We start from the raw sequence: 54,663 nt of genomic DNA, 5'->3' as shown, positions 1-54,663 counted from the left end.
GGCCAGCCCCAGGCCGAGCCGGTCGATCAGGGTCTCGGCGGCGGCGCGTACGGCGGGCTCGGCGTACCGGGTGCGCAGCAGGGCGTCGGCCTGGTCGAGGAGGGAGACCTCGGGGCCGGGTTCGAGACCGGCCTCCATGAGGAGGGCCAGCGGGTCGGCCTCGACGTCGAGACAGCCCCGGCTGCCGCAGTGGCAGACGCGGCCCTCGGGGTTGACGGTGAGGTGGCCGACCTCCAGGGCGAGGCCCGAACTGCCGGTGTGCAGGCGGCCGTCGAGGACGAGGGCGCCGCCGACGCCCCGGTGGCCGGTGGCCACGCACAGCAGGTGCCGGGCGCCCCGGCCGGCGCCGTGCCGGTGTTCGGCGAGGGCGGCGAGGTTGACGTCGTTGCCCGCGAAGGCGGGGCCGGTGATGCCTGCGGCGCGCACGAGGTCGGCGAAGATGCGGCGGACCGGTTCCCCGGCGGGCCAGGCCAGGTGGAGGGGGTTGAGGGCGAGCCCCTCGGGTTCGGCGACGGCGGACGGGACGGCGAGTCCGGCGCCCACGCAGCGGCGGCCCGTGGTGCGCAGCAGTTCGGCGCCCGCCTCGATCACCGCGCCGAGCACCTTGGCCGGGTCGGCGTCGACGGTCTCGCAGCCGGGCGCGGTCGCCACGATCCGTCCGCCGAGACCGACCAGGGCGGCCCGGAAGCCGTCGGTGTGGATCTGCGCGGCGAGCGCGACGGGGCCGTCCTCGGCGACCTCCAGGCGGTGCGAGGGGCGGCCCTGGGAACCGGCGGGGGCGCTGGGGCGGGCGTCGACCCGGATCAGGCCGAGCGCCTCCAGTTCGGCGGCGACGGCACCGGCGGTGGCGCGGGTGACGCCGAGTTCGGCGGTGAGTACGGCGCGGGTGGGGGCGCGCCCGGTGTGCACCAGCTCCAGCGCGGGGCCGAGGGCGCCGCGCCCCCGGTCCAGCCGCGCCCGTGAGATGGGTCCTGCCCCCGCCTTCCGGGGGTCCGCCGTGCCGCTCATGGGGGCGAGTCTCGCATGATCCGCCCCGGTCGTGGCCCGCCTCGTGACCGATTTGACATGCTCAGGGGGCGGGGGTCGTCAGGCCGCTCACGCGCAGGGTGATGTTGAGCCGTCCGGTCAGACCCAGTTCGGGCGGCGCGGTGCCGGGCAGCACGCGGGGGACGCCGTGGAAGGCGAGGCGGGAGGGGCCGCCGAAGACGAAGAGGTCGCCGCTGCGCAGGTCGACGTCCGTGTAGGGGCGGGTGCGTGTCTCGGGGTTGCCGAACCGGAAGACGCAGCTGTCGCCCAGGCTGAGGGAGACCACCGGGGCGTCGGAGCGTTCGTCGCCGTCGCGGTGCATGCCCATGCGGGCGTCGCCGTCGTAGAAGTTGATCAGGGCGATGTCGTAGGGGTCCTCGGGCACCGCCTCCGGGCCCAGGGCGTCCGCGACGGCGCTCCGGGCCAGCTCGTCCAGCCAGGCGGGGAAGGGTTTCACGGGCGCGTGGTCGCCGTCGACGACGGTGCGGGCGTAGGCGTACGGGTACCAGTGCCAGCCGAGGCAGACCTGCCGGGCGGTCATGGTGCCGCCGCCGGGGGTGCGGACGGTGCGCAGTCCGGCCGGGGGCCGGGCCCACTCGCGGCACGCGGTGAGCAGCGCGCGCTGCCGTTCGGCGTCGAGCCAGTGCGGGACGTGCACGGCGCCCGGAGCGGCTTCGGCCCGCTCCCGCGGGAAGAGTTCCACGTCCATGCGCCCCATCCTCCCCCAGAAGCGGGCGACCGGTCCTGAGCTGGGGCTCGGCTAGCCTGGGGGGCGATGAACGACCGCATGACGACTCCGTGGGGCGAGACCGAGCTGTCCCGCTTCCCCGACGATCCCCGCGACCGGCTGCGTGCCTGGGACGCCTCCGACGCGTATCTGCTGCGGCATCTGGCCGAGGAAGGGGTGGACCTGTCGGGCGAGGTCGTGGTGCTCGGCGACCGCTGGGGCGCGCTGGCGACGGCACTGGCCACGCACCGGCCGACGCAGATCACCGATTCCTTCCTGAGCCAGGAGGCCACGCGGGCCAACCTGGCGCGGGCCGGGGTCGGGCCCGGCACGGTGCGGCTGCTGACCACGCAGGACCCGGTGCCCGAGCGGGTGGACGTGCTGCTGGTGCGCGTGCCCAAGAGCCTGGCGCTGCTGGAGGACCAGCTACTGCGGCTGGCGCCCGCCGTGCACGCGGGGACGGTGGTGATCGGCACCGGCATGGTGAAGGAGATCCACACCTCCACGCTGAAGCTGTTCGAGCGGATTCTCGGGCCGACCCGCACCTCGCTGGCCCAGCAGAAGGCCCGGCTGATCTTCTGCACCCCGGACTCCTCGCTCGTCCGGCCGGACAATCCCTGGCCGTACGGGTACGCCCTGCCGGACGGGCTCGGGGTGGCGTCGGGGCGGCCGGTGGTCAACCACGCGGGCGTGTTCTGCGCGGACCGGCTGGACATCGGCACCCGGTTCTTCCTGGGGCACCTGCCGGAGACGCGAGGGCGCCGGGTGGTGGACCTCGGCTGCGGCAACGGTGTGGTGGGTACGGCGGTGGCGCTGGCCGATCCGGAGGCCGAGGTGCTGTTCGTGGACGAGTCGTTCCAGGCCGTCGCCTCGGCGGAGGCCACGTACAAGGCGAACGGGGTGCCGGGGCACGCGGAGTTCCGGGTCGGGGACGGGCTGGCCGGGGTGGCGTCCGGCAGTGTGGACCTGGTGCTGAACAACCCGCCGTTCCACTCGCACCAGGCCACCAGTGACGCCGTGTCCTGGCGGATGTTCACCGGTGCCGAGCGGGCGTTGCGGCCGGGCGGCGAGCTGTGGGTGATCGGCAACCGGCATCTGGGCTACCACGTGAAGCTGAAGCGGCTGTTCGGCAACTGTGAACTGGTGGCGAGCGACCCGAAGTTCGTGGTGCTGAAGGCGGTCAAGAAGGGCGAGCGCCCAGCAGGCGGATGATCCGGGCCACCTCCTCCGCCATGGCCGTGCGGCCGTCGGCGAGGTAGGTGCGGGGGTCGACGGTCTCGGGGTGCCGCCCGAGGTGGTCGCGGACGGCTCGGGTGAGGGCCGTGTTCAGGGCGGTGCCCACGTTGACCTTGCCGATGCCGCCCTCGACCGCCTTCACCAGCTCGCCGTCCGGGACGCCCGAGGAGCCGTGCAGGACCAGGGGTACGGCCAGTTCGGCCGACAGCTGCTCAAGCAGGGCGTGGTCCAGGGCCGCGGTACGGGTGGTCATGGCGTGGGTGCTGCCGATGGCCACGGCGAGGGCGTCGACGCCGGTCCGCGCGACGAAGTCCCGTGCCTCGGCGGGGTCGGTACGGGCGCCGGGGGCGTGGGCGTCCAGCGGGGGCCTGCCGTCCTTGCCGCCTATCTGGCCCAACTCGGCCTCGATCCAGAGCCCTTGGGAATGCGCCCAGTCGGCGGCCGCCTGGGTGGCGGTGAGGTTCTCGGCGTAGGGCAGGCGGGCGGCGTCGTACATCACGGAGCTGAATCCGGCGTCGCGGGCCTGGCGGAGGAGTTCGTCGCTCTGGACGTGGTCGAGGTGCAACGCCACGGGAACGACTGCCTGTTCGGCGGCGGAGACGGCCGCGCGGGCGAGGGGACGGAGGTGGCCGCGTCTGAACTTGACCGCGTTCTGGCTCACTTGGAGCACGACGGGCGCTCCGGCCGCCTCGGCTCCCGCCACGACGGCCTCGACGTGTTCGAGGGTGATGATGTTGAACGCGGTCACGGCGGTGCGGAGTCGGGCTGCTCGGGTGATCAGGTCACCGGTGGTGGCGAGGGGCACGGCGGCTGGTCCCTTCCGCGGTCATGGGGCGAGGATCACCGAGCGGGTGAGGTGGCGTGGCCGGTCGGGGTCGAGTCCCCGGGCGGTGGCCACGGCGACGGCGAGGCGCTGGACGCGGATCAGTTCGGCGAGCGGGTCGAGTCCGCCCTCGATCCACAAGGCGCCGGTGTCACGCACCTGTTCGGCGAGCCCTGCGGGGGCCGGGCCGAGCATCCAGGTCGCGGTGTCCTCGGTGCTGATGCTGATCGGGCCGTGCCGGTACTCCATCGCCGGGTACGCCTCGGTCCAGGACAGCGACGCCTCCCGCATCTTCAGTGCCGCCTCGTTCGCCAGTCCTACCGTCCAGCCCCGGCCGAGGAAGGTGAACTCGCGCCGCTGGACGAGGCTTTCGGGCAGTGCGTCGGTGAGGGCCGCGCGGGCGTCGGTGACGGCGGCCGTGGTGTGCAGTCCGAGGTGGGCGCGGAGCAGGGTGAAGGCGGTGGTGGCGAACCGGGTCTGGACGACGGAGCGTTCGTCGGCGTGGTCGAGGACCACCAGATCGTCGGCGGCCTGCCGAATGGGCGTCTCGGGGTCGGCGGTGATCGCGGTGGTCCGGGTCGAACCCCTCAACTCGGCCAGCAGATACAGCACTTCGGTGGTGGTACCGGAGCGGGTGAGGGCGATGACCCGGTCGTAGGCGCGGCCGCGCGGGAACTCCGAGGCGGCGAAGGCGTCCGTCTCGCCCTGTCCCGCGTGCTCGCGGAGCGCGGCCGCGGCCTGGGCCATGAAGTACGAGGTCCCGCAGCCGACGATCGCGACCCGCTCCCCCGGCACCGGCAGGGCCGCGCGGTGAGCGCCCGCCTCCTTCGCCGCCCGCTCCCAGCACTCGGGCTGGCTCCTCAGCTCGTCCTCGACATGGCTCATGCCACACCCTCCCCAGGCTGATCGTTCATGCAAGATACCGCCGCCTTTCGAGCACTATCAAGCATCGGGACGGGAATCGTCGGTGCGTTAGGGTCGCCGGGAGAGCACAGGGACGGAGATCCGATGGCGCGGGACACCCGCTGGCAGGCACTGCTCGAACTCCTGGCGGCGCGGCGCCGGTTGGAGGTCGAGGAGGCGGCGGCCGAGCTGGCGGTGTCGGCGGCGACCATCCGCCGCGACCTCGACGGGCTCGCCGAGCAGCGGATGCTGGTGCGCACGCGGGGCGGGGCGGTCGCGCACGGGGTGTCGTACGAGCTGCCGCTCCGCTACAAGACGGCCCGGCACGCCTCCGAGAAGCAGCGGATCGCGGCGGCGGTGGCGGATCTGGTGGCGCCGGGTGAGGCGGTGGGGCTGACCGGTGGCACGACGACCACGGAGGTGGCCCGCGCGCTGGCCGTCCGCGCCGACCTGGCCACCGGCTCGCCCGCGCTGACCGTGGTCACCAACGCGCTCAACATCGCGGGGGAACTCGTCGTACGGCCGCAGTTCAAGATCGTGGTGACCGGCGGGGTCGCCCGCCCGCAGTCGTTCGAGCTGGTCGGACCGCTCACGGACGGGGTGCTCGGCGCGGTCACGCTGGACGTGGCGGTGCTCGGGGTGGGCGCCTTCGACCCGGTGCACGGCGCGGCGGCGCACGACGAGTCGGAGGCGGCGGTCAACCGGCTGCTCTGCGAGCGGGCGGAGCGCGTGGTGGTCGCGGCCGATTCCAGCAAGCTGGAACAGCGGGCGTTCGCCCGGATCTGCGGCCCGGAGCCGGTGGACACGCTGGTGACGGACACCGCGGTGACCCCGGAGACGGTGCGCCGCTTCGAGGAGGCGGGCGTCCGGGTGCTCACCGTCTGAGCCCGCCCCCGATCATGCTCACTGCCTGAGCCCGCCCGGTCAGGCGGCGGACAGGCCCACGCTCTCGCCGAGCCGGACGGCGGCGTGCCGGAAGAAGCGTTCGCGGTCCTCCACGACCCGGGTGAACTGCCCGAACACCTCGAAGCCGACCAGCCCGAACAACTCCGCCCAGACGGCGACCATCGCGGGCGCGGCCTCCACCGGCAGGTCGGGGGCGATGTCGGCCGCCATGCGCTCGGCCTCGGGGCGCAGCTCGGCAGGGAGCGACAGCCCGGTGAGGCCGGGCCCCCGGCCGGCGTCGCGGACGACACCGATCAGCACCATGGCCACCCGCCCGGCGGACGGGATGGTGGTGGCGGGGGCGGCGTATCCGGGTACCGGCGAGCCGTAGATCAGGGCGTACTCGTGCGGGTGAGCCAGCGCCCATACGCGTACCGCCTCGCACGCGGCCGTCCAGCGGCGCATGAACTCCCCCTCGGGGACGCCCGCGTGGGCGGTCTCGGCCGCTTCGCCGAGGGAGTCGTAGGCGTCGATGATGAGCGCGGTCAGCAGGTCGTCGCGGCTCGGGAAGTACCGGTAGAGCGCCGAGGACACCATGCCCAGCTCGCGGGCCACGGCGCGCAGCGAGAGCTTCGCCGCGCCCTCGGCGGCGAGCTGTCTGCGGGCCTCGTCCTTGATGGCCGCGGTGACCTCGGTCCTGGCCCGTGCGCGGGCGCCCTCTGTGGTGCTCATGCGGGCCAGTCTGCCATGCGTCGGAGCAGTGCACACGAAATAGAGCACTGCTCTTGCGTGAGAGCAGTGCTCTCGGCACACTGGAGACCGAAGCGAGAGCACCGCTCTCCCGAACCCCTGGGGGTTGTCATGTCGTCCGCGCCGTACTACCTGAAGGCAAGCCCGCTCGGCACCTGGTTCAACGGGCTCGTCGGCAAGCTCACCCGCCTCGGTGTCAGCCTCGCGGGCAGCGCGGAGCTGTCGGTGCGCGGCCGCAAGAGCGGCGAGATGCAGCGCATCCCGGTCAACCCGCACACCTACGAGGGCGAGCGGTACCTGGTCTCGGCGCGCGGCCACTCCCAGTGGGTGCGCAACATGCGCGCGGCGCACGGCGGCGAACTGCGGGTCGGCCGGAAGGTGCGGCCGTTCAGCGCGGTGGAGCTGCCCGACGCGGAGAAGCTCCCCATCCTGCGGACCTACCTGGAGCGCTGGGGCTGGCAGGTCGACAAGTTCTTCGCCGGGGTGACCGCGAGCAGCTCCGACGCGGAGATCCTCGCGGCCGCCTCCGACCACCCGGTGTTCCGGATCACCGTCAGGGACTGACGGCGCGCACCGTCACGGACTGACGGTGTCCCCCTGCTCCGGCTGCTCCCCCTACTGCTCCGGCTGGATCTCCGGCGCGGTCCGCCCCCGGTCCAACGCGGCCAGCGCACGCTGGGCCAGCGGCCGGGACCTGACCATCTCTCCCAGTGTCGTGGCGCCGGTGGTGATGTCCCGGAACGCCTTCCACGCGGGCCGGAACCCGGTGATCCCGGCGTGGAAGACACCGGGGCGGCGCTCGAAGGCGGCCAGCAGCCGCTTGCCGACGCTCATCTCCACGCCGAGCCCCGCCTTGATGGCGAAGGCGTAGTTCAGGGCCTGGCGACGAGTGTCGACGGCGTCGTGGGCCTCGGCGATCCGTACCGCCCACTCCCCCGCGAGGCGCCCGGAGCGCAGCGCGAAGGAGATGCCCTCTCGGGTCCACGGCTCCAGCAGCCCGGCCGCGTCGCCACAGACCAGCACCCGGCCACGGGAGAGCGGGGAGTCGTCGGCCCGGCAGCGGGTCAAGTGCCCGGAGGAGATGCTCGGTTCGAACCCGGCGAGGCCGAGGCGGGCGACGAAGTCCTCCAGGTAGCGCTTGGTGGCCGCTCCTTCGCCGCGCGCGGAGATCACGCCGACGGTGAGCGTGTCGCCCTTGGGGAAGACCCAGCCGTAACTGCCGGGCAGCGGGCCCCAGTCGATGAGAACGCGGCCCTTCCAGTCCTCGGCGACGGTGTCCGGGACCGGGATCTCGGCCTCCAGACCGAGGTCGACCTGGTCCAGCTTGACCCCGACATGCGCTCCTATCCGGCTGGCGCTGCCGTCCGCGCCGACGACCGCGTGGGCCAGTACCGTCTCGCCGCCCTGGAGGACCACGGCGACGGTGCGCCGGTCGGGGACGGCCGAGCCGTGCTGCTCCACGCGCTGCACGGTCACGCCGGTGCGCAGCTCGGCGCCCGCCTTCTGCGCGTGCTCCACCAGCCGCTGGTCGAACTCGGGCCGGTTGATCAGCCCGAACAGGGTCTGCCGGGAGCGGCGGGTCCGGGTGAAGCGGCCGTTGTGGGAGAAGGTGACCGCGTGCACCCGGTCCCGGAAGGGGAGTTCGAAGCCGGGCGGGAGCGCGTCGCGGGAGGGGCCGATGATGCCGCCGCCGCACGTCTTGTAGCGGGGCAGTTCCGCCTTCTCCAGCATCAGCACGCGGCGGCCCGCGACGGCCGCCGCGTAGGCCGCCGAGGCGCCCGCGGGTCCCGCGCCGACCACGACGACGTCCCAGACCCGCCGCTCATCCTCCGCCGAAGTGTTCTCGCCGCTCACGATGGTCCATCGCTCCGATCAAGCCGCTGCCGCTCCCCCGGTGCACCGGTGACGTGGGGCGGGGGACCCCCATGTCACACGCATCCTACGGCCGGTCCCCGGCTCGGGCCGCTGTGGGAGGATCGGTGCATTCCAGCAGTTCAACGTCGTACCCCCACGAGGAGCCGTACCCATGTCGTCGAATCCGGTCGCCGAGACCGTCGCCTCGCTGATGCCCCGCGCCAAGGCGGAGCTGACCGAGCTGGTCGCCTTCAAGTCGGTGGCGGACTTCGGGCAGTTCCCGAGGAGCGAGAGCGAGGGCGCCGCGAACTGGATCGTGGACGCGCTCACCACCGAGGGCTTCACCGACGTGGCGCTCCTGGACACCCCGGACGGCACCCAGTCGGTGTACGGCTACCTGCCCGGCCCCGAGGGCGCGAAGACCGTCCTGCTCTACGCGCACTACGACGTGCAGCCGCCCCTGGACGAGGCCGCCTGGGCGACACCGCCGTTCGAGCTGACCGAGCGGGACGGCCGCTGGTACGGGCGTGGCGCGGCCGACTGCAAGGGCGGCCTGATCATGCACCTGCTGGCGCTGCGCGCGCTGAAGGCGAACGGCGGGGTGCCGGTCAACGTCAAGGTGATCGCGGAGGGCTCCGAGGAGCAGGGCACGGGCGGTCTGGAGCGGTACGTGGAAGCGCACCCGGAGCTGCTGACGGCGGACACCGTCGTGATCGGCGACACGGGCAACTTCCGCGTGGGGCTGCCCACGGCGACCACCACCCTGCGCGGCATGACCATGCTCCGGGTCCAGGTCGACACCCTGGCCGGGAACCTGCACTCGGGCCAGTTCGGCGGTGCCGCCCCGGACGCGCTCGCCGCGCTGATCCGGGTCCTGGACTCGCTGCGCGCCGAGGACGGTTCGACCACGGTGGACGGCCTGACGGCCGACGCCCGCTGGGAGGGTCTGGAGTACGACGAGGAGCAGTTCCGTGCCGACGCCAAGGTGCTGGACGGCGTGGAGCTGATCGGTGACGGCTCGGTGGCCGACCGGCTGTGGGCGCGTCCCGCGGTGACGGTCATCGGCATCGACTGCCCGCCGGTCGTCGGCGCCACCCCGTCCGTGCAGGCGAGCGCCCGCGCGCAGATCAGCCTGCGGGTGCCGCCGGGCGTGGACGCCGCCGAGGCGACCAAGCTGCTCACCACCCACCTGGAGGCCCACACGCCGTGGGGCGCCCGGGTGAGCGTCGAGCAGATCGGCCAGGGCCAGCCGTTCCGCGCCGACACCACGAGCCCCGCCTACCAGGCGATGGCCGAGGCGATGGCGGTGGCGTACCCCGGCGAGACCATGCAGTTCGCGGGTGAGGGCGGCTCGATCCCGCTCTGCAACACCCTCGCGGGCCTCTACCCGGAGGCCGAGATCATCCTCATCGGCCTGAGCGAGCCGGAGGCCCAGATCCACGCGGTCGACGAGAGCGTCTCCCCCGAGGAACTGGAGCGCCTCTCGGTCGCGGAGGCCCTGTTCCTGAACAACTACGCGGCGAACTGAGCCGGTCGCCCCGCACACGGCGCGTCCACGGGCTATGCCTCGTGGACGCGCCGTAGCAGTTCCATGAGCCGACGCCCCTCCTCCGCACTGAGCGGTGCGAGGAGTTCGGCGTTGGCCCGTTCGGCCAGTGCGGCGCAGCGTCGCAGCGTCTCCCGGCCCGCCGGGGTGACCGTGACGGCGTTCTTGCGGCGGTCGTCCGGGTCGGGGGCGCGGACCGCGAGTCCGGCCGCTTCGAGGTGGTTGACGAGCAGGACGACGTCCTTGGGGTCGAAGCCGAGGCGGCGCACCAGGTCCGCCTGGGCGACCGGCCCGTGTTCGGCGACCGCCGCGAGCACCGCGTACTGCGGCAGCTTCAGCCCCTCGGTCGCGATGGCCCCGGTGACCAGGTCCCGGCCGCGCGCGGCCACCCGTCCGGCCAGCCAGCTCGGCAGGGACTCGATGTGCGCGAGGGCGCGGAGGCGTTCGGTGCGCGGCATACCGAGCAGCCTACCGGCCAAATCATTGGACTTCCCAACGGAATTGCCCCTACGGTTCCTACCGTTGGCTTTCCCAATGATTCTCGGAGGTGTGCCCGTGCGTCGTGTCCGGTACGACAGGGACGGCAAGCTGTTCACCGAGGACGTGACCGCCCCCGAACCCGCGCCGGGCGAACTCCTCGTACGCGCCGAGGCGATCGGGGTGACCCTGCCGACGGTCCGCAAGGTGCGCGAGGCGGCGGAGCCGGGACCGCTGGGCGGTGAGGTGGCGGGCCGCGTGGTGGCCGTCGGCGAGGGGGTGACCGGGTTCTCGCCGGGCGACCGGGTCACCGGCCTCTGCTTCTCGCACGCGTACGCCGAACTCGCCGTGCTCCAGCAGACGATGACCTCGCGCGTCCCGGACCGGGCGAGCGCCGTCGAGGCCGTCGCGCTGGTGCGCAGCGGGCTGGTGGCGCGCGGCGCGTACGAGGCGGGGCACCCCGTACCCGGCGACGCCGTGCTGGTGACGGCGGCGGCGAGCGCGGTGGGCTGCCTCGCGCTGCAGTACGCGCGGGCGGGCGGCGCCTCCCGCGTGGTCGCGGCCGTGAGCGCCCCGGAGAAGGCGGATCTCGTCCGCTCCCTCGGCGCCGACGAGGTCGTGCTGTACGCGGACGCCTCCTGGGGCGAACCGGTCGACGTGATCCTGGACGGGGTCGGCGGCGACCTGCTCGGCCCGGCGGTGCGCGCCCTCGCCCCCGGCGGCCGGTTGGTCGCCTTCAGCTCGGGCGGCGGCACCGTCGACGCCTACGAACTCCTCGTCCGCAGCGCCTCGGTGACCGGTTTCCAGATGGCGCGGATCGCCCGCGAGCAGCCCGCGCGGTACGCGTCCTGGCCGGCCGACCTGTGGCGCCGCCACGCGGACGGCGCCCTGCGCGCCCCCGTGCACGCGGAGTTCCCCCTCGCCGAGGCGGCGCGGGCCCACCGGGCCATCGAGGAGCGCCGCAATCTCGGCAAGGTGGTCCTGGTCCCGTGAGCGCCGCTCAGCCGACCGGGACGCCCGCCTCCAGGTACAGGGCGGCGCCGCGTTCGCGGGCTCTGAGGGCCCAGCGGAGGCGTTCGTAGCGGACCGGGGGGAGCATGGTGGCGGCCTCGGGTTCGGTGGCGAAGCGCCAGGCGCGCAGTTCGGGGCCGGGCAGCAGCACCTGGGCGGCCTCGTCGGGGGTCAGGCGGCCGCCGTCGAAGAGGAGGCGCAGTCCGCCGTGGCCGGGCGGGGCGGGCCGCTCCCAGTCGACCACCAGCAGGCGGGGCACCTCCCGCAGCCGGATGCCGACCTCCTCGGCGACCTCCCGCATCCCGGCGCGGGCCGGGGCCTCGCCCCGCTCGACCACGCCGCCGGGGAACTCCCAGCCCGGCTTGTAGGTGGGGTCGACCAGCAGCACCCGGTCCTCCGCGTCGAAGAGCAGCACCCCGGCGGCCAGGGTCTCCCCGGCCGGCTCCGGGGTCTGCACGATCTCGCACGGCCGGGCCGCGCCGCTCCCCACGGCCTCGGTGATCCGGACCGCGCTCTGGTACGGGGTGAGCCCGCTGGTGTCGATGGGGTGGGCGTCGGCGGTGAGCCAGGAGGCGAGGGCGGCCCGGTAGGGCTCGATGTGGTCGTACGCCCACTGCCGCTCGCGCATCTCGGCGTCGGGGAGGTCCGGCGGTGGCTCCCTCTCGGCGATGCGCCGGCGCAAAATCGTTTCGGCCGGGGCGAGCAGCAGATGGCGGACGGAGATCCGGCGGGCGGCGAGGCCACCGAAGATCTCGTCGCGGTACTCCTGACGCAGCAGGGTCATGGGGACCACCAGGGTCCCGCCCAGCTCGGCGAGGAGCGCGGCGGCGGTGTCGATCACCAGGCGGCGCCAGATCGGCAGGTCCTGGATGTCGTCGACCTCGGCGAGCAGCTTGGCCGGAAGCAGACGCGAGAGCGTCGCGCCGATCAGCTCGGGGTCGAGGAGCGTGCTGTTCGGGATCAGTTCGATCAGTTCCCGTGCGGTGGTGGTCTTGCCCGCACCGAACGCGCCGTTGATCCAGACGACGGTCACGGTTCCCCCTCTTCTGTTGGCCCCCTGGGGCTTGCCCGTTCCACCCTGTCACGGAAACCACGCGCAGTTGAGGGCGCACAGCACGGTGCCGGGGCCCCTGGGGCAAGGGTCCCGGCACTATGTTCGCGGTCTATTCCGGCGCTTCTACTGGCCGAGCGCGCCCTCGTCCACGTCGAAGCTGTCCTGGCTCACGATGTGGTCGACGGTGCTCAGGGTGTCATCCACCTTGAGGTCGCTCAGGCCGGTGTTCTCCGCGGCGTGGGACGGGGTGAGGGCGGCCACCACGAAACCGGTGGCGAGGCTGGCGATGGCGAGCATGCTGCGCTTCTTCATGCCGTGATCAACTGCCGGACGGCCCGGAGGGTCACGCTGTACGGGTTTCGGCCAGCCGAACCAACAGGTCCGAACGTGTCCGGCACACCCCTTCCGACAGACTCGGACACGTCCTACCGTGATCGCCGCACCGGTGCCCGTCCCTGTCCGCCGCGAGCCGGAGGAACGTCGACGATGCGTCACCCACGTCCCCGCACGCACCGCATCCGAGCAGCCGCAGTACTCCTGACGGCGCTGCTGAGCACGGGCGGTCTCGCCGCCCCGGCCACCGCCGCACCACCGCCCACAGCCCCCGCCGAGGGGCTGGCGCCCACTCCGCCCATGGGCTTCAACAACTGGAACTCCACCCACTGCCGGGCCGAGTTCGACGAGGACATGGTCAAGGGCATCGCCGACCTCTTCGTGACCGAGGGCCTCAAGGACGCCGGGTACCAGTACGTCAACCTCGACGACTGCTGGGCGCTCCCCCAGCGGGACGCCGACGGCAAGCTGGTGCCGGACCCGGCCCGGTTCCCGCACGGCATCTCGGCGGTCGCCGACTACGTCCACGCCAAGGGGCTCAAGCTCGGCATCTACACCAGCGCGGGCACCAAGACCTGCGACAACACGGGCTTCCCCGGCGCGCTCGGCCACGAGGAGAGCGACGCTGGGCAGTTCGCCGAGTGGGGCGTGGACTACCTGAAGTACGACAACTGCAACAACCAGGGCGTGGACGCCCGGCAGCGCTACCGCACCATGCGCGACGCCCTGAAGGCCACCGGACGCCCCATCGTCTACAGCATCTGCGAGTGGGGCGAGAACAAGCCCTGGGAGTGGGCCTCCGACGTGGGCCAGCTCTGGCGCACCACCGGGGACATCAGCGACAACTGGGGCTCGATGCTCTCCATCCTCAAGCAGAACCTGCCGCTGGCCCCGTACGCCGGTCCCGGTCACTGGAACGACCCCGACATGCTGGAGGTCGGCAACGGCGGCATGACGGACACCGAGTACCGCTCCCACTTCTCGCTCTGGTCGGTCATGGCCGCCCCGCTGCTCATCGGCACCGACCTGCGCACCGCCTCCCCCGCCACCCTGGACATCCTCGGCAACAAGGAGGTCATCGCGGTCGACCAGGACCCGCTGGGCAGGCAGGGCACGGTGGTGTCGAGCGAGGGCAGCCGCTGGGTGGTCGCCAAGGAGATGGCGGACGGCAGCCGCGCGGTCGCCCTGTTCAACGAGTCCGGGACCGCACAGCGCGTCGCCACCAGCGCCGCCGCCGTGGGCCTGCCCCGCGCCCCCGGCTACACCCTGCGCGACCTGTGGCGGCACCGGGACACCAACACGGCGGGCACGATCGCGGCCACCGTCCCGGCCCATGGCACGGTCCTGCTCCGCGTCTCGGCCGACGGCCGCTGGGCGGAGCACCCGCCCGCCGTCGAACTCGGCCTGGAAGAAGCCCCGTTCATCGAGCGGGACACTCCGGCCACGCTCACCACGACCGTCACCGGCCTGGGCCGTACGCCCGCCCGCCAGGTCTCGGCCGCGCTGACCGGCCCGGACGGCTGGACCGTACGCGCCCTCTCCCCGGCCACAGCGACCACACTGCCCAACGGCGCGTCCCTGCGGACCCGTTGGCGGGTGACGGCACCGCCGGGGACGCCCCTCGGGTCGTACGGCCTCGGCCTGCGGGTCCGGTACCGCTCGCCCGCCGGGGAGCGCGTCACGGACGAACTGCCGGTGAGTGCCTCCGTGGTGGCGCCGCCACCGGCCGGGGCCTCGTACCTGAGCGATCTGCCCTGGCTGTCGGCGGTCAGCGGCTGGGGGCCGGTGGAGCGTGACACCAGCAACGGGGAGCAGGCGGCGGGCGACGGCTCCCCGCTCACCATCGGCGCCACGGTGTACGCCAAGGGGCTCGGGGTGCATGCCGCCAGCGAGGTCGCGTACTACGCCGGGCGGCGCTGCGAGCAGGTCACCGCCGAGGTGGGCGTCGACGACGAGAAGGGCACGAAGGGCAGTGTGGCCTTCGAGATCTGGGCGGACGGCGTGCGGGCCGCGTCGTCGGGCGTGCTGACCAACGCGCGGGCCGCGCAGCCGCTGACCGCCGATGTCACCGGCGCGCGGGTGGTCCGGCTGGTCGTCACCGACGGGGGCGACGGCAGCGACTCCGACCACGCGGACTGGGCGGACGCCAGGCTGAGCTGCTGAACCCGGCCGTGGCCACGGGGGCGTCCCCGTGGCCACCCGGTGCTCAGACCCCGGCGGCGGTCGGGTCCGGCCGGAGGGCCAGCGCGGCGGCCGCGGCGCCGACCAGGCCGGCGTCGGTGCCCATCTGCGCGGGCACGACGGTGAGCCGCTGGACGAAGGAGAGGGTGGCGTAGTCGGTGAGGGCCTTGCGCAGCGGGGCGAAGAGCACGTCGCCCGCCTTGCCGACGCCGCCGCCGATCACCGCGATGTCGATCTCGACCAGGGTCGCGGTCGCCGCGATCCCGGCCGCGAGGGCCTGCGCGGCCCGCTCGAAGGAGGCCACCGCGACCGGGTCGCCCCGGCGGGCCGCGTCCGCCACGGCGGCGGCGGAGGTGTCGCCGTCAGGGCCGGGCCGCCAGCCGTCCGCCAGGGCGCGGCGGGCGATGTTGGGGCCGCTGGCCAGGCCCTCCACACAGCCGCGCGCGCCGCACGGGCAGGGTTCGCCGTCCAGGTCGACGCTGATGTGGCCGATGTGACCGGCGTTGCCGGTGGGGCCGGGGTGCAGTCGGCCGCCGAGGACCAGTCCGCCGCCGACACCGGTGGAGACCACCATGCACAGCGCGTTGTCGTGGCCGCGCGCGGCGCCCTGCCAGTGCTCGGCGGCGGTGATGGCCACTCCGTCGCCGATCAGCTCGACCGGGAGTCCGCCGGTCGCCGCGCGCACCCGCTCGACGAGCGGGAAGCCGCGCCAGCCCGGCACGTTGACCGGGCTCACGGTGCCCGCCGAGGCGTCCACCGGACCGGCGCTGCCGATGCCGAGCACGGAGGCGCGTCCCCACAGCGGCGAGGCGGCGAGGTCGCCGAGCACCTGCTCGACGGCCCGCATGACCGTTTCGCCATCCTGTCGCGCGGGCGTCGCGCGCTGGGTGCGCGCCTGGATCCGGCCATGACCGTCCACCAGCGCACCGGCGATCTTTGTGCCGCCGATGTCCAGGGCCGCCACGAGGTCGGTGTGCATCAAGATCTGGTCTCCCCGTCGAGCCGTAGGTGGCGATGTGGTGGTGAGCGTCCCGGGCCGGTCGCGGTGGGGGCGCGGGCCGGGACGGCGGTGGACAGTCTCTCTCGCACCTGACAACGTTGTCCAGGCTCTATGCTCGACGCCACATGCTGGTACCGGCCCCCGATTCCCCGCACCGCCCCGCGACACCCCCGGACAACAGGACAGGACACCGCACCGTGCCCGAGACCACCCGCCGAGCCGAGAGCGCCAACGGGAGCCGCTACGGCAACCGGCCCACCATGAAGGACGTGGCCGCGCGGGCCGGGGTCGGCCTGAAGACGGTGTCCCGCGTGGTGAACGGCGAGCCCGGTGTCACCCCCGACACCGAGCGGCGGGTGCGGGAGGCGATCGAGGCGCTGGGCTTCCGGCGCAACGACAGCGCGCGGGTGCTGCGCAAGGGCCGTACCGCGAGCATCGGTCTGGTGCTGGAGGATCTGGCGGACCCGTTCTACGGGCCGCTGAGCCGCGCCGTGGAGGAGGTGGCGCGCTCGCACGGCGCGCTGCTGATCAACGGCTCCAGCGCCGAGGACCCGGACCGGGAGCAGGAGTTGGCGCTGGCGCTGTGCGCACGGCGGGTGGACGGGCTGCTGGTGATCCCGGCCGGCGACGACCACCGTTATCTGGAGCCGGAGATCCGGGCGGGCGTGGCGACGGTGTTCGTGGACCGTCCGGCCGGGCGGATCGACGCGGACGTGGTCCTGTCGGACAACTTCGGGGGCGCCCGTGACGGCGTGGCCCATCTGATCGCCCACGGGCACCGCCGGATCGGCTTCATCGGTGACATGCCCCGCATCCACACGGCCGCCGAGCGGCTGCGCGGCTACCGGGCGGCGATGGAGGACGCGGGGATACCGGTCGCGGAGGAGTGGATCTCCCTGGGGGCGACCGATCCCGAGCGGGTGCGGCGGGCCATGGAGGAGATGCTCGGCGGGCCCGACCCGGTCACCGCCGTCTTCACGGGCAACAACCGGGTGACGGTCACGGTGATCCGGGTGCTGGCCGAGCAGGCCCGGCCGGTCGCCCTGGTCGGGTTCGACGACTTCGAGCTGGCCGATCTGCTCCAGCCGGGCGTGACGGTGGTCGCGCAGGACGCGGCGGCCCTCGGCCGTACCGCCGCCGACCGGCTCTTCCAGCGTCTCGACGGCGCCCCCGGCACCCCGGAGCGCCTGGAGATCCCGACCCGCCTGATCACCCGCGGCTCGGGGGAGCTGCCCCCGGCGGACTGAGGCCGCTACCGGGGCCGGACGGCCGCGAGGTCCTCCAGCTCGGCCCGGCCGAGCCCGCTCGCCGCCGTCACCTCCGCGCCGTCGAGGGCGCCGCAGTGCAGGCCCCGGAGCAGATAGCCGCTCAGCGCCCGTGCGGTGGCGGGTTCGTCCAGTACGTCGCCCTGGGTGCGGGCGGTGTAGGCCGCGAGCCGGGCCGCGGCACGCGCGTAGCCCTCGCGGTAGAAGGCGAAGACGGCCGCGTACCGGGTCGGGAGATGACCGGGGTGCATGTCCCAGCCCTGGTGGTAGGCGCGGGCCAGGGCGCGGCGGGTGAGCCGGTGGTGCAGCCGCCACGCGTCGTGGACCTGTGCGGTGGGCCCGACCGGCAGCACGTTGGTGGAGCCGTCCGAGACGCGTACGCCGGTCCCGGCGGCCGCCACCTGCATCACCGCCTTGGCGTGGTCGGCGGCGGGGTGGTCGGGGGCCTGGTGGGCGGCGGAGACACCGAGGGCGGCGCTGTAGTCGAAGGTGCCGTAGTGCAGCCCGGTGGCCCGGCCCCCGGCGGCCTGGATCATCCGGGCGACGGTGGCGGTGCCGTCGGCGGCGAGGATCGCCTGGCTGGTCTCGATCTGGATCTCGAAGCCGAGCCGCCCGGACTCCAGCCCGTGCGCCCGCTCGAAGGCGTCCAGCACCCGGGCGAAGGCCGCGACCTGCTCGGCGTACGTCACCTTGGGCAGCGTGAGGTTCAGTCCCTCGGGCAGCCCGCCGGAGGCCATCAGTCCGGTGAGGAAGACGTCGAGGGTGCGGATGCCGCGCTCGCGCACCCCCGCCTCCATGCACTTCACCCGGACACCCAGGTACGGGGGCGCGTCCTCCGCGAGCAGCCGGGCGGCGCGGGCGGCGTCCGCGTCCTCCTCGGCGTCGGGCCGGTGGCCGTAGCCGTCCTCGAAGTCGACGCGCAGGTCTTCCACGGGTTCGCGCTCCAGCTTGGCGCGGACGCGGGCGTACACCGGTTCGGCGAGCTCTTCGGACAGCCCGAGGACGGCGGCGAACGAGGCCGCGTCGGGGGCGTGTTCGTCGAGCGCGGCGAGCGCCCGGTCGCCCCAGTCGCGTACGGTGCCCGCGCCGAACACGTCGCCGGGGACGTACACGGTGTGGACGGGCTGCCGGGTGCCGGGGTCGCCGGGATAACGGAGCGTCAGCTCCGCGTCGACCGGTGCGAGCAGCCCGTCGACCTCCTTGCCGACCTCGCCGCCGAGGCTCGTCCTCACATGCTCCTGCCGACTCATCCCACACCCTCCGGCGTCCGCGGTACGGCCTCGACGAGCCGTCGGGGGACGGTATCCACGGCGATTCCGGCGGGTCAACAGCACTCCGGGACGCCCCTAGGGGGCACGCGGTCGCCGCTCCTGCGCCGGGACGACGCCGGGGTCCGGCGACCCGGCCTACCGTCTGGGCATGATCCCCATCAAACCGGTCGCCTCTGACGTCCTCCGTGGCGCGTTACTCCTCCCCACCAGTGTCTTCCGCTCCGGCGCGGCGCTGGCCGGCCGTCGGCCGGGACGCGCCCGCGCGCTGCTGCACTCCGTGCTGGGCATCCCGCTCGGCGTGCTCGCCCTGGTGCCGGTCGGCCTGGAAGTGCTGTTCATCGCCCGTGGCGTGCTGTACGGGCTGGTGGACCACGGGCCCTACGACCATTCCTGGGGCGGGCCGACGCTGGCCGGGGCGTGGCTGGTGCACTTCCTGGTGGCGCTGCCCGTCGCGGTCGCCGCCCTCGGGCTGCTGTGGTGCATCACCTTTCTGCACGACCGGCTCGGGGCGCGGTTCGTGCGGGGCGAGCGGATCGGCGCCTGGGTGCTCCCCGTCGCCGTGCTCGCCTGCCTCGCCGGGGCGGAGTTCGTGGTGCTGTGGGTCCATCAGCTCTGACCCCGGACGTGGCGAGGCCCCCGGAACCAACGCGGTTCCGGGGGCCTCGTCCAGCGTGGCGGGATCAGCCCTTGCGGGTCTTGATCTCGTCGGTGAGCTGGGGGACGACCTCGAAGAGGTCACCGACGACGCCGTAGTCGACCAGGTCGAAGATCGGGGCCTCGGGGTCCTTGTTGACCGCGACGATCGTCTTCGACGTCTGCATACCGGCGCGGTGCTGGATGGCGCCGGAGATGCCGTTGGCGATGTACAGCTGCGGCGAGACCGACTTGCCGGTCTGGCCGACCTGGTTGGTGTGCGGGTACCAGCCCGCGTCCACCGCGGCACGCGAGGCGCCGACGGCGGCACCGAGCGAGTCGGCGAGGGCCTCGATCAGCGCGAAGTTCTCCGAGCCGTTCACACCACGGCCGCCGGAGACCACGATCGCGGCCTCGGTCAGCTCCGGGCGGCCGGTCGACTCGCGCGGGGTGCGGCTGGTGACCTTGGTGCCGGTCGCCTGGTCGGAGAAGGTCACCGACAGGGCTTCGGCAGCGCCCGCGGCCGGGGCGGCCTCCACGGCGGCCGAGTTCGGCTTGACCGTGATGACCGGGGTGCCCTTGGTGACCTGGGACTTGGTGGTGTAGGACGCGGCGAACACCGACTGGGTGGCGACGGGACCCTCGGCCCCGGCCTCCAGGTCGATGGCGTCGGTGATCAGACCGGAGCCGATGCGCAGCGCCAGACGGGCGGCGATCTCCTTGCCCTCGGCGGAGGACGGGACCAGCACGGCGGCCGGGGAGACGGCCTCGACGGCGGCCTGGAGGGCGTCGACCTTGGGTACGACCAGGTAGTCGGCGTACTCGGACGCGTCATCGGTGAGGACCTTCACCGCGCCGTGCTCGGCGAGGGCGGCGACGGTGTCGGCGGCGCCGTTGCCCAGGGCGACGGCGACGGGCTCGCCGATGCGGCGGGCCAGCGTCAGCAGCTCCAGGGTGGGCTTGCGGACGGCACCGTCCACGTGGTCGACGTAGACGAGGACTTCAGCCATGGGATTGCTCTCCTGCGTAACGAAGTTGAGGGGCGGTCGGCGGGGTGCGGTGCCTTAGATGAACTTCTGGCCCGCGAGGTACTCGGCGAGCTGCTTGCCGCCCTCGCCCTCGTCCTTGACGATCGTGCCCGCGGTGCGCGCCGGACGCTCGTTCGCGGCGTCGACCTTGGTCCACGCGCCCTCGAGACCGACCTCCTCCGCCTCGATGTCGAGGTCGGACAGGTCCCAGGACTCCACCGGCTTCTTCTTGGCCGCCATGATGCCCTTGAACGACGGGTAACGCGCCTCGCCGGACTGGTCCGTCACGGAGACCACGGCCGGCAGGGAAGCCTCGAGCTGCTCGGAGGCGGCGTCGCCGTCACGGCGGCCCTTGACGGTGCCGTCCTCGACCGAGACCTCGGCGAGCAGCGTCACCTGCGGCACGCCGAGACGCTCGGCGACCAGCGCCGGAACGACACCCATGGTGCCGTCGGTGGAGGCCATGCCGGAGATGACCAGGTCGTAACCGGCCTTCTCGATCGCCTTGGCCAGCACCAGCGAGGTACCGAGGGCGTCGGTGCCGTGCAGGTCGTCGTCCTCCACGTGGATCGCCTTGTCGGCGCCCATCGAGAGGGCCTTGCGCAGCGCGTCCTTGGCGTCCTCGGGACCGACGGTCAGCACGGTGACCTCGGCGTCGTCCGCCTCGTCCGCGATCTGCAGCGCCTGCTCCACCGCGTACTCGTCCAGCTCGGAGAGCAGACCGTCCACGTCGTCGCGGTCGACGGTCAGGTCATCGGCGAAGTGCCGGTCGCCAGTGGCGTCGGGCACGTACTTCACAGTGACAACGATCCTCAAGCTCACGCCGGCTCTCCTACTGCATCGTCTTTTCCGGGCTGCCTCTTGAAGTGCAGCATAGGCGCCTCAAGCGGCTGATCCCGCTCGGGGCGTCGGTGCGCTCCGACCGAAATATTACTCACCAGTACATCCAGTTCATGCCCGCTAAGCAAGCGCTTTGAACTGTGACCTTCGCAACGCAGCGTAACCGGAACTCGACATCCCCAGGGACCCGGGGCCCAACCCGCTCAGTCCCGCAGCGCGTTGAAGCGTCCCTGGTGATAGAGCAGCGGACGGCCGTCGCCGGAAGGGTCGCCGAGCAGCACCTCGGCGAGCACGATCCGGTGGTCCCCGGCTGGTACCCGGCCCACGATCCGGCACACCAGCCAGGCGAGCACGTCGTCCAGCACGGGCACGCCCTCGGGCCCCTCGCGCCAGCCGGTGGACGCCCCGAAGCGGTCGGCGCCGCTGCGCGCGAAGGTGGCGGCGAGGTCGCTCTGGTGCTCGCCGAGCACATGGACGCCGACGTGGTCGGTCCGCGCGATCGCGGGCCAGCTGGAGCCGCCGGTGCCGATGCCGAAGGAGATCATCGGGGGTTCCGCGGAGACGGAGCTGAGCGAGGTGGCGGTGAAGCCGACCGGGCCGTGCTCCCCGCGCGCGGTGATCACCGCGACACCGGCCGCGTGCCGACGGAAGACGGAGCGCAGCAGGTCCGGCGAGGCGGGGTGGCGGGAGCCGAGGCCGGGAGTGGCCGTCATGGGGTCGTCCTTCTGCCGACGGGGGCGGGCTGATCCGGTCCGGGGCTGTTCAGCGGCCGGGACAGCGGGCACGCCCGACGCGGGCCGGGTCACTGGGGACCGGTCCGGTGAGCAGGTGTTCGATCAGCACCGGGCCAGGCTGACGACCGACGGCGGGTGCCGTCAAGTCGCCGCCGGAGCGCCCTCCGGCGTTCAGTCATCGCGGCCCCCGCCCACGGCCTCGCCCAGCGCGGCGATGACATCGACTCTGCGCGGCTGCCCCTGGGCGCGCCGCACGACCTCGCCGTCCGGGCCGAGGACCAGCACGGTGGGCGTCTTCAGGACGTCCAGTTCGCGGACGAGGCCGAGGCGGTCCTCCGCGTCGATCTCGACGTGGGCGACCCCGGGAACCATCCGGGCGACCTCGGCGAGGGTGCGGCGGGTGGCCCGGCAGGGCGCGCAGAAGGCGCTGGAGAACTGCACGAGGGTGGCCCGCTCCCCCAGTTCGCCGCCGAGGTCGGCCGCCGTCAGCCGCCGTACGTCGTCCCGCCCGTGCACCCGTGTTCCTCCGCTCCGCCGCTCGCGCGGCGCCGGCCGTCCGATCCGTCCTCAACACCAGCACATCGAGGGCCGAATGGATTCCCGGCCTCCGAAAGAGGGGGGTACGGGCGGACGTGACGAGGATCTCGCCGCCACGGGGCACCAAGACTGGTCACCCGCCCGTTCTTGGGGCACGATCTGCGAGAGCCGTAAACCTACGGCTCCGTAACTTACCGCCGGGAGCCCCCTTTCCCGAGCAGAGCAGAAAGGGACCACCCCGCTTATGGCAGAGCTGGTCTATCGTCCCGTCGTCGGTCTCGCCAGGACGATGTTCAAGGTCTGGGACCTCAAGATCGACTGCCAGGGGTCGGAGAACATCCCGCGCTCCGGCGGCGCCGTGCTGGTGAGCAATCACATCAGCTACCTGGACTTCATCTTCAACGGCCTGGCCGCGCTGCCGCAGAAGCGCCTGGTGCGCTTCATGGCCAAGGAGTCCGTCTTCCGGCACAAGGTGTCGGGCCCGCTGATGCGCGGCATGAAGCACATCCCGGTCGACCGCGCCCAGGGTGAGACGGCGTACGCGCACGCGCTGGCGTCGCTGCGTGCCGGGGAGATCATCGGGGTGTTCCCGGAGGCGACCATCTCGGAGTCGTTCACCCTGAAGAGCTTCAAGTCCGGTGCCGCGCGCCTGGCCCAGGAGGCGGGCGTCCCGCTGGTCCCGATGGCGCTGTGGGGCACCCAGCGGCTGTGGACCAAGGGCCAGCCGCGCAACTTCAAGCGCAGCCACACCCCGATCACCATCCGCGTCGGCGAGGCGCTGGAGGCGTCGCGCGAGCAGTACGCGGGCGCGATCACCCGTCGGCTGCGCGAGCGCGTCCAGGAGATGCTGGACGCCGCCCAGCGCGCCTACCCGGCCCGCCCCAAGGGCGCCGAGGACTCCTGGTGGCTCCCCGCCCACCTGGGCGGTTCCGCGCCGACGAACGAGCAGCTGCGGGCGGCCGAGGCCCACTGAGACGACGACGGCCCGGCCGGACGATTCCCCGTCCGGCCGGGCCGTTCTTGTGTCTGGGGGGGGAAGCCCTCAGCGGGCCATCTCCTCCTTGAGCGCCGCCACGAAGGTGTCGACGTCCTCCTCCGTGGTGTCGAAGGCGCACATCCAGCGGACGTCACCGGCCGCCTCGTCCCAGAAGTAGAAGCGGAACCGCTGCTGCAGCCGGACGCTCACGTCGTGCGGGAGCCGGGCGAAGACGCCGTTGGCCTGCACCGGGTGCAGGATCTCCACGCCGTGCACCGCGCGGACGCCCTCGGCGAGCCGCTGGGCCATCTCGTTGGCGTGGCGGGCGTTGCGCAGCCAGAGGTCCTTGGCGAACAGGGCCTCCAACTGCACCGAGACGAAGCGCATCTTGGACGCGAGCTGCATGGACAGCTTGCGCAGGTGCTTCATGTGCGAGACGGCGTCCTGGTTGATGACGACGACCGCCTCGCCGAACAGGGCGCCGTTCTTCGTCCCGCCCAGCGAGAGGATGTCGACGCCGACCGCGTTGGTGAACGCCCGCATGGGGACGTTCAGGGAGGCGGCGGCGTTGGATATCCGGGAGCCGTCCAGGTGCACCTTCATGCCGTGCGCGTGGGCGTGCTCGCAGATCGCGCGGATCTCGTCGGGCGTGTAGAGCGTGCCCAGCTCGGTGGACTGGGTGATCGAGACGACCTGCGGCATCGCGCGGTGCTCGTCGTCCCAGCCGAACGCCTGCCGGTCGATCAGCTCGGGGGTGAGCTTGCCGTCCGGGGTGGGCACGGTGAGCAGCTTCAGGCCGCCCATCCGCTCGGGCGCCCCGCCCTCGTCGACGTTGATGTGCGCGCTCTCGGCGCAGATCACCGCGCCCCAGCGGTCGGTGACCGCCTGGAGCGCGACGACGTTGGCCCCGGTGCCGTTGAACACCGGGAACGCCTCGGCGGTGGCGCCGAAGTGGCTGCGGATGATCCGCTGGAGGTTCTCGGTGTACTCGTCCTCGCCGTACGCGACCTGGTGGCCGCCGTTGGCCAGGGCCACGGCGGCGAGCACCTCGGGGTGCGCCCCGGCGTAGTTGTCGCTGGCGAAACCGCGGACCTGCGGGTCGTGGTGGCGACGGGCATCGGTCCTGGGAGGGTTCACGGCTTCTCGGTCAGCCACAGACGGTTTCCGTTCACTTCGGCGGCGGGCCTGCCCCAGACGCCCTCGATGGCCTCGGCCAGCTCCTTGACGTCCGTGAAGCCCGCGAACTTCGCGCTCGGGCGCTCCGCGCGCATCGCGTCGTGCACCAGCGCCTTCACCACCAGGATGGCAGCAGCGGCCGCCGGGCCGTCCTCGCCCCCCGCCTTGCGGAAGCCGTCGGCCATGGCCAGGGTCCACGCCTCGGCGGCCGCCTTGGCGGCGGAGTACGCGGCGTTGCCCGCGGTGGGCTTGGACGCGCCCGCGGCGCTGATCAGCAGATAGCGGCCGTCACCGGCGCGCTGGAGGGCGTCGTAGAAGGCCAGCGAGGTGTGCTGGACGGTGCGGACGAGCAGCTTCTCCAGCAGGTCCCAGTCGGCGAGGTCGGTGTCGTCGAACTTGGCGCCGCCGCGCCAGCCGCCGACCAGGTGGACCAGGCCGTCCACGCGGCCGAACTCCTTCTCGATGCCCGAGGCCCAGGCGCGGGTGGAGTCGAGGTCGAGCAGGTCGACGGTCTCACCGGTGACGGTGGCGCCGCCGTTGGCGTAGCGGGCCGCGTCCACGGCCTCCGCCAGGCGGGCCGGGTCGTTGTCCGCGCCGACCACGGTCGCGCCCGCCTCGGCGAGCCTGATCAGGGCGGCCCGTCCCGCCGGTCCGCCCGCTCCGGCGACCGCGATCACCGCGCCCCGAAGAGCCCCGTTCTGCATCGTCTTCCCTTCTCCTGCTGCCGTGTCGTCCCGGCGGTCGCTCACGCGGCGATCCGCTCGGCGCCATCCGCGGTGATGCCCTTGGTCTCGGCGATCACATTCTTCAGCTTCTTGGCGAGTGCCTCGTAGAACATGCTCAGCGGAAACTCGTCCGGGAGCACGTCGTCCACCAGCTTGCGCGGCGGCAGGCCGAGGTCGAGGGCGTCGGGACCCTTGGCCCACTTGGAGCCGGGGTGCGGGGAGAGGTAGGAGGCGACCAGCTCGTACCCGGCGAACCAGTGGACCAACTTGGGGCGGTCGATGCCGTCGCGGTAGAGCTGCTCGATGTCGGCGCAGAGCTGGTTGGTGACCTGCGGGGCGCGCTCCCAGTCGATGGCGAGCTTGTTGTCGGTCCAGCGGACGACATCGTGCTTGTGCAGGTAGGCGAAGAGGAGCTGGCCGCCGAGCCCGTCGTAGTTGCGGACGCGGTCGCCGGTGACGGGGAAGCGGAACATCCGGTCGAAGAGCACCGCGTACTGCACGTCACGGGCCTGCGGGACGCCGTCCGTCTCCAGCTTCACGGCCTCCTTGAAGGCGGTGAGGTCGCAGCGCAGCTCCTCCAGGCCGTACATCCAGAACGGCTGACGCTGCTTGATCATGAACGGGTCGAACGGCAGGTCGCCGTGGCTGTGGGTGCGGTCGTGGACCATGTCCCAGAGCACGAACGCCTCTTCGCAGCGCTTCTGGTCGTGCACCATCGCGGCGATGTCCTCGGGCAGCTCCAGGCCCAGGATGCCGACGGCGGCGTCGGTGACCCGGCGGAAGCGGGCGGCCTCGCGGTCGCAGAAGATGCCACCCCAGGAGAAACGTTCCGGCGCCTCGCGGACGGCGATGGTCTCCGGGAAGAGGACGGCCGAGTTGGTGTCGTAGCCCGCCGTGAAGTCCTCGAAGGTGATGCCGCAGAACAGCGGGTTGTCGTACCGGGTGCGCTCCAGCTCGGCCAGCCAGTCCGGCCAGACCATGCGCAGCACGACCGCCTCGAGATTGCGGTCGGGGTTGCCGTTCTGCGTGTACATCGGGAAGACGACGAGGTGCTGGAGGCCGTCGGCACGGTTGGCCGCGGGCTGGAACGCCAGCAGCGAGTCCAGGAAGTCCGGCACCTCGAAACCGCCCTCGGCCCAGCGGCGCAGGTCGCTCACCAGCGCGCGGTGGTACGCGGCGTCGTGCGGGAGCAGCGGGGAGAGCTCCTCCACCGCGGCCACGACCCGGCCCACCGTCGCATCGGCCTCGGCCCGCTCGGGGGCGCCCTCGGCGGTGAAGTCGATCGAACCGTCCTTCGACTGCCATGGCCGGATCTGCTCCACCGCACTCTTGAGGACGGGCCACGCCGCGTGCTCGACCACCCTGGTCAGCGAAGGAACCTGTCCCTCCGTACCGGGCTGCACAAGAATTTCCGTCATGTCCCATCCTCCACGGGAGAACCTCGCGTATGGACACCGTATGCATACCCCGTTTCGCCGAACAAGAGGGGGCTCGGGAAATTATTCTGCGCGGCCGCATGGTCACCGCTGTTTTTCCCGCCGCAAACCGTGACGGCGCTCACTTTCGCTGCGGGTGCCGAGACGGTCCGGGAGCGTGACCGGGCGCCCCGTTCCAGCCACAACGGCTCCGGCGCCGCGCCGGGAAGTCCCCGATCGCCCAGGTGAGGGCACGGCCGTTAGGCTGCGAGCCAGGCGTGCGGACGACGACACTCCGTCGGGTCCGCGCAAGCCGATCCGCCGTCGACGGAAGCGAGTTGAACCTTGAACTTCCTTACCATCGGGCACCGTGGGGTCATGGGTGTCGAGCCCGAGAACACGCTCCGTTCCTTCGCCGCCGCCGAGCAGGCCGGGCTGGACCTGATCGAACTCGATCTGCACCTGAGCAAGGACGGTGCGCTGATCGTCATGCACGACGCCGCGGTGGACCGCACCACGGACGGCACCGGGCGGATCGCCGAGAAGACCCTTGAGGAGCTGCGCGCTCTGGACGCGGGGCGCGGCGAGCGGGTACCGGTCTTCGAAGAGGTGCTGGACGCGGTCAGGGCGCCGATCCAGGCCGAGATCAAGGACGTCGCGGCCGCGAAGGCACTGGCGGAGGTGATGCTCCGGCGGGACCTGGTCTCACGGGTGGAGGTCATCTCCTTCCACGACGAGGCGCTCGCAGAGATCATCCGGCTGGTGCCGGGCGTGCGTACCGCGCTGGTCGCGGAGCACTACGGCCCGGAGGTGGTGGACCGCGCGGTGGCGGTCGGCGCGGCGACGCTCTGTCTCGACGTCCGGCGGCTGACGCTGGAGGTCGTGGAGAAGGCCCGCGCGGCGGGCCTCCGGGTCTTCGCCTGGGTGGTGAACACGCAGGACGAGCTGCGGCTGGTGCGCGCCCTGCAGCTGGACGGCGCGACCACCGACCTCCCGGACATCAAGCGCACCGGCCGCTTCACCGCCTAGCCGGTCATCCCAGCGGCTTGACCAGCAGCTCGAAGCGGAGGTCGGGGCGGCGCGGGATGCCGAAGCGCTCATCGCCGTACGGGAACGGGGTCGTCTCGCCCGTACGGCGGTAGCCGCGGCGCTCGTACCAGCCGATCAGGTCGTCGCGGACGGAGATCACCGTCATGTGCATCTCGGTGGCGCCCCAGGTGGTCCGTGCCAGCCGCTCCGCCTCCGACATGACCGCCTTGCCGAGGCCCGCCCCCTGCAGGGTGGGGCTGACCGCGAACATGCCGAAGTAGGCGTGGGTGCCCCGGTGTTCGAGGTGGCAGCAGGCGACGATCGCGCCCTCCCGCTCCACCACGAGCAGCCTGCTGTCGGGCGCCTTGATCACCTGGAGCACGCCCTCGGGGTCGGTGCGCTGCCCGTCCAGGATGTCCGCCTCGGTGGTCCAGCCCACCCGGCTGGCGTCACCCCGGTACGCCGACTCGACCAGCGCGACGAGCGCGTCCACGTCGGCGTCGGTGGCGTCGCGGTACGTCAGTCCGGTGGCGGTGTCCATGGGGTGTACTCCGATCTGGGGCGCGGCTGAACAGGGACGAGCCTAGTCGGCGGCTAGGCTCCGCTCGCATGGTGCATGTACTGAGCAGCCGTACCCTCGTCCGCCCCACGGACCCCGAACGCTCCCGTGCCTTCTACGGCGGACAGCTGGGGCTCGCCGTCCACCGCGAGTTCGGCGAGGGCCCCGAGCGCGGGACCGTCTACTTCGCGGGCGGCGGCTTCCTCGAACTCTCCGGGCGCTCGGAGACCCCGTTGGCGCCGTCGGTGCGGCTGTGGCTCCAGGTGCCGGACGCGGCCGCCGCGCACGACGAGCTGGTGGCGGAGGGCGTGGAGATCGTCCGGGAGCCGGTCCGGGAGCCGTGGGGGCTGATCGAGATGTGGATCGCCGACCCGGACGGCATCCCGATCGTGCTGGTGGAGATCCCGGCGGACCATCCGCTGCGGTACCGGCCGGGTATCTGACACACCTTCGCTAGCCGTTCTCTAGCCGCGCAGGGCGCCCAGTCGGCCTTCGAGTCCGTCGAGGAGACTGGCGAGCAGGCCGGACAGCTCGTCCTGTCGCTCGGGGGTCAGCACGGACAACACGGCTTCCTCGTAGGCGAGTTGCTCGGGGAGGATGCCGTCCACGAGGTCGCGTCCGGCGTCGGTGAGGCGGAGGTGGGAGACGCGGCGGTCCCGGGTGTCGCCGCGTCGCTCGACCAGTCCGCGTCCGGTGAGCTGCTTGACCCGCTTGGTCACGGCCGCCCCGGAGGAGAAGGTCTCCCGCGCCAGCTCCCCCGGCGTCAGCTCGTGGCCGGTGCGGCGGAGCGCGCCGAGCAGGTCGAACTCCGCCCGGCTGAGCCCGGCGCGGCGCAGCGGGGCGTCCTCGGCCTGCTGAAGGAGCGCGGCACAGCGGTTGATCCGCCCGATGACCTCCATGGGCCCGGTGTCGAGCGCGGGGTGCACGGCACGCCACTGGCGGACGACCGAGGCGACGGTGTCGGCCCGTGCGGTGCCCTCGTGCGCCGCCCCCGGGTGCTGGCTTCCCGTGTCCGTCATGGCCGTGTGTCCTCCGTGGTCCCGCTGTCGTGCCGTGTCAGTCCTGCTTCAAGGGTGCGACGCCTCGGTGTCGTACCGCCGCGGCGAGCGTACGGTGTCCGGTCCGCTCGGCGAGCGCGAGGCGTTCCGCGGGGAAGGGCCGCTGCCACCACTCCCCCTGGGCGGTGTCGGCCGTGGCGCGCAGGTCGGTCAGCGCGGCGGCGAGGGCGCGGCGGGCCGTCGGCAGGGCGTGGGGCGCGGGATGGGCCAGCAGGTGTTCGGTGTGCGCGCCCGCTTCTTCGACGGCGGTCAGGGCGTCGTGCACGCGGTCACCGGCTCGGCGGTTGGTGACGATCACGGCGGCGGCGAATCCGGCCAGGGCCCCGACCAGGGTGTCCAGCACCCGCTGGGTGATCAGCAGGCCGGGGTCCTGGAGATGGGTGAACTCGGTGATGAGCAGCGCCATGGGGGTCACGCAGACCGTACCGAGCCAGTAGTTGCGGGCGATGAGCGCCTCCGCGCCGAAGCTGCACGCGAGGCAGCACAGGACGAGCGTGACGGGGTGGAGGTGGGTCAGCGGGGTGAGCGCGGCGAAGACGAGCACGCCGAGGAGGTTGCCGACGATGCGCTGGACGCCCCGGCTCCAGGTGAGGGTGACGTTGGCCTGGTAGAGGGAGGCGGCGGTGACCAGGGCCCAGTAGGGGCGGCCCACACCGAGGGAGAGGGCGGCCAGACCGGCCAGGGCGCAGCCGAGGGCGGTGCGGGTGGCCATGGGGGCCAGGTGCCTCAGGGGGACGCGGGTGGGGCGGGGGTGTGCGTCGGCCTCGTGGATGGTTTCCGCTTGCGGCACCGGGCCGGTGCCGCGCAGGGCTCGGGCCCAGGCGCGCAGTCGATCGGGGTCGGCGTCGGCGGTCTCGGCGCCGAGCAGCAGGGTCTCCAGGGCGCGCCGGGTGGGGTCGGGGCGGGTGCCGGGGGAACGGAGGGTCTGCCAGGCGGCGTGCAGGGCGGCGTGGGCGGGCGCATGGCCCTGGTCGGCGACCGCGCGCAGGGCGGCCGCGACGGCCCGGCGCTCGGGGCCGTGCGGGCGGAGCGCTCCGGGGGCCATGCAGACGAGCCACGCCCAGGCTCCGGCGGCGAGGGCGAGCCCGAGGTGGGCGGGGACCTGGCCGGGGGTCTGCGGGACGAACAGGGCGGCGGAGCTGATGAAGGTGACGACGACATTGCCGGGCGGCCCGACGCGGGTGGCCTCGCAGACCGTCTTCTGCACGGCGGCCAACAGGGCGCCGACGAGCACCAGGACGACGGGGCCGGGGGTGAGCGCCGAGGTGAGCAGGGCGACGCCGAGTCCGGCGGTCATGCCGAGCACCACCCCGGCGAGCACGCGGGCGCGGGCCGCGTAGGGGCGCTGGTGGGCGTAGAGCGCGCAGAGGGACCCGGCCATCGTGTAGAGGGCCAGGTCGAGGCGGCCGAGCGCCAGCAGGAGGAGGTTGGGCGGGGCCGCCGACACGACCACGCTGAGCGCGGGCTTGAACCAGATGGCGGAGGGCCCCTGGAGGCGGAGCGCCTGGACGAGGGGGAGGCGGCGGCTGCTCATACAAATAATTTAACAGGTGTTTCACCAGTAAAAGACTTGCTCGGGGCCCGCAACCGCCCTGGTCACACGTCGTGCTCCGGTGAACGCTCCCCGTACACCCCCTTGCGCTCGCGTGCGCCGCGCCTGTCGTGGGCATCGCATCCCTCGACCGAGCGTCGAACGGGGGTGGTGCGCGTGCACGGTCCGGTGTCACCGGCCTGGCTGCTGGTCGCGCTGTGCGCGGCGACCGGCGCCTACTGTCTGCTGCGGATGCGCAGCGGCGTCGAGGAGCAGCGCCGTGCGGCGGGCGGCGAGGCGCTGATGGGCTTCGGGATGGCGGCGATGGCGATACCGGCCGCGGTGTTCGCCCCGCCGCGCTGGGTGTGGCCGCTGTACGCCGCGGTGTTCGGGCTGGCCGCGCTGCGCGCGCTGTGGCCGGCGCGGCGGAGCGCCCACCATCTGCACCATCTGCTGGGCAGTACGGCGATGGTGTACATGGCCGTACTCATGGCAGCGGCCCCGACTCCCCACCACCACACGGGCGGTTCGGGCCCGGCCTGGCTGACGGGCGCGCTGCTGCTCTACTTCACCGGCTACGTCCTGCTGACCGGCGCCCGTCTGGTGCCCGTCACCGTGCGGGGCGGGCCGGGTGCGGTGCGATGGGGTGACCGGCCCGAGCTGTCCCGGGTGTGCCGGTTGTCGATGGGGATCGGCATGCTGGCGATGCTGCTGACGATGTGACACCTCAAGCGGTGTGCAGGGCGCGGGAGTTGCCTGCGTCACTTCGGCACCGGCGGGCGGTCCGGTGCTCGTAGGGTGCTGCCCATGATGGTCCCCGTGGCACTGCTGCTGCTCGGCATCCTGACCTCCGTCGCCGCCCCGCGTCTGCTGACCCGGGCCGACTGGCCGGACCGGGAGCCGGTGGTGGCGCTGTGGGCCTGGCAGTGCGTGGTGGCCGCCGTACTGCTCTGCTGCGCCCTGTCGATGACGCTGAGCGCGGCGGCAGCCTGGCAGGCGGTGCGCGGGCAGTTGTTCAGCGGGGCTCCGCACGGGGTCGTCGAGGCGTACGCCCTCGGCGCGGCCGGTCCGTGGGCCGCGCCGACCGCCGTGGCGCTCGCCTGCGCGGGGCTGTGGAGTCTGACGATGCTGGTCGGCGAGGTGCTGCACGCGCGGCGCGGGCGCCGGGTGCGGCGGGCCGAACTCCTGCAGCGGGCGCCCCTGTTGCCGGGCGAGGAACCGGGCGGACGGCTGGTGGTCCTGGAAGGCGACCGCCCCGACGCGTACTGGCTCCCCGGCGCCACCCCCCGACTCGTCGTCACCACGGCCGCCCTCCACCGCCTCAAGGGCAGCCGCCTCGACGCCCTGCTCGCCCACGAACAGGACCACGCCCGCTTCCGTCACGACTGGCTGCTGCACTGCTCGGCCGCGCTGGCGGGCGGCTTCCCCCAGGTCCCGGTCTTCGCCGCCTTCCGCGACGAGATGCACCGACTGGTCGAACTGGCCGCCGACGACACCGCGTCCCGTCGCTTCGGCCGCATCACCACCGCCCTCGCCCTGGTCGACCTCAACGAGGACCGGGGCGTGTTCGGCCCCTCCCCCACGCCGCACTCCCAGCTCCCCCGACGCGTGGACCGCCTCCTGACCGCGCCGCCCCGTCTCCCGGTCCCCCAGCGCCTGCGCCTGACGGCCACGGCCGCGCTGGTACCCGTACTCCCGGTGCTGGTCGCCCTCGTGCCGGGGCTGCGGGCGCTGCACTGAGGGCGGCCGTCCCGAGCGGGCGACGCGCCGGATGACGGCCCGCACGGCCCTCATCGACGAGGATCGCCCCATGCACCACCGAACCCCCCGTACCGCACTCCTCACCGCCACCGTCCTCACCCTGTCCTCCGCGCTGCTGCTCACCCTGGTCGCCGTCGAGTGGGGGCCCCTCCTCACCCTCGACGAGGACATCGCCCGCAGCACCCACCGCTGGGCCGTGCGGGAGCGGGGTCTCACGCAGGTCTTCCGGGTGCTGACCGACTGGGTGTGGGACCCGGTGACGATGCGTCTGCTGTGCGTGGGGGTCGCGCTGTGGTTGTTGTGGCGTACGGCCGCGTGGTGGACGGCGCTGTGGCTGGTGCTCACCTGCGCGGTGGCGGCGGTGGTGCAGCAGGCGGTGAAGGCGGGCGTCGGGCGGCCGCGCCCGGTGTGGCCGGACCCCGTGGACAGCGCGCGGTACGCCGCGTTCCCGTCGGGGCATGTCATGACGGCCACCGTGGTGTGCGGGCTGCTGCTGTGGCTGATCCACCGTCACGGGGTTCGCGGGGCGCGGTGGTACGGCGCGGTCGCGGTGGCAGTCGTCTCGGTGGTGGGCGTCGGTGTCACACGGGTGTGGCTGGGGGTGCACTGGTTCTCGGACGTGCTGGGCGGCTGGCTGTTCGGGGCCTCGCTGGTGGCCGGTGCGGTACTGGTCCACGAGCGACACCGGGGGCCCCAGGAGTAGGGTCCGCGCATGACCGCCGTGCTGTTCGACTTCTCGGGCACGCTGTGCCGTGCGGAGTCCACCGAGTCCTGGCTCCGGGCCGCCCTCGCGGTGACGGGCACCACGCTGAGCGAGCCGCGATTCCGTTCCGTGGCAAACGCGTTGGACGAGGTGGGCGCGTTGTCCGGCGGCGCTGAACCGAGTTCCGTACCCGAGGAGTTGGCCGGGGCGTGGGCCGAGCGGGACCGCGACGCCGCGGCGCACCGGGCCGCGTACACCGGGCTGGCCCGGCAGGTGCCGTTGCCCGTGGACGACCTGTATGACGCGCTGTACGACCGGCACATGGCGCCCGCCGCGTGGGCCCCGTATCCCGACGCGCTGCCTGTCCTCCAGGAACTGCGCGAGCGCGGGGTCGCCGTCGGCATCGTCAGCAACATCGGCTGGGACCTGCGGCCGGTCTTCCGGGAGCACGGGCTCGACCCCTACGTGGACGCGTACGTGCTGTCGTACGAGCACGGGATGCGGAAGCCGGACGCGGGGCTGTTCGCCCTGGCCTGCGCGGAGTTGGGGGTCGAGCCGAGGCGGACGCTGATGGTCGGGGACGACCGGGCGAAGGACGGCGGCGCGGCCGCGATCGGCTGCCGGGTGCACTTCGTGGACCATCTGCCGGTGGACGCACGCCCGGACGCCCTGCTGCCCGTACTGGACCTGCTGCCGAAAACACGGCTGCCGTCCGCCTGAGGCGCTCCCCCGCGACGCTCAGACGAACGGCAGCACTGAAAGGGCCCCGCGCGATGCGGCGCCTCACGCCTTGAGTATAGTTGGCTGACAGCCAGTCAACGCAGGAGTTCCGTAATGTCCCCGCGCAGCGCCTCGGTCAATGAAGAGCTGCGGCGGCGTTCGCGCGAGCGGCTCCTCCAGGCGGCGGTCGAACTGGTGGACGAGCGCGGGTTCGAGGCGACCACCCTGGGCGACATCGCGGACCGCGCCGGATCGGCGCGTGGACTGGTCTCGTACTACTTCCCCGGCAAGCGCCAGCTGGTCCAGTCCGCCGTGCACCGGCTGATGCACCGCACACTGGAGGAGGCGCTGGAGCGGGAGCCGCGTACCGAGGACGGCCGGGAGCGGCTGGCCCGCGCCATCGACGCGATCCTGGGCCTCGCGCGGGAGCGGCCGGTGCTCATGCGCCAGCACATGGCGGGTCTGCTGCACGAGGAGGGGTTCGTGCAGTGCCCGGAGCAGCGGCGCCTGTCCGAACTCCTCGGCGACACGGTCGCCCGCTGCGCCGCGGACGACGACACGGCCGGCTACCCGATGCTCCGGGCGCTGCTGATGGGCGCGGTGTACGCGGCACTGGTGCCGGGCGTGCCGATGCCGATCCCCGTCCTGCGCGCGGAGCTGTTCGAGCGGTACGGGCTCGACGGCACGCTCGGCGTATCGCCGGGGAGCGATCCGGACGACGACGGGCCCGGCCGGGGGGACCTGTCCCGGTTCTTCGCCACGGACGAGCGGCGGGCGGACCGGCGGACGCAGAGCCGAGCGGAGCGCCGGACGGACGAGCGGGGCGATTAACCCGACGGCGCGCCAGCCCCTGCCGACACCGGCGCGCGGTGCCATGCTGGAGCCGTCAGGGCTGTCTCCCGTTGCCCACGGGGTGAGGAGTACGCCGTGCTGCGGGTCGCCGTCGTCGGCTCCGGACCGAGCGGGTGCTACACCGCGCAGAACCTGGTGGAGCGCCACCCCGACGTGCACGTGGACGTACTGGACCGGCTCCCGGCCCCGTTCGGGCTGGTGCGTTACGGCGTCGCCCCGGACCACGAGAAGATCAAGTCGCTCCAGGGCAGCCTGCGGACGGTTCTGGAGCACGACCGGGTCCGGTTCCTGGGCGGTGTCGGGGTGGGCGGCCCGGACGGGGTGCCGGTGGACCGGCTGCGGGAGCTGTACCACGCGGTGGTGTACTGCGTGGGCGCGGCGTCGGGACGTCCGCTGGACATTCCGGGCGAGGAGCTGCCGGGCAGCTGGTCGGCGTCGGAGTTCGTGTCCTGGTACAGCGCGCATCCGGACGCGGCCGACGAGGGTTTCCTGCGCGACGTGCGCTCGGCGGTGGTCATCGGGGTCGGCAACGTGGCCGTGGACGTCACGCGGATGCTGATGCGCGGCGCGGCCGAGCTGCACGGGACGGACATGCCGCAGGCGGCGCTGGAGCTGCTGACCGGGGGCGGGGTCGACGAGGTGCTGATGGCCGGGCGGCGTGGTCCCACGCAGGCCAGGTTCACCACCAAGGAGCTGCGTGAACTGGGCGGTCTGCCGGGCGTCGGGGTCTGCGTCGACCCGGCGGAACTGGCGCTCGATCCGGCGTTCGCGGACCTGCCGGCGCTGCCCGGCGCCCAGCGGCGCAACGCCGAGGTGCTGCGCGACTGGGCCGCCGTCTCTCCCCCGGACACCGACCGCACGATCGACCTCCGGTTCTTCCTGCGCCCGGTGGAGGTGCTGGAGTCGGACGGCCGGGTGGGCGGGGTGCGCTTCGAGCGGACCGAGCCGGACGGGCAGGGCGGGGTGCGGGGCACGGGTGTGTACGAGGACGTTCCGGCGCAGTTGGTGCTGCGCTCGGTTGGGTATCGCGGGATGCCGCCGGAGGGGCTGCCGTCCGACCCGGTGACCGGGATGGTGCCGCATCTGGCGGGCCGGGTGCTGGACGACGGCGTCCCCGTGCCCGGCGAGTACGTGGCCGGGTGGATCAAGCGCGGCCCGACCGGCGTCATCGGCAGCAACCGCTCCTGCGCCAAGGAGACGGTGACCTCGCTGCTGGAGGACGCGCCCGCGCTGGAGTCCCGGACGGTCCCGGAGGACCCGCTTCCGGGGCTGCGGGCGGCGGGCGCGGACCCGGTGGCGTGGCCGGGGTGGCTGGCGATCGAGCGGGCCGAGGCGGAGCTGGGCGCGAGCCTGGGCCGGAATCCGGTCAAGCTGTCGGACTGGGACGCGCTGTGGGCGGCGGCGCGGTCGGAGTAGCGCGGCGGGCGGTGTCCGCCCCCACTTGCGTGGGCATGACACACGGCGGCAACGCACCGGAAATCAACAAACTGTTCAAGGCCCCTACGGTCGCGTGCAGTCCGGTTCCCGCTCCCCGCCCGCCGCCGCAGGAGGCCCCATGGCCACGACCGCCGAAACGCACCCCGTCGACGAGATACCCCCGGTACGGCAGCTCGCGGCCTTCGGGCTCCAGCATGTGCTGGCCATGTACGCGGGCGCCGTGGCGGTCCCGCTGATCGTGGGCGGCGCGCTGCGCCTCTCCCCCGCCGACCTGGCGTATCTGATCACCGCCGACCTGCTGGTGTGCGGGGTGGCGACGCTGATCCAGTGCGTCGGCTGCTGGCGGTTCGGCGTGCGGCTGCCGATCATGCAGGGGTGCACCTTCGCGGCCGTGTCCCCGATGGTGCTGATCGGTACGACGGGCGGCGGCGGCGGGCTGCCCGCGATCTACGGCTCGGTGATCGTCGGGGGGCTGGCGATCATGCTGCTGGCGCCGGTCTTCGGCCGGCTGCTGCGGTTCTTCCCGCCGCTGGTCACGGGCACCGTCATCCTGATCATCGGCGTCTCCCTGCTGCCGGTCGCGGGCAACTGGGCGGCGGGCGGGGTGGGCGCGAAGGACTTCGGGGCGCCCCGGAACCTGGCGCTGGCCGCGTTCGTGCTGGCGGTGGTGCTGGGCGTGCAGCGCTTCGCCCCGGCCTTCCTGGCGCGCGTGGCCGTGCTGACCGGCATCGTGGTGGGCCTGGCCGTGGCGGTGCCGCTCGGCTTCACGGACTTCGGCGGGGTCGCGGACGCGGACTGGGTGGGCATCAGCACCCCGTTCCACTTCGGGGCACCGGAGTTCCGGGTGTCCGCGATCGTGTCCATGCTGGTGGTGGCGTTGGTGACGATGACGGAGACCACCGGTGACCTGATCGCGGTGGGCGAGCTGACCGGCCGGAAGATCGAGCCGCGTTCCCTGGCTGACGGGCTCCGCGCGGACGGCCTCTCGACCGTGCTGGGCGGCGTGTTCAACACCTTCCCCTACACGGCGTACGCCCAGAACGTCGGCCTGGTCGGCATGACGCGGGTGCGCAGCCGCTGGGTGGTCGCCGCCGCGGGCGCCCTGCTCGTCCTCCTCGGCCTGCTGCCCAAGCTGGGTGCCATGGTGGCCGCCGTCCCGGCGCCGGTGCTCGGCGGGGCGGGCCTGGTGATGTTCGGAACGGTCGCGGCGAGCGGTCTGCGCACCCTGGCCTCCGTCGACTTCCGGGACAACCACAACCTCACCGTCGTGGCCGTCTCGGTCGCGGTCGGCATGCTCCCGGTGGGCGTGCCCACGGTGTACGCGAAGTTCCCCGACTGGTTCCAGACCGTCATGAACAGCGGCATCAGCGCGGGCTGCCTGACGGCGATCGCACTGAACCTGCTGTTCAACCACCTGCCCGGCCGGAAGCCCGAGGAGGCGCCCGCGCTCGCCGACACCCCCTAGCTCCGCTCCTCCGTAGGCACCAGTCCCGCCACGATCTCCTCCAGCCGGGGCAGGGTGCGCTGGCCCGCCAGGGCGAGTGCGATGGCCAGGGCGACTCCTGCCCAGGCCATCGGGCCCAGTGGGACGCAGTCGACCAGGCGGCTGATGCCGGGGGTCTGGATGACGGCCACGAGGGCCGCCGCGGAGCCGAGGGCGGTGACCCGGACCAGGTTGCTGTCGCGGCGGTCCAGGAGGGTCTGGACGAGCTGGGTGCCGACCACGCCGCACAGGGCCATGGTGCTGGCGCGGCGGGCGGTGCCGGGGGTGAAGCGGCCGATGAGCCAGGCGGTGATGGCGCCGAGCGCGGTGGTCAGGGCGCGGTGCCGGATCTGCCGGATCAGCGGGGCGCCGAGGACTCCGCCCGCCGCGTCCTCGGGGGACGCGGTCCGGCCGCGTACCTCGGTGTCGTCGCCGTCCTTCGGGGTCACCGCCACCGCCATGGCCGGGAACAGGTCGGTGAAGAGGTTCACCAGCAGCATCTGCCGGGTGGACAGCGGGGCGGTGCCGGAGAGCAGGGTGCCGAGGATGCCGAAGCCGACCTCGCCCGCGTTGCCGCCGATGAGGATGGCGATGGCGTCGGCGACGCTGTGCCAGAGCGAACGTCCTTCGCCGATGGCGTCGATGAGGACGGTCAGGTCGTCGTCGGTGAGGACGATGTCGGCGGCGTTGCGCGCGGCGGCCGAGCCCCGTGCGCTGATGCCGACGCCGATGTCGGCGGCGCGGATCGCGGCGGCGTCGTTGGCGCCGTCGCCGACCATGCCGACCACCCGGCCCGCGTCCCGGAGCGCCTCCACGACCTGGAGTTTCTGCTCGGGTGCGACACGGGCCACGACCCCGGCGTCCCGGAGCATCCGGGCGCGGGTACGCCGGTCGGCGGCGGCCAGTTCGTCGCCGGTGACCACCTCGGTGTCCTCGGGCCAGCCGAGTTCGCGGGCGATGGCGCGGGCGGTCTGCGGGTGGTCGCCGGTGAGCATGACAGGCCGTACGCCCTCCTCGTAGAGGCCGCGTACCAGCGCCTCGGAGGTCTCGCGGGGGACGTCGGAGAGGGCCAGCAGGCCGGTGAACCGCAGTCCGTGCAGCGGTTCTTGGAGGGCGTCGGACTCCGTCTCGCCCTCGTCGAGGCGCCGCATGGCCACCGCCAGGACGCGCAGTCCGGCTCCGGCGAGGGAGTGGGCGGAGTCGTCGGCGCGGTCGGACAGGTCGGCGCAGCCGGGCAGCACGGTCTCGGGGGCGCCCTTGACGACCAGGGTGCGGGGGCCGTCGCCCTCCCGGCCCACGGCGGCCGCGTAGCCCCGCGCGGCCTCGAAGGAGAGGCCGCCGAGCTGGGTCCAGCCGGGGTCGGGCGCGGCGGCGTGGATGACGGCCTCGTCGGTGGCGTGCACCGGGCGTCCGGAGCCGCCGTTGACGCGGGGGCAGGCGCGGGCCGCGCGGCGCAGGGTCGCGGCGGGGCCCGCCTCGCCCGCGTCACCGGCCGCCCACTCGATGCCCTCGGCGTCGGTCACCCGGACGACCCGGAGCCGGTTCTCGGTGAGGGTCCCGGTCTTGTCGAAGCAGATGGTGTCGACGCGGCCGAGAGCTTCCAGGGTGCGCGGGGTGCGGACCAGGACGCCGTCGCGGCTCAGTCGGCGGGCGGCGGCGAGCTGGGCGACGGTGGCGACCAGCGGCAGCCCCTCGGGCACGGCGGCGACCGCGACGGCCACGCCACCGCTGACCGCCTCGCGCACCGGGGTGCCGCGAAGCAGGGCGAGCCCGGTCACGGCCGCGCCACCGGCCAGGGTCAACGGCAGTGCCTTGCGGGTGAGTTCCTGGAGCCGGGCCTGCACCCCGGCGGCCGGGGGCGTGCGGGCGGCGAGGTGGACGGCACGGGCGGCCTCGGTGCGTTCGCCGGTGTCGACGACGACGGCGTGGGCGGTGCCCGCCACCACGGTGGTGCCCTCGAAGACCATGCAGCGCCGGTCGGCGACGGCCGCGTGCGGGGTGGCCCCGATGTGCTTGTGCACCGGCAGGGACTCGCCGGTCAGCGCGGACTCGTCCACCTCCAGGCCGTCCTGCCAGAGCAGCCGGGCGTCGGCGGGGACGACGTCGTCGCCCTTCAGCTCGATCACGTCGCCGGGCAGCAGTTGTCCGGCGTCCACGGTGCGGGTGCCGCCCGCGGGGGCCTCCTCCGGCGGGGGCGCGACCCGCGCCTTGCGCTGCTGTTCGGCGTGCAGCCCGGACAGGGCCCGCTCGGCGCGCAGCCGCTGGACACCGCCGACGAGCGCGTTCAGATCCAGGGCTCCGACCACGAGCAGGGCGTCCACGACGGAGCCGAGGATCGCGGAGGCGGCGGAGCCGACCGCCAGCACCGGGGTGAGCGGGTCGTCGAGTTCGCCGCGTACGGCCCGGCCGAGCTGCCAGGTGAGGCGGGCCGGGGCGAACGCGGGCACCCGGGCGATCCGGCCCGCCGTCTCGCGGGCGCGGGTGGCGGCCCGTTCCACCGGGCCGGGTCCGGGGCCCGCCTCGCGGTCGAGCCGTTCCACCGCCTCGTCGGGGTCGAGTTCGTGCCAGCGCACGCGGGCATGCGGGTGCGGGGCGCGGGCGGCGGCCACTCCGAGGGCGGCCCAGACGCCGTACGCGAGGGCGGTGAGCGCGCCGGTGTCGACGGGGGCGTGCCGCAGGCCGGGCAGCACGGAGCGGCGTCCGCGGCCGCGGCGGGCCTCGCCGATGGCCACCAGGAGGCCGGAGAGCGCGGCGCCGGAGCGGGCCAGGACCTGGCCCCGGCTGCCGACGGAGCGGGCGGCGGGGATGGCGGTGAGCAGCCGCCACACGTCGGGCAGTCCGTGCGGGGCGAGGATGTCGGCGCCCCAGATGACGGCGCCCTCCTGGTCGGTGAGCGCGATGGCGATGTCGGTGGCCTCGAGTCCGGCCAGTACGTCGCTCTCCGCGAGGGCACGCGGCCGGGCGACGGTGATGACGACGCGTTCGTCGGCGTCCTCCTCGTCCTCCGTGCGGGCGGCGTCCAGTTCGCCCCGCAGGGCGTGTACGACGTCGTCCAACGGCCGTCTCGCGTCCACCACTTGATCGGCGAGCGCGACGAAGTCCTCCAGGGCGGGGTCGTCGACGAGGACGACGCGCAGCCGGGCGCGGCGGGCCGCGTCGAGCACGGCCTCGGTCCACGGGTCGGGCAGCCCCTCGTCGGTGCGCAGCGCGCTCGGGTGCAGCAGGAGGGTTCCGGCCATCTCCAGCTGTCTGAGCCGTTCCGGGTCGCGGACCAGCACGTCGGCGCGGGCGAGGGCGGTGCCGAGTACGGCGTGGAAGGCGGCCGGGGCGTACCGGGCGGCCTTGGGCGAGCCGGACAGGGCGGCCTCGGCGGCGGAGTTCAGGTTCCGTTTGACCAGCAGCGCGGCCAGCGCGCCGAGCACGCTGCCCGCGGAGGCGTGGGCGGCGTACACCTGGGCCGGGGACTCGCGCAGCGGGGGGCGCGGGGCGTCGGTGGGGGCGACGCTGACGCGTTCGGGTCCGCACAGTTCGTCGTGGAGGGAGTCGAAGGCGGCGGCGCGGGCCATGGTCTCGGTGAGCTGGAGGGAGCGCAGGGTGCCGTCGAGGACGAGCGAGGTGGGGGTCTGCCCGGCGGCGTGCACGATCGCGTTGGCACTGGCCAGCAGGAGATCCATGCGGGCGGCGCCGAGGCGGGCGCGCAGCAGGGCGCGGACGCGGGGGTTCTCCCGCAGCAGGGTGACGCAGGCGGTGACCGCGCGGGGCGTGGGGGGCAGCCGCAGGAGGTAGCCGGTGAGGGCGCCGCCGATGCCGATCAGGTCGACGCCGAGGGTGACGGCGGCGGCCCGCACGCCCGCCGGGTCGGCGGGGTGGACGTGTTCCTCGGGGTCACCGCCGCGCACGAGCAGCCCGTCGCGTACGGCGAGTTCGGCCGCGCGGTCCACCACCCGGTCGCTGACGGCGTCCTCGGTCATGGTCACGACCAGGCGGGCGAGGCCCTCGTCCCAGTAGGCGAGGAGCACGTCGGGCCGGTCGGCGAGCGCCGCCGCGATCCGGCGGGCCAGGTGGGCGCGGCCGCCCGCGCCCCGCACCCGGTCCGGTTCGGCGGTGCGCAGCGGGAGGTGGAGCCGGGCCCCGGCCCGCCAGTGGCCGGGGCCGCCGGGCAGCGCGGTGCGGGCGACCCGGGTCACGCGTACGGCCGCGTCCGCGCCGCGTACGCCCGCGCGTGCGGTGCCCGCTGCGGCTCCCGCCGCCGCGCCGATCAGGGGTGCGGCGGCCGCCGCGAGGAGCCGGGGCAGGCGGGCGGCGGCCGTGGGCGTGGTGAGCAGGTGGAGGACCATTCCGGCCGTCAGAGGCTGGTGCGTTCGGGGCGGGCGGTGGGCCCGAGTTGCCCGGTGGCGCCCTTGGGCTGCTTGCCGGACTTCTTGCCGTGCTTCTTGGGCGTGGGCTCCGGGTGCGCGGTCCCGGTGTCGGTGGCCTTCACGGGGCCGGGGGCGTCGTGGTGCCCGGTCCGCAGGGCCGCCTCGCCCACCTCGGCCTCGTCGGCGGGGGCGGGTTCCTCGACCACCACCTCCGTGGTCTCGGTCACCGTGGTCACGAGCGGCGGGCTGGGCTGGGTCAGCCACGCGATGGCGGCTCCGGCGAGCGCCACGGGCCACTCCACCACCCCGGCGACGCCGAGCACGCCCGCCCCGGTGTACACCGCGAGCCGCCGCCCTCGGGGGGAGATCACGCCGACAATGTCCAGCGTGTCCTGGGCCGCCCGGGAGACGACCGACGCGCCCGGCACCTTGCTCAGGACGGAGGCGACGCCGCGCATGGGCGCGGTGAGGACGGACGACGTCGTGTGCTCAGCCATGACTCTCCTCGGGCGAGATCGCCTGCCGTGCCCCACCCGGTGCCCGGAAGCACGCGCACGCTGGTTACCCCCTCCACTCCCAGGAGACGCCAAGCACCGGACCCTCGCCACTCGGCCGGACCGTTCCTAGGAGGTGGCCAGCTCCCGCTGATATCCGGCGTAGGCCGTCCGGAGTGCCTCGCCGGGCCAGTCGGCGGGGAGCAGGGGATCAGGGAGGACCGGGTCGGTGAGCAGCTGGCGTACGACGGCCGCGTAGGCGGTGAGGCGGTCGGCGGGATGGCGAGCATCGGTGGCCCGGGCAAGGAGGGCACGCGCCTGTACCGCCCAGGTGTCCAGCGGCCACAGCCGGGCCACCAGTTCGGCGGCGGGCTCGTCGGGGCGGGCGGTACAGGTCAGGGCCACCTCGGCCAGTTCGCCGGGCAGTGGTCGGGCGAGGTTGGCGGGGCGCAGCCAGACGCCTTCGCGGAGTTCGGCCAGGCGCAGCGCGGTCAGCCGGGCCCGGAGGTCGGCGCGCTCGGCGGGGCCGCGTCCGGTCGCCGTGATCACGACCATCTCCCAGTCGCCGTCCCACGCGCGCGCGTGCGGCCGTACGGCCTCGTCCTGGCGGCGCTGCCGGGCCAGCAGGCGGTCGCTGAGCCCGTACACGGCGTCGGTGCGGCGGAGGTCGCCCGCGGCCACCATGCGGCTGAGCGCGGCCCGCAGGGTGGAGCCTCCGACGCCGAACGGTTCGACCAGCCGCACCAGTTCCCGCACCGGCAGCCGGGGCGGATGCGCCCCGAGCAGCAGGCTCAGCACGACCGACCGCGCGGACAACGGCCTGGTCACCGGCTCGGCCGACGGGTTGATGCGCATGGGCACGTACTGTACGTGCGCCGATCGGTGTTGCGTCATTGCTACAACCGTACGGAGAGTGCAACATGGCGGTATGGTCCCGATGCCCGAGCAGTCGCCGCCGCACGCCACCCACGACGTCACCAACCAGCCCCCGCCGCTGGCTCCCTACGACGCGTCCGCCGACGCCGCCCTGCTGGAGGGGCTGCGCCGGGAGGGCGCCGGGTGGGCCGAGGACGGTGTCCGGGCGCTGGGGCTGCGCGCGGGCGGCGCCGAGGCGCAGGAGTGGGGCGAGCTGGCCAACCGGCACGAGCCGGAGCTGCGGACCCACGACCGCTACGGCAACCGGGTCGACGAGGTCGACTTCCACCCCAGCTGGCACCACCTGATGCGCACCGCCGTCGCCGAGGGCCTGGCCGGCACCCCGTGGGCGGACGACCGGCCCGGCGCGCACGTGGCCCGTACGGCGGGCGGCCTGGTCTGGGGGCACACCGAGGCCGGACACGGCTGCCCGACCTCGATGACGTACGCCGCCGTCCCAGCCCTGCGCGCCCAGCCGGACCTGGCGAAGGTGTACGAACCACTGCTCACCAGCCGGGAGTACGACCCGGAGCTGCGCGTGCCCACCGAGAAGCGGGGTCTGCTCGCCGGGATGGGCATGACCGAGAAGCAGGGCGGCTCCGACGTCCGCACCAACACCACCGTGGCCACGCCGACGGACGAGCCCGGCGTGTACACGCTGCGCGGGCACAAGTGGTTCACGTCGGCGCCGATGTGCGACGTTTTCCTGGTGCTGGCGCAGGCGCCGGGCGGGCTCTCCTGCTTCCTGGTGCCGCGGGTGCTGCCGGACGGCAGCCGCAACACCTTCCGCATCCAGCGCCTGAAGGACAAGCTCGGCAACCGCTCCAACGCGTCCTCCGAGCCGGAGTTCGACCGCACGGTGGCCTGGCTGGTCGGGCCGGAGGGGCGCGGGGTGAAGACCATCATCGAGATGGTCAACTGCACCCGGCTGGACTGTGTGATGTCCTCGGCGACCCTGATGCGCAAGACGCTGGTCGAGGCGGGCCACCATGCCCGCCACCGCAGCGCGTTCGGCGCCCGCCTGTTCGACCAGCCGCTGATGCGCAACGTCCTCGCGGACCTGGCGCTGGAGTCGGAGGCGGCGACGACGCTCACCCTGCGGCTCGCGGGGGCGGCGGACCGGGCGGTGCGCGGGGACGAGGAGGAGCGGGCGTTCCGCCGGATCGCCACGGCCGTGGGCAAGTACTGGGTGACCAAGCGGGGCCCGGCGTTCACCGCGGAGGCGCTGGAGTGCCTGGGCGGCAACGGGTACGTCGAGGACTCCGGCATGCCCCGGCACTACCGGGAGGCGCCGCTGCTGTCCATCTGGGAGGGCTCGGGCAACGTCAACGCCCTCGATGTCCTGCGCGCGCTGGGCCGGGAGCCGGGGAGCGCGGAGTCGCTGTTCGGGGAACTCGCCCTCGCGCGCGGGGCCGACGCCCGCCTGGACGCGACCGTGGTCTCGCTGAAGCGGGAGCTGGCCGAGGCGGACCAGCTGAGCGCGCGCCGGGTGGTCGAGCGGATGGCGCTGGCCCTCCAGGCGTCCCTCCTCGTCCGCCACGCCCCGCCCGAGGTGGCCGACGCGTTCTGCGCGACCCGGCTGGGCGGCGACTGGGGCCACGCCTTCGGCACGCTGCCCGCGGGCACGAACCTGGACACGATCCTCGACCGGGCGCTGCCCGCCTAGCCGGACAACACGTCACCCCGTCGTACGGCCCCACTGCGGGCCCAGCCGGGCCCACTCGGTGTCCCAGAGGGCCAGGCGGCGGCGTTCCAGCAGGGCGAGCAGGAAGCGGCCCCCGGCGAAGGGCACGGCGGCGGCGCCCGCGCCGCACAGGGTGCCGACGAAGGCGGCGCGGACGGCGGCCTCGGTGGCGGTGGCGGGCCGACCGGCGAGGCGTCCGCGCCCGTCGGTCCAGATGGCGACCGGCGCCCCGCTCGCCGTGCCCGGCGCGACCCGGACCTGGCCGGTGCGGGGCGTCCCGTCGCCCGCGGTCCAGCGGACCTCCGTCCAGACCCGTTCACGGCTGGAGCCTTGGGTCCCGGACCGGCCGGGGGCGTGCCCGACGACGTAGGCGACCATCGGATGCCAGGTGGCGCGCTCGTGGGCGAGGCCGTGCTCGACCGACCGCGCGGCCGTGAGTCCGGCCGCGATCCCGGCCACCAGGGTCAGCAGCCAGACGCCCAGCAGCACCCATCCCTCCACCACGTCGGCGCGGCGCCGCAGCGGACCGCGCCGCCACCGCCACAGCCACACACGCGGACCACGGAACGCCTTCAAGGGCCGTCCTCCTCACGAGCGCGCCGACCGACCGGACCGCCTTCCGATACGGACGCCCGCGGCCTGTTGCTCAGGGTCACTGTCAGTGGCGGGGTGCAGACTGGGCGAAACAGGAGAACGCGGCATTTCCCGGAGGTGGTCGTCATGACCGAGGTACTGCTCGCCGTGGGTACCCGAAAGGGCCTGTTCATCGGCAGGCGGCGCGGTGACGGCTGGGAGTTCGACGACGGCCCCCGGTTCAACGCCCAGGCCGTCTACGCGGTCGCGATCGACACCCGCGGCGACACGCCTCGGCTGCTCGCCAGCGGTGACAGCGCGCACTGGGGTCCCTCGGTGTTCCACTCCGACGACCTGGGTCGCACCTGGTCCGAGCCCGCGCGGCCGGCCGTGAAGTTCCCCAAGGACACGGGCGCCTCGCTGGAGCGGGTCTGGCAGCTGCACCCGGCCGCCGCCGAGCCGGACGTGGTGTACGCGGGCACCGAACCGGCTGCGCTGTACCGCTCCGAGGACCGCGGGGAGAGCTTCGAGCTGGTGCGTCCGCTGTGGGAGCATCCGACCCGCTCCCAGTGGGTGCCGGGCGGTGGCGGGGAGGGGCTGCACACGGTGCTGACCGACGCCCGCGATCCGCGCGCGGTGACGGTGGCGGTGTCCACGGCAGGGGTGTTCCGCACGGAGGACGGCGGTGCGAGCTGGGCTCCGTCGAATTCCGGGGTGGCCGCCGTCTTCCTGCCCGATCCGGACCCGGAGTTCGGCCAGTGCGTGCACAAGGTCGCCAGGGACGCGGACGACCCGGACCGCCTGTATCTCCAGAACCACTGGGGCGTGTACCGCAGCGACAATGCGGGCGCGCACTGGACCGACATCGGCGAGGGCCTCCCCTCGACCTTCGGCTTCGCGGTCGCCGCGCATCCGCACCGGGGCGGCACGGCGTACGTCTTCCCCATCAACGCCGACATCGACCGGGTGCCCGCCGACCACCGCTGCCGGGTGTTCCGTACGCCCGACGCCGGGAAGAGCTGGGAGCCGCTCTCGGCGGGCCTGCCCCAGGAGGACCACTACGGCACCGTGCTGCGCGACGCCCTGTGCACCGACGACGCGGACCCGGCGGGCGTCTACTTCGGCAACCGCAACGGCGAGGTGTTCGCCTCCGCCGACGACGGGGACACCTGGCGACAGCTCGCCTCCCACCTGCCGGACGTGCTGTGCGTGCGGGCGGCGGTGGTCGGCTGAGGGGCCGCCCACGGCACTCGGCGGGGGGGGGCGGGCGCGCACGTCGCTCCGGGCGGGCCGGGGCCGGTCCGCCAGGCCCCCGGTCGGCATCTCCGGGCGGCGACGGTCGGCCGAGGGGGCGCCCGGCGCACTCGGCGCAGGCGGGCGCGCAGGTCGCTCCGGGCGGGCCGAGGTCCGTCCTCCGGGCCCGGCCGCCGTCGCTTCCGGCGGGCTACGGCAGGCGCCAGTCCACCGGCTCGGCGCCCTGGCCGGTCAGCAGCTCGTTGGCCCGGCTGAACGGGCGGGAGCCGAAGAAGCCGCGGTCCGCCGACATGGGCGACGGGTGCGCGGACTCGATCGCCGGGTAGTCCCCGAGCAGGGGCCGGAGGTTGCGGGCGTCGCGGCCCCACAGGATGGACACCAGCGGCTTGCCGCGTGCCGCGAGCGCGCGGATGGCCTGTTCGGTGACCTCCTCCCAGCCCTTGCCGCGATGGGCACCGGGCTTGCGCGGCGCCGTGGTGAGGGCCCGGTTCAGCAGCAGGACGCCCTGGGAGGTCCACGGGGTCAGATCACCGTTGGAGGGCCGGGACAGACCCAGATCGGTGTTCAGCTCCCGGTAGATGTTCTCCAGGCTGCCCGGCAGCGACCGGACCTCCGGCGCCACCGCGAAGCTCAGCCCGATCGCCATGCCCGGTGTCGGATAGGGGTCCTGACCCACGATCAGGACCCGCACATCGTCGAAGGGCTGCTGGAAGGCCCGCAGGACGTTCGCCCCGGACGGGAGGTAGGTGCGGCCCTCCGCCACCTCGGTACGGAGGAAGTCCCCCATGGCCGTGATGCGGTCGGCCACCGGGTCCAGGGCCTTCGCCCAGCCGGCCTCTACAAGTTCGTTCAACGGTCGTCGTGCCACGTCAAGTCACTCTACTGGCCCCCACCGACATCACCCGAACGGCTGTGGATCGACCCACGCGCACACCCCCGGCCCCGCTACCCTGCCTCCGTCGTACGCGCGCTCCGGCGAGGAGAGGGAGATCCGTTGTTCCCAGCGGGCAGGGAGTCTTCGGAGGGCGGCACGGTCCGCCCGGCGTTCCCAGGTTTCCTCGCGGTCGACTCCGGGGGCTCCGGCCTGCGGGTGGCCGTGGGGGCGTTCGACGGGGCGCCGCCCGCCGAGGGCAAGGTCGGGCACCCGGTGCGGACCGGGGAGCGTGGCATCGACCCGGCCCATCTGCTGGACCTCGTCCTCCCGTTGGCGCGGGCCCTCGCGGCGGAGGCGGGGGTGGACGAGCTGACCACGGCCGTGATCGGCGCCGCCGGGTTCGCCACACTGGGCGCGGCCCTGCGCGCCGAACTGCCGGACGCGCTCGCCGGGACGCTGGGCGTGCGAACCGTGGGGCTCGCCGCCGACGCGGTCACGGCGTACATCGGCGCCCTCGGCCCGCGTCCGGGTGCCGTGCTCGCGGCGGGCACCGGCCTGATCGCCATCGGCACGGACCTGACCGGCTGGCGGCGGGCAGACGGCTGGGGCCATCTGCTGGGCGACTGCGGCGGCGGGGCCTGGATCGGGCGAGCCGGTCTGGAGGCGGCACTGCGCGCGTACGACGGCCGCGCGGGCGGCTCAGCGCCGCTGCTGGAACGCGCACGGGAGCGGTTCGGACCACCACCGGAGCTGCCCGGCCTGGTCTATCCCCGGCCCGACCGTGCCGCCGTACTCGCCTCCTTCGCTCCCGAGGTCGCCGCCTGCGCTCCGCGCGACCCCGTGTCCACCGGCATCCTGCGCACGGCCGCCCAACACATGGCCGAGGCCGTCACCGCCGTGTGCCCGGCATCCGGGGCGCCGGAAGTGGCGTGCACAGGCGGCCTGTTGAAGCTGGGCGAGCCCCTCCTCTCCTTCCTGCAAGAGGAGTTGGCGCGACAGCTGCCGCACGCCCGACCCACTTCGGCCCAGGGCGATCCGCTGCACGGCTGCGCCCGGCTCGCGTCGGCGCTGGCTGCGGGGGACGCCGTCTGGCCCGAGGACCCGCGCCTGCTCTGCGTGACCGGCGCACGGAAGAGAGCGACATAAGGGGAAATGGGTCTCACAAGACCCTCAACTACCCGATACGGGAACGGATCAGCCGCCCCATCTCCGCAACTCATCCGACAAAACCGGACGGATACCGCTCACCCGCACCCTCCCCGAACAGGGCAGCTCCGGAAACCAGTAACATGCGGCGCCATGAGCTCCCCCACTGGACCCGAGTCCGGCCTGCCAGTACGAATGCCGCGACCCCGCCAGCCCGGACGGCACCGCCGTCCGGAGCCGCTGGTGGCTCCCGAGGACGCGCCCGCGTTCGTCCTCGCGGTGCCCGGTGCGCCCAGCGCCGCCACGCGCAGCCTCGCCGAGGAGGTCGTGAGCATCGCCCGCTCCGAGCTGCCCGGCCTCGACGCGCGGATCGGTTACCTGGACGGGGACGACGACGAATTCCCGACCCTGAGCGCCGTCCTGGCGCGTGCCGCCGAGGAGCGCACGGCCCGCCACGAGCAGGCCGTCGCCGCCGGTTCCGACGCCAAGGCGCCGGACGGGCCGGTGGCCGTGGTCGTGCCGCTGCTCGCCGGTCCCGACAACGCCCTGCTGCGGCAGACCCGCCAGGCCGTGATGGACAGCCGGGTCGCCGCCGAGCTGACCGACGTCCTCGGCCCGCACCCGCTGCTCGCCGAGGGTCTGCACGTGCGGCTGTCGGAGGCGGGCCTCGCCCGTGCCGACCGCGCCCGCCTGTTCACGGTGGCGACCGCGGCCGACGGCATCATCCTGGCGTCCGTGGGCGGCGAGGAGGCCGTGCAGGCCGCCGGGATCACCGGCATGCTGCTCGCCGCGCGACTGGCCGTGCCGGTGATGGCCGCGGCGCTGGACCAGGACGGCTCGATCGCCTCCATCGCCGAGCAGCTCCGCGCCTCGGGCTCGCAACAGCTCGCGCTCGCCCCGTACCTCATCGGTCCGGAGATCGACACGGCGCTGCTGACGGCCGCCGCCGAGGAGATCGGCTGTGCCACCTCCGAGGCCCTCGGCGCCTACCCGGCGATCGGCAAGCTGGCCCTCGCCAAGTACACGGCCTCCCTGGGCATCGCCCAGCAGCCCCAGGGCGCCCCGGCGTTCTGAGCCACACGCGTAGGGCCCGCCCCGGCACCACCGGAGCGGGCCCTTCGCGCTGCCCGGACGACGTCCCGCTTGCCCCACCTGGAGGCAGCGATCAGGCAAGGTGGGTGGATGCCCGAGTCGTCCTTGCCCGGCGGTTTCGTGACCGCGGTCGTCCGTGTCGGAGACACGGTGCGCCGTCCGGCATCGGCTCGCACGGAATTCGTGAGTGATCTGCTGAGGCTGCTCGAATCCAGTGGCTGGAGTGGTGCTCCCCGGTATCTCGGCATGGACGACGAGGGCCGAGAAGTCCTCAGCTTCCTCGACGGCCACGTGGCTTGGGAGTCGCGCCGACCCGCTGCCGTGTCGTCCGACGAGAGTTTGCTGGCGGTCGCCCGCCTCGTGCGCGAGTTCCACGACCTGACGGCAGGCACCCCGCTCGCCGGAGACCAGGAGGTCGTGTGTCACAACGACCTGTCACCCAAGAACACCGTCTACCAGCCGCACCGTGGCGAGCTTCGGCCGGCGGCGTTCATCGACTGGGATCTCGCCGCACCGGGCGCGCGTGTCCACGACATCGCTCACGTCTGCTGGCAGTACCTCGATCTCGGCCCCGCGGTCACCGACGTCGAGGAGGTGGCCCGGCGCATGAGACTGATCGTCGACGGCTACGAGTTGTCTGACCGGCAACGCCTCGTGTCCACGATCCTGTGGTGGCAGGACCGGTGCCGGCGGGGCATCGAGACCCGGGCGGACGCTGGCGACACCGCCATGATCCGGCTCCGGGATGCCGGGGTGGTGAGGCAAGTCCAGACGGCGTACCAGTGGGTTTCCGACCACCGGGACGCGTTGGAACGCTCAGTACGGTGAGCGCGTGGGCACCGGCCGCTGCCGGTTCGCCGACTCCCCCCGCGCACAGTCGCCCCCCTCAGGCCCCCACCAGCCGCGACGGCGCCGCGGCCGCCCGCAGAGGCTCCGCCAGGTCGGCGAGGGCGTGCTCCAGGCTGTGGAGGTGGGCCAGGGCAGGCTCCGACGGGGTTTCGGCGGGGCGGTGCAAGGGGTCGCCGCCCCCGTCGAAGAGCGCTTCCACCGCTGCCTCCACCCGCCAGCAGGCGGCGGCGAGCCGGGCGTCGTGGGACGCCTCGGGGTCGGCGGCGACGGCGACCAGACCCCGCACCTCACGGGCGCAGTCGTCGAGCAGGGCGAGCACCCGGCGGGCACGTCCCTTGCGGCCCAGCAGCGGGTTCAGCGGGTGTACGAGCGGCGCGACCGACAGCCGGACCCGGCCGAGCAGCTGCTCCAGCTCGGCCACGCGCGGCGCGGGGTCGGCCGTGGCGGAGCCCGCGAGCCGGGCGGCGGCCTCGGCGGTGCAGGCGTGGACGCAGCGCAGGGCGCGCTGTATCCAGGCGTCGGTGGTGGTGTGCGTCGTCACGGGCAGCACGAGCAGTACGGCGAGCATCGCGCCCGCCGCGCCGACCGCCGTCTCGGCCACGCGCAGCGCGAGCAGCGACGGGGTGAGGACGCCGAGCAGGCCGTAGAGGACCTCGGCCAGCAGGGTCACGCAGAGCATCATCCAGGTGTAGGAGACGGCGGCCGAGTAGAAGATGCCGAAGACGGCGACCGCGACGAGCACCAGCGAGGGGACGACGGCGCCGTGCAGCGGCAGCGCCGCGAGGAAGCCGAGTCCGATGCCGAGGACCGTCCCGAGGACGCGCCGGAACCCCCGTACCAGCGTCTCCCCGCGCGAGGCGGTGTTGACGAAGACCCACCAGGTCGCGCCGACGGCCCAGTACCAGCGCTGCCCGGACAGCAGTTGTCCGAGGACCAGGGCGAAGCCCGCGCCCGCGACCGCCTGGACGGCCTGCCGGGTGGTCACGCGGGCGAGCCCGGTTCCGCCCGGCGGGGCGGGTGCCGTCGGTGCGGGGCGCCCACGCTCGTAGCACCAGAGGCCGAAGCGCACCGCGGCCGCGCTGAGCACGGACAGCAGGACGGCGGCGTACAGCTCGGGCAGCTGCACGGGTGTGACGTGCAGGAACTGGCCGACGAAGAACATCATGAACGCGAACACGCCGAGGCTGTGGCCGCGCGGACCCCAGCGGCGGGCGTACACACCCGCGCCGACGACCGCGAGGAAGGCCAGGTCACGCGCGACCGGGTAGGCGTGCAGCTCGGCCGCGACGGCCAGCACCAGCACCCCCGTACCGGGCAGCAGCGCGGTGGTGACGGCCTGCCCGCGCACGGTGGCGTCGGCGACGGTGAACAGGGCGAGCAGCGCGGCGAGACCGCCCGCGACCATGCCGGGCAGGGACTGCCCGGTGAGCCCGCACACGACGACCGCGAGGCCGATGCCGAGCACGGCCCGCGCGGCGAAGCGCAGCCGGACCCGGCCCGGGTCCGGCGCCATGAACACCTTCTTCAGCACTGCTCGTCGCCCCCTGGTGGCCGTTCGCACGAAAAAGGCGCCGCGGAATCCGCAGCGCCATCGACACCCCTATGACAGCACCTCAGGGCCGATTGGCTCAACAGGCTCCGATTCCACTGAGCCATTGGGCCAGCATCAGCGAACGATGATGGGCCGTCGGCGGGCCAACGGCCCAGCTCGCACAGCATGGGCGCCCGGAGCGACACTGGGCCATTGGTACAGTCACCGCTGGTCGACGAGCACGAGGAGGCCGGTACGCGATGGCCGTGGACGAGCTGGACACCCGCATCCTGCGACTGCTGCTGGAGCAGCCGCGCACCAGCGTGCGCGAGTACGCCCGCCTCCTCGGCATCGCGCGCGGCACCCTCCAGGCCCGGCTGGACCGCATGGAGCGGGACGGCGTGATCACGGGCACGGGTCCCTCCCTGTCCCCCGCCGCGCTCGGCCACCCCGTGCTGGCGTTCGTGCACATCGAGGTCACACAGGGCCACATGGACGATGTCGGGGAGGCGCTGGCGGCCGTTCCGGAGATCGTCGAGGCGTTCTCCACGACCGGCGGCGGGGACCTGCTGGCGCGGGTGGTGGGGCGGGACAACGCCCACCTGGAGGATGTGATCCAGAAGCTGATCAGCGTGCCCGGCGTGGTGCGCACCCGTACCGAGGTGGCCCTGCGGGAGCGGGTGCCTTTCCGGCTGCTGCCCCTGGTCGAGTCGGTGGGCCGGTCCGCCGTCCAGCCCTGAGCACGCGCGTGGGAGCGCGTCTCCCGTGGTGCGCGGGTCACCGTCACTGCATAGCGTGACCTCATGACTACAGCCCAGACCCGGCCCGCCGCCGCCGACCGACGGCGCTGGCAGGCGCTCGCGGTCTGTCTCGTGGCGGGCTTCATGACGCTGCTCGACAGCTCGATCGTGAACGTCGCGCTGCCCTCCATGGAACGCGGGCTCGGCGCCGACGCGGCCGACGTGTCCTGGGTGGTGTCGGGCTACGCGCTCACCTTCGGCCTCGCCCTCGTCCCGGCGGGCCGTCTCGGCGACGTGCGCGGACGCCGGGCCGCGTTCCTGTTCGGGCTCGCCCTGTTCACGGTGGCCTCGGTGGCGTGCGGGCTGGCGCCCAGCTCCGGCTGGCTGGTGGTGTTCCGGCTGGTGCAGGGCGCGGCCTCGGGCATCGTCGCGCCGCAGACGACGGGACTGATCCAGCAGATGTTCCAGGGCGCCGAGCGGGCCCGCGCGTTCGGCATGCTGGGCAGCGTGGTCGGCATCTCCACGGCGGTCGGACCGCCCGCGGGCGGCCTGCTGATCCAGGCGTTCGGCGTCGAGGACGGCTGGCGCTGGGTGTTCTACGTCAACCTGCCCATCGGCGTGGCCGCGTTCTGGGCGGCGCTGCGGCTGCTGCCCCGTACTCCGGTGGCGGAGCGGAAGCGTGAGGGCGCGGACCTGGTGGGTGTGCTGCTGCTCGGCGCGGGCGTGCTGGCGCTGATGCTGCCGCTGGTGCAGGAGCAGCAGTGGACGGGCCGCCTGAAGTGGGCCCTGATGCCGGTGGCGGCGCTGCTGCTGGTGGCGTTCTGGCGGTGGGAGCGGCGTCAGGGCCGGTACGGCCACGATCCGCTGATCGACCTGGAGCTGTTCTCCCTGCGGTCCTTCACCCTGGGGGTGCTGCTGAACCTGGTGTACTTCGGCGGCTTCACCACGGTGTTCTTCGTGTACACGCTGTACTTGCAGAACGGCCTGGACTACGGCCCCCTCGCGGCCGGGATGGCCTCGCTGCCGTTCGCCATCGGTTCGGCGGCCGGGGCGGCGCTGGGCGGCAGGCTGGTGGTGCGGTACGGCCGCAAGCTGGTCGTCGTCGGGCTGACCGGGGTGGCGGTGGGCCTGGTCGGTGTCATCGGCGCCGTGCAGCTCGTCCAGGGGGCCGGTGCGGCGTGGTCGGCGGCGCTGCCGCTGCTGCTCGCGGGGGTCGGCTCGGGTGTGACGATCTCCCCCAACACCACGCTGACCCTCACCCGGGTGCCGGTACGGCGGGCCGGTGCCGCGGGCGGCATCCTGGTGACGGCCCAGCGGATCGGCTCGGCGGCCGGGATCGCGGCCGTGGGCGCGGTGTACTTCGCCCATCTGGCCAACCACGGCACCTCGACCCGGGCGCTGCAACTGGGCCTGCTCACGGCGGTGGGGATCATCCTGGTCGCGCTCGTGCTGGCCGTCGCGGACCTGCGGGAGCGGCAGGCGCACCCGGAGCCGCCCATGGGCGGGGGCCCGGCGCCGGAGCCGGTGGAGAGCACGGCCTCGAAGGCGTGAACATCGGGCCCAGCGGCGGGGCGGCCCGCTTCCCGGGCGGCCCCGTTCCGAGTCCGGCGGCCC

At 73.7% G+C, this 54,663-nt stretch carries 52 protein-coding genes (1 of these 52 only partly in view); 25 read left to right on the top strand and 27 right to left on the bottom strand.

The window, feature by feature from the left end; translation table 11 throughout:
* Positions 1 to 1,008, bottom strand: the 5' portion of a protein-coding gene (locus ACIPPM_RS19805; RefSeq protein WP_401449361.1) for an ROK family protein. It extends 231 nt beyond the left edge of the window; only the first 1,008 of its 1,239 coding nucleotides appear in the window; it begins with the start codon at positions 1,006 to 1,008; its stop codon lies off the left edge, out of view.
* Between the two features lie 61 nt (positions 1,009 to 1,069).
* Positions 1,070 to 1,735 carry an alpha-ketoglutarate-dependent dioxygenase AlkB family protein gene (locus tag ACIPPM_RS19800; RefSeq protein WP_401449358.1) on the bottom strand — a complete coding sequence of 222 codons (666 nt, stop codon included), beginning with the start codon at positions 1,733 to 1,735 and terminating at the stop codon, positions 1,070 to 1,072.
* A 78-nt stretch (positions 1,736 to 1,813) separates the two neighbouring features.
* Here ACIPPM_RS19800 and ACIPPM_RS19795 point away from each other — a divergent pair, with 78 nt between their 5' ends.
* Complete coding sequence (locus ACIPPM_RS19795; protein ID WP_401450127.1) at positions 1,814 to 2,965, top strand: methyltransferase; 1,152 nt, start codon at positions 1,814 to 1,816, stop codon at positions 2,963 to 2,965.
* Here ACIPPM_RS19795 and ACIPPM_RS19790 read toward each other — a convergent pair.
* Both ACIPPM_RS19790 and ACIPPM_RS19785 read right to left on the bottom strand, forming a co-directional pair.
* Positions 2,934 to 3,794, bottom strand: a complete 861-nt coding sequence (locus ACIPPM_RS19790) for a ketose-bisphosphate aldolase (RefSeq protein WP_401449355.1) — start codon at positions 3,792 to 3,794, stop codon at positions 2,934 to 2,936. The two genes, ACIPPM_RS19795 and ACIPPM_RS19790, sit on opposite strands and share 32 nt — an antisense overlap.
* 21 nt (positions 3,795 to 3,815) lie before the next feature.
* A complete protein-coding gene (locus tag ACIPPM_RS19785) occupies positions 3,816 to 4,697 on the bottom strand; it encodes an SIS domain-containing protein (protein WP_401449352.1) in 882 nt (293 codons plus the stop codon).
* 123 nt (positions 4,698 to 4,820) lie between these two features.
* Here ACIPPM_RS19785 and ACIPPM_RS19780 point away from each other — a divergent pair, with 123 nt between their 5' ends.
* Positions 4,821 to 5,600, top strand: coding sequence for a DeoR/GlpR family DNA-binding transcription regulator (locus ACIPPM_RS19780; RefSeq protein WP_401449349.1), 780 nt, complete (start codon positions 4,821 to 4,823; stop codon positions 5,598 to 5,600).
* Positions 5,601 to 5,639: 39 nt separating this feature from the next.
* Here the strand turns inward: ACIPPM_RS19780 and ACIPPM_RS19775 are convergent, their stop codons facing one another.
* Positions 5,640 to 6,332, bottom strand: coding sequence for a TetR/AcrR family transcriptional regulator (locus ACIPPM_RS19775; protein ID WP_401449346.1), 693 nt, complete (start codon positions 6,330 to 6,332; stop codon positions 5,640 to 5,642).
* 129 nt (positions 6,333 to 6,461) lie between these two features.
* Here ACIPPM_RS19775 and ACIPPM_RS19770 point away from each other — a divergent pair, with 129 nt between their 5' ends.
* Entirely contained in the window at positions 6,462 to 6,914 is a 453-nt protein-coding gene (locus tag ACIPPM_RS19770; protein ID WP_401449343.1) for a nitroreductase/quinone reductase family protein, read from the top strand.
* Positions 6,915 to 6,965: 51 nt separating this feature from the next.
* Here ACIPPM_RS19770 and ACIPPM_RS19765 read toward each other — a convergent pair whose 3' ends face one another.
* Positions 6,966 to 8,204 (bottom strand): geranylgeranyl reductase family protein, encoded by a 1,239-nt coding sequence (locus tag ACIPPM_RS19765; RefSeq protein WP_401449340.1) that lies wholly within the window; start codon positions 8,202 to 8,204, stop codon positions 6,966 to 6,968.
* Positions 8,205 to 8,376: 172 nt separating this feature from the next.
* On the opposite strand from ACIPPM_RS19765, the gene ACIPPM_RS19760 reads away from it, so the two are divergent.
* On the top strand, positions 8,377 to 9,732 hold the full coding sequence (locus ACIPPM_RS19760) for a dipeptidase (protein WP_401449337.1): 1,356 nt from the start codon (positions 8,377 to 8,379) through the stop codon (positions 9,730 to 9,732).
* A 32-nt stretch (positions 9,733 to 9,764) separates the two neighbouring features.
* Here the strand turns inward: ACIPPM_RS19760 and ACIPPM_RS19755 are convergent, their stop codons facing one another.
* The gene (locus tag ACIPPM_RS19755) at positions 9,765 to 10,208 is read right to left on the bottom strand and encodes a MarR family winged helix-turn-helix transcriptional regulator (protein ID WP_401449334.1); all 444 of its coding nucleotides are present in this window, start codon (positions 10,206 to 10,208) and stop codon (positions 9,765 to 9,767) included.
* Between the two features lie 97 nt (positions 10,209 to 10,305).
* On the opposite strand from ACIPPM_RS19755, the gene ACIPPM_RS19750 reads away from it, so the two are divergent.
* Positions 10,306 to 11,220 (top strand): zinc-binding alcohol dehydrogenase family protein, encoded by a 915-nt coding sequence (locus ACIPPM_RS19750; protein WP_401449331.1) that lies wholly within the window; start codon positions 10,306 to 10,308, stop codon positions 11,218 to 11,220.
* A 7-nt stretch (positions 11,221 to 11,227) separates the two neighbouring features.
* On the opposite strand, the gene ACIPPM_RS19745 is transcribed toward ACIPPM_RS19750, so the two are convergent.
* Both ACIPPM_RS19745 and ACIPPM_RS19740 read right to left on the bottom strand, forming a co-directional pair.
* A complete protein-coding gene (locus tag ACIPPM_RS19745) occupies positions 11,228 to 12,271 on the bottom strand; it encodes an NUDIX domain-containing protein (RefSeq protein WP_401449328.1) in 1,044 nt (347 codons plus the stop codon).
* Positions 12,272 to 12,415: 144 nt separating this feature from the next.
* Entirely contained in the window at positions 12,416 to 12,604 is a 189-nt protein-coding gene (locus ACIPPM_RS19740) for a hypothetical protein (RefSeq protein ID WP_361665103.1), read from the bottom strand.
* Between the two features lie 174 nt (positions 12,605 to 12,778).
* Here ACIPPM_RS19740 and ACIPPM_RS19735 point away from each other — a divergent pair, with 174 nt between their 5' ends.
* Entirely contained in the window at positions 12,779 to 14,788 is a 2,010-nt protein-coding gene (locus ACIPPM_RS19735) for an NPCBM/NEW2 domain-containing protein (RefSeq protein ID WP_401449324.1), read from the top strand.
* 43 nt (positions 14,789 to 14,831) lie between these two features.
* Here ACIPPM_RS19735 and ACIPPM_RS19730 read toward each other — a convergent pair whose 3' ends face one another.
* Positions 14,832 to 15,785: an ROK family protein gene (locus ACIPPM_RS19730; protein WP_393593149.1), complete on the bottom strand. Its 954-nt coding sequence runs from the start codon at positions 15,783 to 15,785 to the stop codon at positions 14,832 to 14,834.
* Between the two features lie 218 nt (positions 15,786 to 16,003).
* On the opposite strand from ACIPPM_RS19730, the gene ACIPPM_RS19725 reads away from it, so the two are divergent.
* Positions 16,004 to 17,053 carry a LacI family DNA-binding transcriptional regulator gene (locus ACIPPM_RS19725; protein WP_401449321.1) on the top strand — a complete coding sequence of 350 codons (1,050 nt, stop codon included), beginning with the start codon at positions 16,004 to 16,006 and terminating at the stop codon, positions 17,051 to 17,053.
* 5 nt (positions 17,054 to 17,058) lie between these two features.
* Here the strand turns inward: ACIPPM_RS19725 and ACIPPM_RS19720 are convergent, their stop codons facing one another.
* The gene (locus ACIPPM_RS19720) at positions 17,059 to 18,321 is read right to left on the bottom strand and encodes a DUF6986 family protein (RefSeq protein WP_401449318.1); all 1,263 of its coding nucleotides are present in this window, start codon (positions 18,319 to 18,321) and stop codon (positions 17,059 to 17,061) included.
* Positions 18,322 to 18,490: 169 nt separating this feature from the next.
* Between ACIPPM_RS19720 and ACIPPM_RS19715 the strand changes: the two genes are divergently transcribed.
* On the top strand, positions 18,491 to 18,958 hold the full coding sequence (locus ACIPPM_RS19715) for a hypothetical protein (protein ID WP_401449315.1): 468 nt from the start codon (positions 18,491 to 18,493) through the stop codon (positions 18,956 to 18,958).
* A 64-nt stretch (positions 18,959 to 19,022) separates the two neighbouring features.
* Here the strand turns inward: ACIPPM_RS19715 and ACIPPM_RS19710 are convergent, their stop codons facing one another.
* The 4 genes from ACIPPM_RS19710 to ACIPPM_RS19695 all read right to left on the bottom strand — a co-directional run bounded on the left by ACIPPM_RS19710 (position 19,023) and on the right by ACIPPM_RS19695 (position 22,138).
* Positions 19,023 to 19,985 (bottom strand): electron transfer flavoprotein subunit alpha/FixB family protein, encoded by a 963-nt coding sequence (locus ACIPPM_RS19710; protein ID WP_401449312.1) that lies wholly within the window; start codon positions 19,983 to 19,985, stop codon positions 19,023 to 19,025.
* A gap of 54 nt (positions 19,986 to 20,039) precedes the next feature.
* A complete protein-coding gene (locus ACIPPM_RS19705) occupies positions 20,040 to 20,825 on the bottom strand; it encodes an electron transfer flavoprotein subunit beta/FixA family protein (protein ID WP_401449309.1) in 786 nt (261 codons plus the stop codon).
* A gap of 221 nt (positions 20,826 to 21,046) precedes the next feature.
* Positions 21,047 to 21,556, bottom strand: coding sequence for a flavin reductase family protein (locus tag ACIPPM_RS19700; protein WP_401449306.1), 510 nt, complete (start codon positions 21,554 to 21,556; stop codon positions 21,047 to 21,049).
* Between the two features lie 192 nt (positions 21,557 to 21,748).
* Positions 21,749 to 22,138, bottom strand: coding sequence for a TlpA family protein disulfide reductase (locus ACIPPM_RS19695; protein WP_401450125.1), 390 nt, complete (start codon positions 22,136 to 22,138; stop codon positions 21,749 to 21,751).
* A 220-nt stretch (positions 22,139 to 22,358) separates the two neighbouring features.
* Here ACIPPM_RS19695 and ACIPPM_RS19690 point away from each other — a divergent pair, with 220 nt between their 5' ends.
* Positions 22,359 to 23,087: a lysophospholipid acyltransferase family protein gene (locus tag ACIPPM_RS19690; RefSeq protein ID WP_401449303.1), complete on the top strand. Its 729-nt coding sequence runs from the start codon at positions 22,359 to 22,361 to the stop codon at positions 23,085 to 23,087.
* 69 nt (positions 23,088 to 23,156) lie between these two features.
* On the opposite strand, the gene ACIPPM_RS19685 is transcribed toward ACIPPM_RS19690, so the two are convergent.
* The 3 genes from ACIPPM_RS19685 to ACIPPM_RS19675 are packed head-to-tail and all read right to left on the bottom strand — an operon-like array spanning position 23,157 to position 26,409.
* Complete coding sequence (locus tag ACIPPM_RS19685) at positions 23,157 to 24,227, bottom strand: threonine aldolase family protein (protein ID WP_401449300.1); 1,071 nt, start codon at positions 24,225 to 24,227, stop codon at positions 23,157 to 23,159.
* On the bottom strand, positions 24,224 to 24,970 hold the full coding sequence (locus ACIPPM_RS19680) for an SDR family NAD(P)-dependent oxidoreductase (protein ID WP_401450123.1): 747 nt from the start codon (positions 24,968 to 24,970) through the stop codon (positions 24,224 to 24,226). Before ACIPPM_RS19680 ends, ACIPPM_RS19685 begins: the two co-directional genes overlap by 4 nt.
* Before the next feature lie 41 nt (positions 24,971 to 25,011).
* Complete coding sequence (locus ACIPPM_RS19675; RefSeq protein WP_401449297.1) at positions 25,012 to 26,409, bottom strand: DUF6421 family protein; 1,398 nt, start codon at positions 26,407 to 26,409, stop codon at positions 25,012 to 25,014.
* A gap of 342 nt (positions 26,410 to 26,751) precedes the next feature.
* Between ACIPPM_RS19675 and ACIPPM_RS19670 the strand changes: the two genes are divergently transcribed.
* A complete protein-coding gene (locus ACIPPM_RS19670) occupies positions 26,752 to 27,435 on the top strand; it encodes a glycerophosphodiester phosphodiesterase (protein ID WP_401449294.1) in 684 nt (227 codons plus the stop codon).
* Positions 27,436 to 27,439: 4 nt separating this feature from the next.
* Here ACIPPM_RS19670 and ACIPPM_RS19665 read toward each other — a convergent pair whose 3' ends face one another.
* Positions 27,440 to 27,976 carry a GNAT family N-acetyltransferase gene (locus tag ACIPPM_RS19665; protein WP_401449291.1) on the bottom strand — a complete coding sequence of 179 codons (537 nt, stop codon included), beginning with the start codon at positions 27,974 to 27,976 and terminating at the stop codon, positions 27,440 to 27,442.
* Positions 27,977 to 28,044: 68 nt separating this feature from the next.
* Here ACIPPM_RS19665 and ACIPPM_RS19660 point away from each other — a divergent pair, with 68 nt between their 5' ends.
* The gene (locus ACIPPM_RS19660) at positions 28,045 to 28,437 is read left to right on the top strand and encodes a VOC family protein (protein WP_401449288.1); all 393 of its coding nucleotides are present in this window, start codon (positions 28,045 to 28,047) and stop codon (positions 28,435 to 28,437) included.
* A gap of 21 nt (positions 28,438 to 28,458) precedes the next feature.
* On the opposite strand, the gene ACIPPM_RS19655 is transcribed toward ACIPPM_RS19660, so the two are convergent.
* Positions 28,459 to 29,013 (bottom strand): MarR family winged helix-turn-helix transcriptional regulator, encoded by a 555-nt coding sequence (locus ACIPPM_RS19655; protein ID WP_401449285.1) that lies wholly within the window; start codon positions 29,011 to 29,013, stop codon positions 28,459 to 28,461.
* 37 nt (positions 29,014 to 29,050) lie between these two features.
* Entirely contained in the window at positions 29,051 to 30,586 is a 1,536-nt protein-coding gene (locus tag ACIPPM_RS19650) for an FUSC family protein (protein ID WP_401449282.1), read from the bottom strand.
* Positions 30,587 to 30,760: 174 nt separating this feature from the next.
* Between ACIPPM_RS19650 and ACIPPM_RS19645 the strand changes: the two genes are divergently transcribed.
* The 7 genes from ACIPPM_RS19645 (at position 30,761) to ACIPPM_RS19615 (ending at position 37,521) form a co-directional block, all read left to right on the top strand.
* Entirely contained in the window at positions 30,761 to 31,306 is a 546-nt protein-coding gene (locus ACIPPM_RS19645; RefSeq protein ID WP_401449279.1) for a DUF5134 domain-containing protein, read from the top strand.
* 84 nt (positions 31,307 to 31,390) lie between these two features.
* A complete protein-coding gene (locus ACIPPM_RS19640) occupies positions 31,391 to 32,323 on the top strand; it encodes a M56 family metallopeptidase (RefSeq protein WP_401449277.1) in 933 nt (310 codons plus the stop codon).
* A 70-nt stretch (positions 32,324 to 32,393) separates the two neighbouring features.
* Positions 32,394 to 33,047, top strand: coding sequence for a phosphatase PAP2 family protein (locus ACIPPM_RS19635; RefSeq protein ID WP_401449274.1), 654 nt, complete (start codon positions 32,394 to 32,396; stop codon positions 33,045 to 33,047).
* A 9-nt stretch (positions 33,048 to 33,056) separates the two neighbouring features.
* Entirely contained in the window at positions 33,057 to 33,767 is a 711-nt protein-coding gene (locus tag ACIPPM_RS19630) for an HAD family hydrolase (protein WP_401449271.1), read from the top strand.
* A gap of 114 nt (positions 33,768 to 33,881) precedes the next feature.
* The gene (locus tag ACIPPM_RS19625; RefSeq protein WP_401449268.1) at positions 33,882 to 34,598 is read left to right on the top strand and encodes a TetR/AcrR family transcriptional regulator; all 717 of its coding nucleotides are present in this window, start codon (positions 33,882 to 33,884) and stop codon (positions 34,596 to 34,598) included.
* A 96-nt stretch (positions 34,599 to 34,694) separates the two neighbouring features.
* A complete protein-coding gene (locus ACIPPM_RS19620) occupies positions 34,695 to 36,035 on the top strand; it encodes an FAD-dependent oxidoreductase (protein ID WP_401449265.1) in 1,341 nt (446 codons plus the stop codon).
* A 139-nt stretch (positions 36,036 to 36,174) separates the two neighbouring features.
* On the top strand, positions 36,175 to 37,521 hold the full coding sequence (locus tag ACIPPM_RS19615; protein WP_401449262.1) for a nucleobase:cation symporter-2 family protein: 1,347 nt from the start codon (positions 36,175 to 36,177) through the stop codon (positions 37,519 to 37,521).
* Here ACIPPM_RS19615 and ACIPPM_RS19610 read toward each other — a convergent pair.
* The 3 genes from ACIPPM_RS19610 to ACIPPM_RS19600 all read right to left on the bottom strand — a co-directional run bounded on the left by ACIPPM_RS19610 (position 37,518) and on the right by ACIPPM_RS19600 (position 43,246).
* Positions 37,518 to 41,876 carry an HAD-IC family P-type ATPase gene (locus ACIPPM_RS19610; RefSeq protein ID WP_401449259.1) on the bottom strand — a complete coding sequence of 1,453 codons (4,359 nt, stop codon included), beginning with the start codon at positions 41,874 to 41,876 and terminating at the stop codon, positions 37,518 to 37,520. The genes ACIPPM_RS19615 and ACIPPM_RS19610 overlap by 4 nt on opposite strands.
* Before the next feature lie 8 nt (positions 41,877 to 41,884).
* Complete coding sequence (locus ACIPPM_RS19605; RefSeq protein ID WP_401449256.1) at positions 41,885 to 42,394, bottom strand: hypothetical protein; 510 nt, start codon at positions 42,392 to 42,394, stop codon at positions 41,885 to 41,887.
* A gap of 126 nt (positions 42,395 to 42,520) precedes the next feature.
* A complete protein-coding gene (locus tag ACIPPM_RS19600) occupies positions 42,521 to 43,246 on the bottom strand; it encodes a PaaX family transcriptional regulator C-terminal domain-containing protein (protein WP_401449253.1) in 726 nt (241 codons plus the stop codon).
* A gap of 73 nt (positions 43,247 to 43,319) precedes the next feature.
* On the opposite strand from ACIPPM_RS19600, the gene ACIPPM_RS19595 reads away from it, so the two are divergent.
* A complete protein-coding gene (locus ACIPPM_RS19595) occupies positions 43,320 to 44,972 on the top strand; it encodes a DNA alkylation response protein (protein ID WP_401449251.1) in 1,653 nt (550 codons plus the stop codon).
* A gap of 12 nt (positions 44,973 to 44,984) precedes the next feature.
* On the opposite strand, the gene ACIPPM_RS19590 is transcribed toward ACIPPM_RS19595, so the two are convergent.
* Complete coding sequence (locus ACIPPM_RS19590; RefSeq protein WP_401449248.1) at positions 44,985 to 45,566, bottom strand: hypothetical protein; 582 nt, start codon at positions 45,564 to 45,566, stop codon at positions 44,985 to 44,987.
* Between the two features lie 144 nt (positions 45,567 to 45,710).
* Between ACIPPM_RS19590 and ACIPPM_RS19585 the strand changes: the two genes are divergently transcribed.
* A complete protein-coding gene (locus ACIPPM_RS19585; RefSeq protein WP_401449246.1) occupies positions 45,711 to 46,796 on the top strand; it encodes a WD40/YVTN/BNR-like repeat-containing protein in 1,086 nt (361 codons plus the stop codon).
* A gap of 211 nt (positions 46,797 to 47,007) precedes the next feature.
* Here ACIPPM_RS19585 and ACIPPM_RS19580 read toward each other — a convergent pair whose 3' ends face one another.
* On the bottom strand, positions 47,008 to 47,685 hold the full coding sequence (locus tag ACIPPM_RS19580; RefSeq protein ID WP_401449244.1) for a uracil-DNA glycosylase: 678 nt from the start codon (positions 47,683 to 47,685) through the stop codon (positions 47,008 to 47,010).
* A gap of 126 nt (positions 47,686 to 47,811) precedes the next feature.
* Here ACIPPM_RS19580 and ACIPPM_RS19575 point away from each other — a divergent pair, with 126 nt between their 5' ends.
* The 3 genes from ACIPPM_RS19575 to ACIPPM_RS19565 all read left to right on the top strand — a co-directional run bounded on the left by ACIPPM_RS19575 (position 47,812) and on the right by ACIPPM_RS19565 (position 50,757).
* Positions 47,812 to 48,837 carry an N-acetylglucosamine kinase gene (locus ACIPPM_RS19575; RefSeq protein ID WP_401449242.1) on the top strand — a complete coding sequence of 342 codons (1,026 nt, stop codon included), beginning with the start codon at positions 47,812 to 47,814 and terminating at the stop codon, positions 48,835 to 48,837.
* A gap of 153 nt (positions 48,838 to 48,990) precedes the next feature.
* Entirely contained in the window at positions 48,991 to 49,911 is a 921-nt protein-coding gene (locus ACIPPM_RS19570; protein ID WP_388998727.1) for a sirohydrochlorin chelatase, read from the top strand.
* 108 nt (positions 49,912 to 50,019) lie between these two features.
* Positions 50,020 to 50,757, top strand: coding sequence for a phosphotransferase (locus ACIPPM_RS19565; protein ID WP_401449238.1), 738 nt, complete (start codon positions 50,020 to 50,022; stop codon positions 50,755 to 50,757).
* Positions 50,758 to 50,815: 58 nt separating this feature from the next.
* Here the strand turns inward: ACIPPM_RS19565 and ACIPPM_RS19560 are convergent, their stop codons facing one another.
* Complete coding sequence (locus ACIPPM_RS19560; protein WP_401449235.1) at positions 50,816 to 52,309, bottom strand: FUSC family protein; 1,494 nt, start codon at positions 52,307 to 52,309, stop codon at positions 50,816 to 50,818.
* A 260-nt stretch (positions 52,310 to 52,569) separates the two neighbouring features.
* Here ACIPPM_RS19560 and ACIPPM_RS19555 point away from each other — a divergent pair, with 260 nt between their 5' ends.
* Together ACIPPM_RS19555 and ACIPPM_RS19550 are read left to right on the top strand one after the other, a co-directional pair.
* Positions 52,570 to 53,049, top strand: a complete 480-nt coding sequence (locus ACIPPM_RS19555) for an Lrp/AsnC family transcriptional regulator (protein ID WP_401449233.1) — start codon at positions 52,570 to 52,572, stop codon at positions 53,047 to 53,049.
* A gap of 63 nt (positions 53,050 to 53,112) precedes the next feature.
* Positions 53,113 to 54,600, top strand: coding sequence for an MFS transporter (locus ACIPPM_RS19550; protein WP_401449231.1), 1,488 nt, complete (start codon positions 53,113 to 53,115; stop codon positions 54,598 to 54,600).
* Positions 54,601 to 54,663: the final 63 nt, after the last annotated feature.

It is taken from the genome of Streptomyces sp. NPDC090119 (genome assembly GCF_044747085.1).
Classification (GTDB): Bacteria; Actinomycetota; Actinomycetes; order Streptomycetales; family Streptomycetaceae; genus Streptomyces.
The sequence above is the reverse complement of the archived record's forward strand: the minus strand, read 5'-3'. Positions and strand labels throughout refer to the sequence as shown.

Coding starts and splice junctions, on each gene's coding strand:
- ACIPPM_RS19800 (WP_401449358.1), bottom strand. CDS start 1,735: ATGGACGTGGAACTCTTCCCGCGGGAGCGGGCCGAAGCCGCTCCGGGC.
- ACIPPM_RS19795 (WP_401450127.1), top strand. CDS start 1,814: ATGACGACTCCGTGGGGCGAGACCGAGCTGTCCCGCTTCCCCGACGAT.
- ACIPPM_RS19785 (WP_401449352.1), bottom strand. CDS start 4,697: ATGAGCCATGTCGAGGACGAGCTGAGGAGCCAGCCCGAGTGCTGGGAG.
- ACIPPM_RS19780 (WP_401449349.1), top strand. CDS start 4,821: ATGGCGCGGGACACCCGCTGGCAGGCACTGCTCGAACTCCTGGCGGCG.
- ACIPPM_RS19775 (WP_401449346.1), bottom strand. CDS start 6,332: ATGAGCACCACAGAGGGCGCCCGCGCACGGGCCAGGACCGAGGTCACC.
- ACIPPM_RS19770 (WP_401449343.1), top strand. CDS start 6,462: ATGTCGTCCGCGCCGTACTACCTGAAGGCAAGCCCGCTCGGCACCTGG.
- ACIPPM_RS19760 (WP_401449337.1), top strand. CDS start 8,377: ATGTCGTCGAATCCGGTCGCCGAGACCGTCGCCTCGCTGATGCCCCGC.
- ACIPPM_RS19755 (WP_401449334.1), bottom strand. CDS start 10,208: ATGCCGCGCACCGAACGCCTCCGCGCCCTCGCGCACATCGAGTCCCTG.
- ACIPPM_RS19740 (WP_361665103.1), bottom strand. CDS start 12,604: ATGAAGAAGCGCAGCATGCTCGCCATCGCCAGCCTCGCCACCGGTTTC.
- ACIPPM_RS19735 (WP_401449324.1), top strand. CDS start 12,779: ATGCGTCACCCACGTCCCCGCACGCACCGCATCCGAGCAGCCGCAGTA.
- ACIPPM_RS19730 (WP_393593149.1), bottom strand. CDS start 15,785: ATGCACACCGACCTCGTGGCGGCCCTGGACATCGGCGGCACAAAGATC.
- ACIPPM_RS19720 (WP_401449318.1), bottom strand. CDS start 18,321: ATGAGTCGGCAGGAGCATGTGAGGACGAGCCTCGGCGGCGAGGTCGGC.
- ACIPPM_RS19715 (WP_401449315.1), top strand. CDS start 18,491: ATGATCCCCATCAAACCGGTCGCCTCTGACGTCCTCCGTGGCGCGTTA.
- ACIPPM_RS19710 (WP_401449312.1), bottom strand. CDS start 19,985: ATGGCTGAAGTCCTCGTCTACGTCGACCACGTGGACGGTGCCGTCCGC.
- ACIPPM_RS19700 (WP_401449306.1), bottom strand. CDS start 21,556: ATGACGGCCACTCCCGGCCTCGGCTCCCGCCACCCCGCCTCGCCGGAC.
- ACIPPM_RS19690 (WP_401449303.1), top strand. CDS start 22,359: ATGGCAGAGCTGGTCTATCGTCCCGTCGTCGGTCTCGCCAGGACGATG.
- ACIPPM_RS19680 (WP_401450123.1), bottom strand. CDS start 24,970: ATGCAGAACGGGGCTCTTCGGGGCGCGGTGATCGCGGTCGCCGGAGCG.
- ACIPPM_RS19675 (WP_401449297.1), bottom strand. CDS start 26,409: ATGACGGAAATTCTTGTGCAGCCCGGTACGGAGGGACAGGTTCCTTCG.
- ACIPPM_RS19665 (WP_401449291.1), bottom strand. CDS start 27,976: ATGGACACCGCCACCGGACTGACGTACCGCGACGCCACCGACGCCGAC.
- ACIPPM_RS19660 (WP_401449288.1), top strand. CDS start 28,045: ATGGTGCATGTACTGAGCAGCCGTACCCTCGTCCGCCCCACGGACCCC.
- ACIPPM_RS19655 (WP_401449285.1), bottom strand. CDS start 29,013: ATGACGGACACGGGAAGCCAGCACCCGGGGGCGGCGCACGAGGGCACC.
- ACIPPM_RS19650 (WP_401449282.1), bottom strand. CDS start 30,586: ATGAGCAGCCGCCGCCTCCCCCTCGTCCAGGCGCTCCGCCTCCAGGGG.
- ACIPPM_RS19640 (WP_401449277.1), top strand. CDS start 31,391: ATGATGGTCCCCGTGGCACTGCTGCTGCTCGGCATCCTGACCTCCGTC.
- ACIPPM_RS19635 (WP_401449274.1), top strand. CDS start 32,394: ATGCACCACCGAACCCCCCGTACCGCACTCCTCACCGCCACCGTCCTC.
- ACIPPM_RS19630 (WP_401449271.1), top strand. CDS start 33,057: ATGACCGCCGTGCTGTTCGACTTCTCGGGCACGCTGTGCCGTGCGGAG.
- ACIPPM_RS19625 (WP_401449268.1), top strand. CDS start 33,882: ATGTCCCCGCGCAGCGCCTCGGTCAATGAAGAGCTGCGGCGGCGTTCG.
- ACIPPM_RS19615 (WP_401449262.1), top strand. CDS start 36,175: ATGGCCACGACCGCCGAAACGCACCCCGTCGACGAGATACCCCCGGTA.
- ACIPPM_RS19610 (WP_401449259.1), bottom strand. CDS start 41,876: ATGGTCCTCCACCTGCTCACCACGCCCACGGCCGCCGCCCGCCTGCCC.
- ACIPPM_RS19605 (WP_401449256.1), bottom strand. CDS start 42,394: ATGGCTGAGCACACGACGTCGTCCGTCCTCACCGCGCCCATGCGCGGC.
- ACIPPM_RS19600 (WP_401449253.1), bottom strand. CDS start 43,246: ATGCGCATCAACCCGTCGGCCGAGCCGGTGACCAGGCCGTTGTCCGCG.
- ACIPPM_RS19595 (WP_401449251.1), top strand. CDS start 43,320: ATGGTCCCGATGCCCGAGCAGTCGCCGCCGCACGCCACCCACGACGTC.
- ACIPPM_RS19585 (WP_401449246.1), top strand. CDS start 45,711: ATGACCGAGGTACTGCTCGCCGTGGGTACCCGAAAGGGCCTGTTCATC.
- ACIPPM_RS19570 (WP_388998727.1), top strand. CDS start 48,991: ATGAGCTCCCCCACTGGACCCGAGTCCGGCCTGCCAGTACGAATGCCG.
- ACIPPM_RS19565 (WP_401449238.1), top strand. CDS start 50,020: ATGCCCGAGTCGTCCTTGCCCGGCGGTTTCGTGACCGCGGTCGTCCGT.
- ACIPPM_RS19555 (WP_401449233.1), top strand. CDS start 52,570: ATGGCCGTGGACGAGCTGGACACCCGCATCCTGCGACTGCTGCTGGAG.
- ACIPPM_RS19550 (WP_401449231.1), top strand. CDS start 53,113: ATGACTACAGCCCAGACCCGGCCCGCCGCCGCCGACCGACGGCGCTGG.